At 37.4% G+C, this 57,027-nt stretch carries 70 protein-coding genes and 2 other annotated features (1 of these 72 only partly in view); of the genes, 2 read left to right on the top strand and 68 right to left on the bottom strand.

From position 1 onward, the window contains the following. Positions 1-390 carry the 3' portion of a spore germination lipoprotein GerD gene (gene gerD / locus ACTYBU_RS21520; RefSeq protein WP_445492970.1) on the top strand. 186 nt of this gene lie to the left of the window's left edge, so only the last 390 of its 576 coding nucleotides appear in the window; its start codon lies off the left edge, out of view; the stop codon is at positions 388-390. A 36-nt stretch (positions 391-426) separates the two neighbouring features. Here gerD and ACTYBU_RS21515 read toward each other — a convergent pair whose 3' ends face one another. The 68 genes from ACTYBU_RS21515 to ACTYBU_RS21180 all read right to left on the bottom strand — a co-directional run bounded on the left by ACTYBU_RS21515 (position 427) and on the right by ACTYBU_RS21180 (position 55,908). Beyond that, on the bottom strand, positions 427-1,476 hold the full coding sequence (locus ACTYBU_RS21515; protein WP_445492968.1) for an Mrp/NBP35 family ATP-binding protein: 1,050 nt from the start codon (positions 1,474-1,476) through the stop codon (positions 427-429). A 244-nt stretch (positions 1,477-1,720) separates the two neighbouring features. After that, positions 1,721-2,440 carry an N-acetylmuramoyl-L-alanine amidase CwlD gene (gene cwlD, locus ACTYBU_RS21510; RefSeq protein WP_445492966.1) on the bottom strand — a complete coding sequence of 240 codons (720 nt, stop codon included), beginning with the start codon at positions 2,438-2,440 and terminating at the stop codon, positions 1,721-1,723. Between the two features lie 146 nt (positions 2,441-2,586). Next, a complete protein-coding gene (locus ACTYBU_RS21505; RefSeq protein ID WP_445492965.1) occupies positions 2,587-3,027 on the bottom strand; it encodes a DUF2521 family protein in 441 nt (146 codons plus the stop codon). A 317-nt stretch (positions 3,028-3,344) separates the two neighbouring features. Then, positions 3,345-3,737: a 30S ribosomal protein S9 gene (rpsI, locus tag ACTYBU_RS21500; protein WP_445492963.1), complete on the bottom strand. Its 393-nt coding sequence runs from the start codon at positions 3,735-3,737 to the stop codon at positions 3,345-3,347. Between the two features lie 22 nt (positions 3,738-3,759). Next, positions 3,760-4,197, bottom strand: coding sequence for a 50S ribosomal protein L13 (gene rplM, locus ACTYBU_RS21495; RefSeq protein ID WP_445492961.1), 438 nt, complete (start codon positions 4,195-4,197; stop codon positions 3,760-3,762). Positions 4,198-4,413: 216 nt separating this feature from the next. Further along, positions 4,414-5,151 carry a tRNA pseudouridine(38-40) synthase TruA gene (gene truA, locus ACTYBU_RS21490; RefSeq protein WP_445492959.1) on the bottom strand — a complete coding sequence of 246 codons (738 nt, stop codon included), beginning with the start codon at positions 5,149-5,151 and terminating at the stop codon, positions 4,414-4,416. Between the two features lie 11 nt (positions 5,152-5,162). After that, positions 5,163-5,960 (bottom strand): energy-coupling factor transporter transmembrane component T family protein, encoded by a 798-nt coding sequence (locus ACTYBU_RS21485; RefSeq protein ID WP_445492957.1) that lies wholly within the window; start codon positions 5,958-5,960, stop codon positions 5,163-5,165. Further along, complete coding sequence (locus ACTYBU_RS21480; RefSeq protein WP_445492955.1) at positions 5,957-6,829, bottom strand: energy-coupling factor ABC transporter ATP-binding protein; 873 nt, start codon at positions 6,827-6,829, stop codon at positions 5,957-5,959. The genes ACTYBU_RS21485 and ACTYBU_RS21480 overlap by 4 nt, the downstream gene beginning before the upstream one ends. Then, the gene (locus tag ACTYBU_RS21475; RefSeq protein ID WP_445492953.1) at positions 6,805-7,647 is read right to left on the bottom strand and encodes an energy-coupling factor ABC transporter ATP-binding protein; all 843 of its coding nucleotides are present in this window, start codon (positions 7,645-7,647) and stop codon (positions 6,805-6,807) included. Before ACTYBU_RS21475 ends, ACTYBU_RS21480 begins: the two co-directional genes overlap by 25 nt. Before the next feature lie 467 nt (positions 7,648-8,114). Beyond that, complete coding sequence (rplQ, locus tag ACTYBU_RS21470; RefSeq protein ID WP_443483183.1) at positions 8,115-8,477, bottom strand: 50S ribosomal protein L17; 363 nt, start codon at positions 8,475-8,477, stop codon at positions 8,115-8,117. 56 nt (positions 8,478-8,533) lie between these two features. Beyond that, positions 8,534-9,478, bottom strand: a complete 945-nt coding sequence (locus ACTYBU_RS21465; RefSeq protein WP_445492951.1) for a DNA-directed RNA polymerase subunit alpha — start codon at positions 9,476-9,478, stop codon at positions 8,534-8,536. Between the two features lie 173 nt (positions 9,479-9,651). Next, positions 9,652-10,041, bottom strand: coding sequence for a 30S ribosomal protein S11 (gene rpsK, locus ACTYBU_RS21460; RefSeq protein WP_101176333.1), 390 nt, complete (start codon positions 10,039-10,041; stop codon positions 9,652-9,654). A 21-nt stretch (positions 10,042-10,062) separates the two neighbouring features. Then, positions 10,063-10,428 (bottom strand): 30S ribosomal protein S13, encoded by a 366-nt coding sequence (gene rpsM / locus ACTYBU_RS21455; RefSeq protein ID WP_445492949.1) that lies wholly within the window; start codon positions 10,426-10,428, stop codon positions 10,063-10,065. A 22-nt stretch (positions 10,429-10,450) separates the two neighbouring features. Continuing rightward, on the bottom strand, positions 10,451-10,564 hold the full coding sequence (rpmJ, locus tag ACTYBU_RS21450; RefSeq protein WP_000868344.1) for a 50S ribosomal protein L36: 114 nt from the start codon (positions 10,562-10,564) through the stop codon (positions 10,451-10,453). A gap of 37 nt (positions 10,565-10,601) precedes the next feature. Continuing rightward, positions 10,602-10,820: a translation initiation factor IF-1 gene (gene infA, locus ACTYBU_RS21445; RefSeq protein WP_016204578.1), complete on the bottom strand. Its 219-nt coding sequence runs from the start codon at positions 10,818-10,820 to the stop codon at positions 10,602-10,604. An 857-nt stretch (positions 10,821-11,677) separates the two neighbouring features. After that, a complete protein-coding gene (locus ACTYBU_RS21440; protein WP_445492946.1) occupies positions 11,678-12,328 on the bottom strand; it encodes an adenylate kinase in 651 nt (216 codons plus the stop codon). Between the two features lie 60 nt (positions 12,329-12,388). Continuing rightward, positions 12,389-13,684, bottom strand: coding sequence for a preprotein translocase subunit SecY (secY, locus tag ACTYBU_RS21435; protein ID WP_445492944.1), 1,296 nt, complete (start codon positions 13,682-13,684; stop codon positions 12,389-12,391). After that, complete coding sequence (gene rplO / locus ACTYBU_RS21430) at positions 13,684-14,124, bottom strand: 50S ribosomal protein L15 (RefSeq protein WP_445492942.1); 441 nt, start codon at positions 14,122-14,124, stop codon at positions 13,684-13,686. Before rplO ends, secY begins: the two co-directional genes overlap by 1 nt. A 32-nt stretch (positions 14,125-14,156) precedes the next feature. Then, entirely contained in the window at positions 14,157-14,339 is a 183-nt protein-coding gene (gene rpmD / locus ACTYBU_RS21425; RefSeq protein ID WP_101176328.1) for a 50S ribosomal protein L30, read from the bottom strand. 13 nt (positions 14,340-14,352) lie between these two features. Continuing rightward, the gene (rpsE, locus tag ACTYBU_RS21420) at positions 14,353-14,853 is read right to left on the bottom strand and encodes a 30S ribosomal protein S5 (protein WP_445492940.1); all 501 of its coding nucleotides are present in this window, start codon (positions 14,851-14,853) and stop codon (positions 14,353-14,355) included. 23 nt (positions 14,854-14,876) lie between these two features. Further along, positions 14,877-15,239, bottom strand: a complete 363-nt coding sequence (gene rplR, locus ACTYBU_RS21415; RefSeq protein WP_445492938.1) for a 50S ribosomal protein L18 — start codon at positions 15,237-15,239, stop codon at positions 14,877-14,879. A 32-nt stretch (positions 15,240-15,271) separates the two neighbouring features. Continuing rightward, a complete protein-coding gene (gene rplF, locus ACTYBU_RS21410; protein WP_445492936.1) occupies positions 15,272-15,808 on the bottom strand; it encodes a 50S ribosomal protein L6 in 537 nt (178 codons plus the stop codon). Positions 15,809-15,839: 31 nt separating this feature from the next. Further along, entirely contained in the window at positions 15,840-16,238 is a 399-nt protein-coding gene (gene rpsH, locus ACTYBU_RS21405) for a 30S ribosomal protein S8 (RefSeq protein ID WP_445492934.1), read from the bottom strand. 29 nt (positions 16,239-16,267) lie between these two features. Then, positions 16,268-16,453 (bottom strand): 30S ribosomal protein S14, encoded by a 186-nt coding sequence (gene rpsN / locus ACTYBU_RS21400; protein WP_009499044.1) that lies wholly within the window; start codon positions 16,451-16,453, stop codon positions 16,268-16,270. A gap of 25 nt (positions 16,454-16,478) precedes the next feature. Then, positions 16,479-17,018: a 50S ribosomal protein L5 gene (rplE, locus tag ACTYBU_RS21395; RefSeq protein ID WP_445492931.1), complete on the bottom strand. Its 540-nt coding sequence runs from the start codon at positions 17,016-17,018 to the stop codon at positions 16,479-16,481. A gap of 26 nt (positions 17,019-17,044) precedes the next feature. Further along, on the bottom strand, positions 17,045-17,356 hold the full coding sequence (gene rplX, locus ACTYBU_RS21390; RefSeq protein ID WP_445492929.1) for a 50S ribosomal protein L24: 312 nt from the start codon (positions 17,354-17,356) through the stop codon (positions 17,045-17,047). A gap of 35 nt (positions 17,357-17,391) precedes the next feature. Continuing rightward, on the bottom strand, positions 17,392-17,760 hold the full coding sequence (gene rplN, locus ACTYBU_RS21385; protein WP_445492927.1) for a 50S ribosomal protein L14: 369 nt from the start codon (positions 17,758-17,760) through the stop codon (positions 17,392-17,394). A gap of 41 nt (positions 17,761-17,801) precedes the next feature. Then, complete coding sequence (gene rpsQ, locus ACTYBU_RS21380) at positions 17,802-18,065, bottom strand: 30S ribosomal protein S17 (protein WP_445492925.1); 264 nt, start codon at positions 18,063-18,065, stop codon at positions 17,802-17,804. Between the two features lie 19 nt (positions 18,066-18,084). Next, complete coding sequence (gene rpmC / locus ACTYBU_RS21375) at positions 18,085-18,288, bottom strand: 50S ribosomal protein L29 (protein WP_003351417.1); 204 nt, start codon at positions 18,286-18,288, stop codon at positions 18,085-18,087. Further along, complete coding sequence (gene rplP, locus ACTYBU_RS21370) at positions 18,278-18,712, bottom strand: 50S ribosomal protein L16 (RefSeq protein ID WP_443483172.1); 435 nt, start codon at positions 18,710-18,712, stop codon at positions 18,278-18,280. The genes rpmC and rplP overlap by 11 nt, the downstream gene beginning before the upstream one ends. A gap of 1 nt (position 18,713) precedes the next feature. Beyond that, positions 18,714-19,370: a 30S ribosomal protein S3 gene (rpsC, locus tag ACTYBU_RS21365; protein WP_445492922.1), complete on the bottom strand. Its 657-nt coding sequence runs from the start codon at positions 19,368-19,370 to the stop codon at positions 18,714-18,716. A gap of 3 nt (positions 19,371-19,373) precedes the next feature. Then, positions 19,374-19,715 carry a 50S ribosomal protein L22 gene (gene rplV, locus ACTYBU_RS21360; protein ID WP_101176317.1) on the bottom strand — a complete coding sequence of 114 codons (342 nt, stop codon included), beginning with the start codon at positions 19,713-19,715 and terminating at the stop codon, positions 19,374-19,376. Between the two features lie 18 nt (positions 19,716-19,733). Continuing rightward, the gene (rpsS, locus tag ACTYBU_RS21355; RefSeq protein WP_443483169.1) at positions 19,734-20,012 is read right to left on the bottom strand and encodes a 30S ribosomal protein S19; all 279 of its coding nucleotides are present in this window, start codon (positions 20,010-20,012) and stop codon (positions 19,734-19,736) included. Between the two features lie 60 nt (positions 20,013-20,072). Further along, positions 20,073-20,903, bottom strand: a complete 831-nt coding sequence (gene rplB, locus ACTYBU_RS21350) for a 50S ribosomal protein L2 (RefSeq protein ID WP_445492919.1) — start codon at positions 20,901-20,903, stop codon at positions 20,073-20,075. A 28-nt stretch (positions 20,904-20,931) separates the two neighbouring features. Further along, complete coding sequence (gene rplW, locus ACTYBU_RS21345; RefSeq protein ID WP_445492917.1) at positions 20,932-21,216, bottom strand: 50S ribosomal protein L23; 285 nt, start codon at positions 21,214-21,216, stop codon at positions 20,932-20,934. Further along, complete coding sequence (gene rplD, locus ACTYBU_RS21340; protein WP_445492915.1) at positions 21,216-21,839, bottom strand: 50S ribosomal protein L4; 624 nt, start codon at positions 21,837-21,839, stop codon at positions 21,216-21,218. Before rplD ends, rplW begins: the two co-directional genes overlap by 1 nt. Positions 21,840-21,864: 25 nt before the next feature. Further along, positions 21,865-22,494, bottom strand: a complete 630-nt coding sequence (rplC, locus tag ACTYBU_RS21335) for a 50S ribosomal protein L3 (protein WP_445492913.1) — start codon at positions 22,492-22,494, stop codon at positions 21,865-21,867. A 39-nt stretch (positions 22,495-22,533) separates the two neighbouring features. Next, complete coding sequence (gene rpsJ, locus ACTYBU_RS21330; RefSeq protein ID WP_003354783.1) at positions 22,534-22,842, bottom strand: 30S ribosomal protein S10; 309 nt, start codon at positions 22,840-22,842, stop codon at positions 22,534-22,536. A gap of 414 nt (positions 22,843-23,256) precedes the next feature. Further along, a complete protein-coding gene (gene tuf, locus ACTYBU_RS21325) occupies positions 23,257-24,444 on the bottom strand; it encodes an elongation factor Tu (RefSeq protein ID WP_445492910.1) in 1,188 nt (395 codons plus the stop codon). 113 nt (positions 24,445-24,557) lie between these two features. After that, positions 24,558-26,633 (bottom strand): elongation factor G, encoded by a 2,076-nt coding sequence (fusA, locus tag ACTYBU_RS21320; RefSeq protein ID WP_445492908.1) that lies wholly within the window; start codon positions 26,631-26,633, stop codon positions 24,558-24,560. Positions 26,634-26,682: 49 nt separating this feature from the next. Next, entirely contained in the window at positions 26,683-27,153 is a 471-nt protein-coding gene (gene rpsG / locus ACTYBU_RS21315) for a 30S ribosomal protein S7 (protein ID WP_445492906.1), read from the bottom strand. A gap of 38 nt (positions 27,154-27,191) precedes the next feature. Continuing rightward, positions 27,192-27,614: a 30S ribosomal protein S12 gene (gene rpsL / locus ACTYBU_RS21310; RefSeq protein WP_233318670.1), complete on the bottom strand. Its 423-nt coding sequence runs from the start codon at positions 27,612-27,614 to the stop codon at positions 27,192-27,194. A 99-nt stretch (positions 27,615-27,713) separates the two neighbouring features. Further along, complete coding sequence (locus tag ACTYBU_RS21305) at positions 27,714-27,962, bottom strand: 50S ribosomal protein L7ae-like protein (RefSeq protein ID WP_445492904.1); 249 nt, start codon at positions 27,960-27,962, stop codon at positions 27,714-27,716. A gap of 204 nt (positions 27,963-28,166) precedes the next feature. Continuing rightward, on the bottom strand, positions 28,167-31,766 hold the full coding sequence (gene rpoC / locus ACTYBU_RS21300; protein ID WP_445492902.1) for a DNA-directed RNA polymerase subunit beta': 3,600 nt from the start codon (positions 31,764-31,766) through the stop codon (positions 28,167-28,169). Between the two features lie 120 nt (positions 31,767-31,886). Continuing rightward, a complete protein-coding gene (rpoB, locus tag ACTYBU_RS21295) occupies positions 31,887-35,447 on the bottom strand; it encodes a DNA-directed RNA polymerase subunit beta (protein WP_445492900.1) in 3,561 nt (1,186 codons plus the stop codon). A 246-nt stretch (positions 35,448-35,693) separates the two neighbouring features. Then, positions 35,694-36,299 (bottom strand): class I SAM-dependent methyltransferase, encoded by a 606-nt coding sequence (locus tag ACTYBU_RS21290; protein WP_445492898.1) that lies wholly within the window; start codon positions 36,297-36,299, stop codon positions 35,694-35,696. Positions 36,300-36,422: 123 nt separating this feature from the next. Continuing rightward, positions 36,423-36,785: a 50S ribosomal protein L7/L12 gene (rplL, locus tag ACTYBU_RS21285; protein WP_445492896.1), complete on the bottom strand. Its 363-nt coding sequence runs from the start codon at positions 36,783-36,785 to the stop codon at positions 36,423-36,425. Positions 36,786-36,845: 60 nt separating this feature from the next. Further along, a complete protein-coding gene (gene rplJ, locus ACTYBU_RS21280; RefSeq protein ID WP_445492894.1) occupies positions 36,846-37,346 on the bottom strand; it encodes a 50S ribosomal protein L10 in 501 nt (166 codons plus the stop codon). A 31-nt stretch (positions 37,347-37,377) separates the two neighbouring features. Then, positions 37,378-37,527: a sequence feature (ribosomal protein L10 leader region), on the bottom strand. A 57-nt stretch (positions 37,528-37,584) separates the two neighbouring features. Next, a complete protein-coding gene (gene rplA / locus ACTYBU_RS21275; protein ID WP_445492892.1) occupies positions 37,585-38,274 on the bottom strand; it encodes a 50S ribosomal protein L1 in 690 nt (229 codons plus the stop codon). Positions 38,275-38,389: 115 nt separating this feature from the next. Beyond that, positions 38,390-38,815, bottom strand: a complete 426-nt coding sequence (gene rplK, locus ACTYBU_RS21270; protein WP_141434103.1) for a 50S ribosomal protein L11 — start codon at positions 38,813-38,815, stop codon at positions 38,390-38,392. A 170-nt stretch (positions 38,816-38,985) separates the two neighbouring features. After that, the gene (gene nusG / locus ACTYBU_RS21265) at positions 38,986-39,519 is read right to left on the bottom strand and encodes a transcription termination/antitermination protein NusG (RefSeq protein ID WP_445492889.1); all 534 of its coding nucleotides are present in this window, start codon (positions 39,517-39,519) and stop codon (positions 38,986-38,988) included. A gap of 474 nt (positions 39,520-39,993) precedes the next feature. Beyond that, complete coding sequence (gene secE, locus ACTYBU_RS21260; RefSeq protein ID WP_445492887.1) at positions 39,994-40,176, bottom strand: preprotein translocase subunit SecE; 183 nt, start codon at positions 40,174-40,176, stop codon at positions 39,994-39,996. Positions 40,177-40,230: 54 nt separating this feature from the next. Further along, a complete protein-coding gene (gene rpmG / locus ACTYBU_RS21255; RefSeq protein ID WP_445492885.1) occupies positions 40,231-40,374 on the bottom strand; it encodes a 50S ribosomal protein L33 in 144 nt (47 codons plus the stop codon). A 106-nt stretch (positions 40,375-40,480) separates the two neighbouring features. Beyond that, positions 40,481-41,140 (bottom strand): RNA polymerase sporulation sigma factor SigH, encoded by a 660-nt coding sequence (sigH, locus tag ACTYBU_RS21250; protein ID WP_445492883.1) that lies wholly within the window; start codon positions 41,138-41,140, stop codon positions 40,481-40,483. A gap of 70 nt (positions 41,141-41,210) precedes the next feature. Beyond that, positions 41,211-41,720 (bottom strand): NYN domain-containing protein, encoded by a 510-nt coding sequence (locus ACTYBU_RS21245; RefSeq protein ID WP_445492881.1) that lies wholly within the window; start codon positions 41,718-41,720, stop codon positions 41,211-41,213. Positions 41,721-41,722: 2 nt separating this feature from the next. Next, entirely contained in the window at positions 41,723-42,466 is a 744-nt protein-coding gene (rlmB, locus tag ACTYBU_RS21240) for a 23S rRNA (guanosine(2251)-2'-O)-methyltransferase RlmB (RefSeq protein ID WP_445492879.1), read from the bottom strand. A gap of 2 nt (positions 42,467-42,468) precedes the next feature. Further along, positions 42,469-42,885, bottom strand: coding sequence for a Mini-ribonuclease 3 (locus tag ACTYBU_RS21235; RefSeq protein ID WP_445492877.1), 417 nt, complete (start codon positions 42,883-42,885; stop codon positions 42,469-42,471). A gap of 3 nt (positions 42,886-42,888) precedes the next feature. After that, a complete protein-coding gene (gene cysS, locus ACTYBU_RS21230; protein WP_445492875.1) occupies positions 42,889-44,289 on the bottom strand; it encodes a cysteine--tRNA ligase in 1,401 nt (466 codons plus the stop codon). Beyond that, positions 44,289-44,939 (bottom strand): serine O-acetyltransferase, encoded by a 651-nt coding sequence (gene cysE / locus ACTYBU_RS21225; RefSeq protein ID WP_445492873.1) that lies wholly within the window; start codon positions 44,937-44,939, stop codon positions 44,289-44,291. Before cysE ends, cysS begins: the two co-directional genes overlap by 1 nt. Before the next feature lie 164 nt (positions 44,940-45,103). Beyond that, positions 45,104-45,357 (bottom strand) — a binding site (T-box leader). 44 nt (positions 45,358-45,401) lie between these two features. Further along, a complete protein-coding gene (gene gltX, locus ACTYBU_RS21220; RefSeq protein ID WP_445492871.1) occupies positions 45,402-46,859 on the bottom strand; it encodes a glutamate--tRNA ligase in 1,458 nt (485 codons plus the stop codon). 83 nt (positions 46,860-46,942) lie between these two features. Next, the gene (gene ispF / locus ACTYBU_RS21215) at positions 46,943-47,419 is read right to left on the bottom strand and encodes a 2-C-methyl-D-erythritol 2,4-cyclodiphosphate synthase (protein ID WP_445492869.1); all 477 of its coding nucleotides are present in this window, start codon (positions 47,417-47,419) and stop codon (positions 46,943-46,945) included. Continuing rightward, a complete protein-coding gene (gene ispD, locus ACTYBU_RS21210; protein ID WP_445492867.1) occupies positions 47,407-48,123 on the bottom strand; it encodes a 2-C-methyl-D-erythritol 4-phosphate cytidylyltransferase in 717 nt (238 codons plus the stop codon). The genes ispF and ispD overlap by 13 nt, the downstream gene beginning before the upstream one ends. A 20-nt stretch (positions 48,124-48,143) precedes the next feature. Then, positions 48,144-49,223, bottom strand: coding sequence for a PIN/TRAM domain-containing protein (locus ACTYBU_RS21205; RefSeq protein WP_445492865.1), 1,080 nt, complete (start codon positions 49,221-49,223; stop codon positions 48,144-48,146). 557 nt (positions 49,224-49,780) lie between these two features. Then, entirely contained in the window at positions 49,781-51,157 is a 1,377-nt protein-coding gene (gene radA / locus ACTYBU_RS21200) for a DNA repair protein RadA (protein ID WP_445492863.1), read from the bottom strand. A gap of 173 nt (positions 51,158-51,330) precedes the next feature. Further along, positions 51,331-53,781, bottom strand: coding sequence for an ATP-dependent protease ATP-binding subunit ClpC (clpC, locus tag ACTYBU_RS21195; RefSeq protein WP_445492861.1), 2,451 nt, complete (start codon positions 53,779-53,781; stop codon positions 51,331-51,333). 22 nt (positions 53,782-53,803) lie between these two features. Continuing rightward, positions 53,804-54,871, bottom strand: a complete 1,068-nt coding sequence (locus ACTYBU_RS21190; RefSeq protein ID WP_445492859.1) for a protein arginine kinase — start codon at positions 54,869-54,871, stop codon at positions 53,804-53,806. 2 nt (positions 54,872-54,873) lie between these two features. Next, complete coding sequence (locus ACTYBU_RS21185) at positions 54,874-55,422, bottom strand: UvrB/UvrC motif-containing protein (RefSeq protein ID WP_445492857.1); 549 nt, start codon at positions 55,420-55,422, stop codon at positions 54,874-54,876. Positions 55,423-55,446: 24 nt separating this feature from the next. Beyond that, positions 55,447-55,908, bottom strand: a complete 462-nt coding sequence (locus tag ACTYBU_RS21180; RefSeq protein ID WP_445492855.1) for a CtsR family transcriptional regulator — start codon at positions 55,906-55,908, stop codon at positions 55,447-55,449. Between the two features lie 590 nt (positions 55,909-56,498). Here ACTYBU_RS21180 and ACTYBU_RS21175 point away from each other — a divergent pair. Then, the gene (locus tag ACTYBU_RS21175) at positions 56,499-56,948 is read left to right on the top strand and encodes a hypothetical protein (RefSeq protein ID WP_445492853.1); all 450 of its coding nucleotides are present in this window, start codon (positions 56,499-56,501) and stop codon (positions 56,946-56,948) included. Positions 56,949-57,027: the final 79 nt, after the last annotated feature.

The following is a 57,027-nucleotide window of genomic DNA, read 5'->3' as shown; positions in this document are numbered from 1 at the left end:
AATTTAATTATGAACGAAAAATCCATTAACAATACTATTGAAAAAACGTTAACTTCTGATAAAGCCGCTGAATTTTGGAAAGATAATTTTAAAGACCCTAAATTTGCAGAAGCAATGGCCAAAAGCATGAAAACGGAAAATGAAAAGCTATTGAAGAGTTTAATGAAGGATCCTGAATATAGGAAAATGATGGTGGAGCTCCTGCAAGATCCTGAAATGGAATCAGAAGTAAAAAAAATATTAAAAAGTACGGAGTATAGAGAGCATTTAGAGAGCATTTTAAAAGAAACAATGGATACCCCTTCATTTAAAAATAAATTTAAAGATATATTAGACAAAGCAGCAAAAGAAGCCTCTACTGCACAAAAAACAACCGTAGTTAAATCATGACTGGATATCTAACCAAAAAAGAACTAGCCCTCGTGACTAGTTCTCTTTGCTACTATCTACTGCATCAATTATCTTTCCAGCTAATTCTTTATATTTTAGTCCTAATGGGTGGTTTTCCTGATAAACCGATGGAGCAAAATCAGCCTCGTCCCAATCTGGCTGTGCTAAAGGCAATTGTCCCAACAAAGGGACATTCAAATCTTCAGCTAATTTGCTTCCCCCGCCTTTACCAAAAACGTATTCTTTTTCACCTGTTGCCTTACTCTCAAAATAAGACATATTTTCAATTACTCCTACTATTGAATGCTCTGTTTTTATCGCCATGCTGCCAGCTCTTGCAGCAACAAAAGCTGCTGTTGGATGCGGAGTTGTTACAATGATTTCTTTACTGGTCGGAAGCATAGAATGAACATCTAAAGCAACATCCCCAGTACCAGGCGGCAAGTCAAGAATAAGGTAATCCAACTCCCCCCACTCTACTTCACCAAGAAAATTAGCCAACATTTTGCCAAGCATTGGCCCTCTCCAAATAACAGGAGAGTTATCTTCAACAAAAAATCCCATGGACATTACTTTTACACCAAAACGTTCGACAGGAATAATTTTTTCCTTTTCAACTGCTGGACGTGCTGATATTCCCATCATATCAGGAACACTAAAACCATAAATATCTGCATCCAGTATCCCTACCTTTTTTCCTAATCTCGAAAGAGATACAGCAATATTAACGGAAACAGTAGATTTTCCTACTCCTCCTTTTCCACTAGCAATCGCAATATATATAGGAGCTTGCACGGTATCCTTTTTTTGTTCTTCGAGGATCTCTTTAACCAAACTGTCGGAAAGTTCTGTAAATCTAAGTCCTATAGATTCTATTCCTTTTTCTTTTAGTTTAGAAACGATATTTTCCTGCAGCTCCAACTGAGTAGCTGAACCTAATTTAGCAACAGCTACTTTTATACTAATATGGTTTTTCTCTTTATTCCATTTTATGTCTTTAATTGAATTTAATTCTAATAGTGTTTTATGTAGAAGAGGATCTTTTATTCCCTCTAACAGATTTTCTATTTCGTCTATCGTTATCATACAATCCCCCCGATTTACTTATGTTACTGATAAAATTAGTATAACATAATGATTAGAGAGATTATATTACTTTGCCATCGCTATCAGAGAGTACAGTAAGTAATTATTTCCCGGGAATATTCTCCTCTTATTGACCTATAAATGGATGGCAGTTATTAACGAATTACAGTATATAGAACAACCAAGATAAACATTTTTATTCATTTATAGTATATACAAAAAAAGAGAGTGTTGCTCCCTCTTTTCATTCTTTATCTTCTATAGGATCTTCATCGGAAAAATAACGATTAATGCCTTTATATACGGATGCAGCTATTTTAGTTTGATATTTATCTTTCATTAGGTTTGCTTTTTCTGTAGCGTTTGATAAGAAACCAATTTCTACTAAAGCACCAGGCTTTTTAGCATACTTTAATATATACACACTGCCAAGTGGTTTTGCTTTCCTTGTCGTATTTTCTAAGTTTTCAATTAGTTCATCTTGTATAAATTCAGCTGCTACTTCGTTATCCTTTAATTGAGGAGCATAAAATGTTTGTGCACCGCTCCACTTTGAAGAAGGGATTGCATTTAAATGAACACTTAAAAAGAAATCTGCATCAGAGTCATTGATTATATTTAATCTTTCTTTTAAATCCTCGATCTTTCGATTGCGATAACTCTTTGTATTTTCGTCAGCCAGATCTTTATCTTCTTCTCTTGTCATAATGACCAACGCGCCTTGTTCTTGTAAATAGTCGCGAATTTTTAGTGATACTTTTAATGCTATATCTTTTTCTAGTGCACTTGAATCTCCTGCTCCGCCATCTGGACCGCCATGGCCGGGATCAATAACAATAATCTTCCCGGTTAACGGAAGGTTCCACGCATCCCATGAGTCATCATTTGAGAAATCGTACTGTAAAATAAAAAACAGGAGTATCAATCCTATTGTAAATATGCTTATTATTAATTTATTATTCACTGTTCTAGTCAATCCCCCCTGCCCGTCCTTACCATAACTATATGGGACAAGGGGATTTTTTAGAACCACAAGATCTAAAACAGAAATTCTTTTAGCATAAAATCAAGATAGATCTAATCATTGTTGAAGGCCACAACAAATATTAATTAATGCAGCCTTAATTTTCTTCGTTTATTGGCTTTGACAAAGCCTTCTTTCCACCAATCATCTACAAATTGTTCACATAAGTAGAGCAGGGATTCATTTTTGCTGCTTTCTTCACTTCCCCAATAAAGAAGGAAATGAAACAGCGTATCTTTTAAATGCTTATCTTCCTCATAACATCTATTTTTAATCGATTCTTTGCTTTCTCCATAATCGCTGAATTTACTGAAGTTTGCACCAAGCAAAAATGCCTCAATGGCAACATCATAACAAGCCTCTTCTATTCCTTTCGTCATCATCATGCTTGAAGTTAAATGAGAGGAGCCAAAATAGCGCGCAACCTTCTCTTTTAGATCTTTTATGTTAATTTCTCTTAATACAGATCTTTCGTATTTTATTTGTTTTTCTCTTTTTTTCTCATCAAAGGTTGTTATAACGGTCACTTTATTTCTCACCCCTTAAAATTAGTTTATAACGAATTAAAAAGAGTAATACAAGCAGTTTGTTACTTTCGATAACCAATAAATAAGAAAGTTTCTAATTGTGGAAAATTTATGAAAGAAAAAGCTCACCATAAAGTTAAAGGAATGAAATGAAGGTATACGCATAAGCTAATCAAAACTGACATTTAGAGGCTTGGGCTTGAAGAAAAGTGGAGAATAAATAATTCCAAAGACGTGTTCATTTTGTTTTAGGAAATTGTCCAACAACGAAAAAGACCCCCAAACCAAAAGGTTCGAGAGCCTTGAAACGTTGATAATTAACGTTTTGAGAACTGAGGTGCACGACGAGCGCCTTTAAGACCGTATTTTTTACGTTCTTTCATACGAGCGTCACGAGTTAATAATCCAGCGCGTTTTAATGTTGGACGGTATTCAGGATCTGCTTGAAGTAAAGCACGAGCGATACCATGACGGATAGCTCCAGCTTGACCAGTATATCCTCCACCGTTAACATTTACAAGAATATTGTAACTTCCAGTTGTTTCAGTAGCTACTAAAGGTTGTTTTACAACTTCACGTAAAGCTGCAAACGGAATATAAGTTTCGATTTCACGACCATTGATGATGATTTGACCGTCGCCTGGAACTAAACGTACACGTGCAACGGAACTTTTACGACGACCAGTACCGATATATTGAACTTGTGCCATTTCTTTTACCTCCCTTTATTAATTATCCGCGAAGTTCGTAAACTTCTGGTTGTTGTGCTTGGTGCGGATGCTCGCTACCAGCATATACATGTAATTTTTTAAACATTTGACGACCAAGAGAATTTTTTGGAAGCATGCCTTTGATAGCAAGCTCTAACATTTTTTCAGCGTAGTTTGTACGCATTTCTAATGCTGTTCTTGATTTTAATCCACCTGGATGCATTGTATGACGGTAGTAAATTTTGTCTGTTAATTTTTTACCAGTCAATTCGATTTTTGAAGCATTTAAAATAATAACATTATCACCAGTGTCCACATGTGGTGTGAAAGTTGGTTTATGTTTACCACGTAGTATTGATGCTACTTCACTAGAAAGACGACCTAAAGTTTTGCCTTCAGCATCAATAACGTACCATTTACGATCAACAGTGTTTGAATTAGCCATAAACGTTGTACGCATGAGTTTCCCTCCTGAATTTGAAATGATTTCATTATTTTTTGTAAGTGCTGTTACGTCTATATGTTCACACAATTAAGTTCCGGGGCTTAATGTGGGATTAAAATACATACCATATTATGATATATCCTAGAATTGTATATGTCAAGAGAATGTTACACCAGGTTTAGTTGTTATGAAATTTTTCTTTCGACAAAACAAAAGGCGCAAGCTCCTAGTCTAATAAAACACTCTCCATAAATATAATCCATTAGCAGATGCCGTTTTTCCTGCTGCTTTTCTGTCCTTTTTTTTAATAATAGCAGGGATTGATTGTGGATCTTTTTTTCCTCTTCCTACGTCCAGCAATGTACCGATCATAATTCGGACCATATTATATAAAAATCCATTTCCTTCAAAGCTGAAAATTAGCATTTCCTCTTCCTGTGTTAATTTCATACCTGTTATTTCCCTTACTTTGTCTTCTTTATCTGTTTTAGCTGAACAAAAGCTAGTAAAATCATATTCGCCAATAAAATGCTCCATCGCTTCTTGTATAGCGTCTATATTTAAGGAATATGGATAATAATACGCATAATTTCTTTTAAAAGGATCCCGATGTTCTGCCAAGTGGATAAAATAACGATATTCTTTCCCAGTGACATTGTATCTTGCATGAAAATCATTACTAACCGTTTCTACAGCGGTAACCACTATATCATGCGGCAGCAGCGTATTGAGCGCCAGCTCCCATTTTCCTAATGGAATATCTAATACAGAATCAAAATGAATTACTTGCCCTTTTGCATGAACCCCAGCATCCGTTCGCCCAGAAGCTTGTATTTTCACTTCGATTCCTTTATGAAGTTTTTTTAATGCTCGTTCGATCTCCCCTTGAACTGTTCGATCTTTTGGCTGAATTTGAAAGCCGCAGTAGGCAGACCCATCATAACTTATTGTACATTTATATCGTTGCATGTTTTTCTCCATTATGACCTTAGTAATAAAAGCAGGCATATTAATAATAATAATAGGATTATCATAATTGTATCCATCGGTTTCCAGATTAATTGACGGTATTTTGTTCTGCCTTCTCCGCCTTGGTACCCTCTTGCTTCCATTGCGATTGCCAGCTCTTCAGCCCTTTTGAAGGCATTAACGAATAAGGGAATTAACAACGGCACAATTGCTTTAACACGATTTTTTATGGAGCCACTCGAGAATTCTACTCCTCTTGCAATTTGAGCTTTCATAATCTTTTCTGTTTCGTCCATTAAAGTCGGAATAAAACGCAAGGAAATAGACATCATAAGTGCAAGTTCATGAACAGGAAATTTTATTCTTTTTAAAGGTTCAAGCAAAGCTTCAATAGCATCTGTAAGTTCTATAGGCGTTGTAGTTAAGGTAAGAAGAGAGGTCATAATAATGAGTAAAAAGAATCGAATTGAAATAAGAATCCCCATTCTAATTCCTTCTTCATATATCTTAACCCAACCATAATGGAATACTAAATCCCCTTCTCTAGTAAAAAAAAGATGAATCACAAGAGTAAAAAGAATAAGCCATATAACAGGTTTTAACCCATTATAAATATAGTTCACTGGTACTTTTGATAAAAGAACCATTATACATACATAAGCAGTTAACAGGAGGTACGTCCCAAAATTATTGGCTAAAAAGACAATACAAATAAAGAAGAAAATTAATAGTAGCTTGGAACGGGGATCCATTCGATGTAAAGTGGAGTCCATTGGAACAAAACGGCCAATTAACATTTTTCCCATCATAATCCATCTTCTCCCTTATTTAGGTAAGTAGCTAATTCTGAGATAAAGCTATCCATATGCAAATGAACTTTACTCATCTTTATCCCAAACTTATTTTCTATTTTCCTTTGAAACCTTACTATTTCCGGAACATCTAAACCTATTTCCAATAAGTCATCTGCAAAAGAATATATTTCTTCTGGTGTACCGTCGCGGTATACTTTTCCTTTATTCATAATAACTATTTTATCCGCATACAAAGAAGCATCTTCCATGCTGTGCGTTACTAATATGGTAGTTAAATTCCGTTTTTGATGAAGGCTATAGAACATCTCCATGATCTCTTTTCGTCCTCTTGGGTCCAACCCGGCAGTTGGTTCATCTAATACAAGAACATCAGGCTCCATTGCTAATACACCAGCAATCGCTACTCTTCTCATTTGGCCTCCTGATAAATCAAAAGGTGATTTTTGCAAAATATCTTCGGAGAGTCCTACCTCTGCTAAAGCCATTCTTGCTCTTACCTTGGCTTCCTCTTCCTTAACACCAAAATTCATTGGTCCAAAACATATATCCTTTTCTACCGTTTCCTCAAAAAGCTGCTGCTCTGGAAACTGAAAAACAATCCCTACTTTTTGGCGAATACTTCGTAATTGTTTATGCTTCTTTCCTGCTTCCAACACCCTATCTCCAATTATCACTTTCCCTTTAGATGGGTTTAATAAGGCATTTAAATGCTGAAGCACAGTAGATTTACCAGAACCAGTATGGCCAATAATAGCCATATAAACACCATTTGGTATATTAATATTTACATCTTGAATCGCCAATCTTTCAAATGGTGTATTCTCTTGATAGCAATAATCTACTTTTTGAAGTGAGATGTCCATAATTCTGTCACCAACTCTTCTTCTGTCAAAAATATTTTTTCAAGCAATATCCCTTTTTCATAAAGCTCACTTCTTAATTTAACGGAAAAGGGAATATCCAAACCAATTGTAATCAGTTCTTTGTCTAATTGAAAAATTTCTTCAGGTGTTCCTTCACGATGAACTTTTCCTTTATTCATAATTATTATTCTATCTGCCTTTGCTGCTTCCTCTAAATCATGCGTAATGGAGATGATCGTCATCTTTTTTTGTTCACGCATTTCTTTAATAAGCTGTAATACTTCTTCCCTGCCTTGAGGATCAAGCATAGAGGTTGCCTCATCTAAAACTATAACAGCCGGCTGCAATGCCATGACTCCTGCAATGGCCACCCTTTGCTTCTGGCCTCCAGATAGATGGTGCGGCTCTTGATCAAGAAAAGATAACATCTTCACTTTTTCTAAAGAACTTTCTACTCTTTTGACCATTTCTTCTCTCGGAACGGCATTATTTTCTAAACCAAAAGCCACATCATCCTTTACTGTCGTTCCAACAAACTGATTATCTGGATTTTGAAACACCATCCCTATGTTTTTCCTTGCTTCCCAAATTGTTTCTTCTGATAGCATAATGTCTTTAATCCGAATAGATCCCTTATGAGGAAAATACAAACCATTCAATAATTTTGCCAAAGTAGACTTCCCAGAGCCATTATGACCAACAACAGCTACCCATTCCCCTTCTTTTACTTGAAAAGAGACATTATCCAGCGCCTGATCCAACTGGTCTTCATAACGGAAAGATATGTTATCAACCGTTATCAATACTTCTTGGTTCATATATTCCCTCCGGTTTAGTGTGTTATTAAGTAAAGCTCATGCGTTTAGATTTTCTCCGTTTGCAAACGGATCTTTCTTATGATAAAAAAAGAAACTCGCCAATTGGGCGAGCTTTGAATTGGTTTAACATAAGATTATCTTGTTATAATCTCCCTTTTTCAGCAACAAACTTCTCATTATGCATTTCGAAATATATCTCATGATATTCCATTTCTTAGCACCCATTACCTGTTTTACGTTTTACACGAAAAAAGCCCGCACCTCGGTTTATTTTATGATTAATAAACGAGGTGCATGAGCTAGACGAGTCATTAATAGATTATTATTTAATTGCTTAACGCTCATCGTAACACTCTTATAGTGGCTTGTTAGTTTGTGCTAATAAACAATGTAAGAAAAAGGGTACTTGAACAAGTTTCATATCAATATAAACTGTCCCGCACCCTTGTTGTCTTGTAAATGGTCTATTAAACTAACTCGATAATTACCATTGGTGCACCGTCTCCACGACGAGGTCCCATTTTCATGATACGAGTGTATCCGCCTTGACGTTCGCTATAACGAGCAGCAACATCACTGAATAGTTTTTGTACTGCATCTTGGTTCGTTTCAGCGTTAGCAACTTCATGACGTACATAAGCAGCAGCTTGACGGCGTGCATGAAGATCTCCACGTTTACCAAGTGTAATCATTTTTTCCACAACAGAACGAAGTTCCTTTGCACGAGCTTCAGTTGTTTCAATTCGCTCATTGATGATTAAGTCTGTTGTTAAGTCACGTAACATAGCTTTACGCTGCGCGCTAGTGCGTCCTAACTTTCTGTAACCCATGTGAGATTCCCTCCTTTTGTTGAAATTCCCGCTTAGCCTTATGAGAAAAAACTAACTCAGTCGTCTTTTCTTAAACCTAAGCCAAGTTCTTCTAATTTATGCTTAACTTCTTCAAGAGATTTTCTACCTAGATTTCGAACTTTCATCATATCTTCTTCCGTCTTATTAGCAAGTTCTTGTACTGTATTGATTCCAGCACGTTTTAAACAGTTATAAGAACGAACAGATAGATCCAATTCTTCTATCGTCATCTCTAGAACTTTTTCTTTTTGATCTTCTTCTTTTTCTACCATAATCTCAGCATTTTGCGCTTCATCAGTTAAACCAACAAAGATATTTAAATGCTCCGTTAAAATCTTTGCACCAAGTGCAATAGCATCTTGAGGACCTGTACTACCGTCAGTCCATACGTCAAAAGTTAATTTATCATAATTAGTCAATTGACCAACACGAGTATTCTCAACTTGATAAGAAACTCTAGATACAGGTGTATAGATAGAGTCAATAGGAATTACACCAATAGGTTGATCTTCCCGCTTATTTTCCTCTGCAGGTGTATATCCACGTCCACGTTTAGCAGTTAAACGCATGCGAAGATTTCCATTCGAGCCTAATGTTGCGATATGAAGATCGGGATTTAAAATCTCAACATCACTATCGTGTGTAATATCTGCTGCTGTAACGACACCTTCACCTTGAATATCAATCTCTAATGTTTTTTCATCATCAGAATAGATTTTCAGTGCTAGTTTTTTGATATTTAATATGATAGATGTTACATCTTCTACGACGCCTTCAATTGTTGAGAACTCATGAAGTACCCCATCAATTTGAATGGATGTGATAGCTGCACCAGGGAGTGAGGATAATAGAATACGACGTAAGGAGTTACCCAAAGTAGTACCATATCCACGCTCAAGTGGCTCTACGACGAATTTTCCGTATTTGGCTTCATCGTTGATCTCAACCGTTTCGATTTTTGGTTTTTCTATTTCGATCATCAAAATATACCCTCCTTCAAAACGTCGAAACCCCGGCTATGTTCTTAACCGAAATTCCCCATGTTTACGTTCCCGTTTTGTGCACAACAACTGGAATAAATTTTCTGTACTGGCTTTAAAAAGTTTTAATCATATCCCATTATAGACAAGGATACAAAATTTATACAGAAAAATTAAACTCGGCGACGTTTAGGTGGTCGGCAACCATTATGAGGAACAGGAGTTACGTCTCTGATTGCAGTAACTTCTAAACCTGCAGCTTGAAGTGCACGGATTGCAGCTTCACGGCCGGCACCAGGTCCTTTTACTGTTACTTCAAGAGTTTTCATGCCATGCTCCATAGAAGTTTTTGCAGCAGTTTCTGCAGCCATTTGAGCAGCGAATGGAGTAGATTTACGAGAACCTCTAAATCCAAGAGCTCCTGCACTTGACCAAGAAAGCGCATTTCCATGAACGTCAGTAATTGTAACAATTGTATTATTGAATGTTGAACGAATGTGAGCAATACCTGCTTCTATATTCTTTTTAACACGACGTTTACGTGTATTAGTTTTACGTGCCATTTATAGTACCTCCTTTACTGATTATTTTTTCTTGTTAGCTACAGTCTTACGAGGACCTTTGCGTGTACGAGCGTTGTTTTTCGTATTTTGTCCACGAACCGGTAAACCACGGCGGTGACGAAGACCACGATAACATCCAATCTCCATTAAACGTTTGATGTTAAGAGAGATTTCACGACGAAGGTCACCTTCAACTTTTAATTTATCAATAACATCACGGATTTTGTTCAACTCATCTTCCGTTAAATCACGAACACGAGTATTTTCAGAAACACCTGCTTCTTCTAATACTTTTTGTGCAGTATTTTTTCCAATACCATAAATATATGTTAATGATATTACTACACGCTTTTCACGTGGAATATCCACACCAGCAATACGTGCCATCTATATGCGCACCTCCTTGTTATTAACCTTGTTTTTGTTTATGTTTAGGGTTTTCACAGATAACCATAACTTTCCCACGTCTGCGGATAACCTTACATTTTTCGCAGATTGGTTTTACTGATGGTCTAACTTTCATTATCCTAACCTCCTTGATAGTACGGAGTGCAATCAGATTATTTAAAGCGGTAAGTAATTCTTCCGCGAGTTAAGTCATATGGAGATAACTCAACCGTTACTTTATCACCAGGTAAAATGCGGATAAAATGCATACGAATTTTACCAGAAACGTGAGCCAATACAGTATGACCATTTTCTAATTCTACTTTAAACATGGCGTTCGGCAAAGTTTCAGTTATTGTGCCTTCAATTTCGATTACATCGTCTTTAGCCATCGAATTTGTCTCCCTTCATTTTAAAATACGAAACCATCTTTTACTTGCTATAGTAAAGTGCAACTTTTCGCTTATAACACGATCGGTGTACATCAAACTAGTCTGAACTGTTCATATAATATACTAAATTATCAGTTGACTGCAACCAAATAATTATAACACACAATGAACTATCCCGTCCGCAATATTTACAATAAATTTATAGAAGACTACGAACTTTAAACTAGAAAGAAATAATGCAACAACCAAACCACTGGCTTTTGTTAGATCCTTCATTCTCAGAGAAAGCCAAAAGCATTTCCTTCAAATAAAGTTCTATCATCAGCTAATGTATTATCGCATTGAATTTTTTATAATAATTCAAACGATATGATGTGTAGATAGAAATGAATGAATCAAGAAGAATGTTTCTTCTAGAGTCTATCCCTATTTTTGTAAACACATACTCTCATACACTCGAAAAGCTACTTAGATTCCGTCTCTAACTGAAAAGGAGTTTTCGATAACGCACACCTGGTACAACACCTTATGTCCATAATAGAAAGAATAATAGTTACCTTCTTCACTACTAGATAAAAAAGCAAATCAAGCGGAGTTACCATGAAATCCAAAATACTCTGCACCAATTATCTAAATTGATTAATCTTTTAACGAAGATAAACATGTCTAGAAACATGAATATACTTTTTTTGTTACAGATATAACCATAAAAATTATTATACCTTTTGAAAAAAGGAAATGCATCATGTTTAGGAATAAACTCCTTAGCCATTTCATCCCAATTCTTCTATTCGTTACCTCTGATTTAAGTCCATGCTAGATTCAGATTAGTCTAAGCAAAAGTATGGAAAAAGTGTTTACTTTAAATTACTTAGTAGTTCATCAAGATCTAAGAATACTTTTTGTATATCTTGCTGACCATCTATATTGCGTAGATAGCCTTTTGATTCATAAAAATCAAGTAAAGGTTGAGATTGTTTAATATTAACTTCTAATCGATTTTTAACAGTTGCTTCATTATCATCAGCACGTTGATACAATTCGCCTCCACAGCGATCGCAAACATCTGGATTTGCCGGAGGATTAAATACTAAATGATATGTCGCGCCACAGTTTTTACAAATGCGGCGTCCTGTTAATCGTTCCATTAATATTTCTTGATCAACTTGAACATTTATAACATAGTCAAGCTTTTTTCCTAAATCAAACAAAATACCTTCTAAAGCATCTGCTTGGGGAACAGTACGTGGAAAACCGTCAAGAAGAAATCCCTTCTTGCAATCATCCTTACTAAGTCTTTCACGAACAATGCCGATTGTAACTTCGTCCGGAACTAACTCACCTTTATCCATAAATGACTTTGCTTTTAATCCAAGTTCTGTTTCATCTTTCATTGCAGCACGAAACATATCACCAGTTGAGATATGAGGGATGTCATACTTTTCCACAATCTTCTCAGCTTGTGTACCTTTACCAGCGCCAGGGAGTCCCATTAAGACTAAATTCATGCGTATTCCCCCTAAAGTCTTTAACATATAATTCAAGGGACAAACGTCCCCTAAATTATGCTATTTAATAAACCCTTTATAGTGACGTTTAACAAGTTGAGATTCTAATTGCTTCATTGTTTCTAAAGCAACCCCAACTACGATTAAAATACTTGTTCCACCAATTTGAGCCGATTGTGGCAAATGAGCAATTTTGATGAAAACTACAGGAAGAATCGCAATCGCAGCTAGAAATATCGCACCAACTAATGTTAAACGGTATAGAACACGAGTTAAGTATTCTTGCGTGTTTTTACCTGGTCTAATACCTGGAATATATCCACCTTGCTTTTTCAAGTTTTCAGCCAGCTGTTCTGGATTGACTTGAATAAATGCATAGAAGTACGTAAACGCAAAAATTAAAATTGTATACAATATCATTCCAATTGGATGAGTATAATCAAATATCTTGATAATCCAATTCGTAACATCATTTTGACCGAAGAATCCGGCAACTGTTCTTGGCGTTACCAAAAATGACACGGCAAAAATAACAGGAATAACACCAGCAGAGTTCACTTTCAACGGCAAATGCGTCGATTGTCCGCCGCTCATATTACTTCCATTAACCATTCTTTTTGCATACTGAATAGGTATTTTTCTTAAAGCCTGTTGTATGAAAATAACTCCAACAACAATTGCAACAATTGCAACTAAAATTAATAGCATTGTTGCGATGTTCATGAAAAGTTGATCTCCTGTGTTATCAAACTTCTGCGCGTATATCTGGTTGGCAATCGATGGGATCCCTGCTGCAATACCAGCAAAGATAATGATCGATATTCCATTTCCTACACCTTTTGATGTAATCAGTTCACCCAACCACATTAAAAATGCAGTACCACCTGTTAATACAACAGCAATTATAAAGTAAGAACCAATACCAGGATTAGTAATTAAAGAACCACCTGCAAGGTTATTAAAACCATAAGACATTCCAAAAGCTTGAATGAAACCTAAGACTATTGTGAAGTAACGGGTAAATTGGGTTAATTTACGACGCCCTACTTCACCTTGCTTAGACCATTCTGTAAACTTTGGAACAACATCCATTTGTAATAAACTCACAATGATAGATGCGGTAATATACGGCATTATACCCATTGCCAAGATAGAAAAGTTCTTTAATGCTCCCCCACCAAAGGTATTTAGAATACCAAAGGCGCTAAAGGTATCTTGCGCTTGTAAAAAATCTGCATTTACGTATGGTACCGGTATAAATGTACCAATACGAAATATAATCAACATTAATAGGGTGAATATGATTTTACGTCTTATTTCACCCACGCGCATAAAATTGGAGATTGTCTGAAACATTAAATCACCTCAGTTTGACCGCCGGCAGCTTCAATAGCTTCCTTTGCAGCAGAGGAGAATTTATGTGCTTTTACTGTAAGCTTTTTCTCAACTTTGCCTTTAGCAAGAATTTTGATTCCTGCTTTTTCACTACTTACAACACCTGTTTCGATTAGAAGTTCTGGAGTTACTTCTGTTCCATCTTCAAAACGATTTAGTGCATCAAGGTTTACAATTGCAAATTCTTTGCGGTTGATATTTGTAAAACCACGTTTAGGTAAACGACGGAATAAAGGAGTTTGACCACCTTCGAATCCAGGTCTAACACCGCCACCTGAACGTGCGTTTTGACCTTTATGACCTTTACCAGCAGTTTTACCGTTACCTGAACCGATACCGCGTCCTTTGCGTTTGCGTTCTTGTCTTGCACCTTCTGCAGGTTTTAATTCATGAAGTTTCATTTTGGCACCTCCTTATTGAAGAAGAATGTATTTTAGTTTTCTTTAACAGAAACAAGATGAGATACTTTATTAATCATACCGCGAATTGCAGCATTATCTTGTTGTTCAACTGTTTGATTTACTTTACGTAATCCTAATGCTTTAACTGTTTCGCGTTGGTCTTGCGGACGACCAATTACGCTTTTAGTGAGGGTAATTTCCAGTTTGTTTGCCATCTAATTTCCCTCCTTATCCTAACAGTTCTTCTACTGATTTACCACGTAACTTCGCTACGTCTTCAGCACGTTTTAATTGTTTTAAACCGTCTAAAGTTGCACGCACCATGTTAATTGGTGTATTAGTACCTAAAGATTTAGATAGAATATCAGCTACACCAGCTAACTCAAGTACCGCACGCACTGGTCCACCAGCGATAACTCCAGTACCTTCAGAAGCAGGTTTTAGTAAAATTTCACCAGCACCAAAGTGTCCGATTACTTGGTGTGGAATTGTAGAGCCAACCATTGGCACTTCAATTAGATTTTTCTTAGCGTCTTCTACCGCTTTGCGAATTGCATCAGGTACCTCTTGAGCTTTACCAGTACCAAAACCAACGTTACCATTTTTGTCCCCAACTACTACTAGAGCAGAGAAACGAAAACGACGTCCACCTTTAACAACTTTCGCTACACGGTTAATAGTAACTACGCGTTCTTCAAGTTCAAGTTTGTTTGGATCAATATGACGCATCTTTGTATGTCCCTCCTTTTCTATTAAAATTCTAGGCCGTTCTCACGAGCAGCATCAGCTAAAGCTTTTACGCGACCATGGTATAAATATCCTCCGCGATCGAACACGATTGCTTTAATACCTTTTTCCACTGCGCGTTTAGCTACTAATTCACCGATCTTAACAGCAGCATCTACATTGCTAGAAGAATCTAGGTTTAGTTCTTTATCTAACGTTGAAGCGTTAACGATCGTAACGCCATTTACATCATCAATAAGCTGAGCGTAAATGTGTTTGTTTGAACGGAACACATTTAAACGAGGACGAGCTTCAGTTCCGCTAAGTTTAGAACGCACACGTGCGTGTCTTTTCTTACGAACTTGATTTTTATCAGCCTTCGTAATCATTTAGGTCACTCCTTTCGTTTACCTATGCGGCATTACTTACCTGTTTTACCTTCTTTTCTACGTACAAATTCGCCTTCATAACGAATACCTTTACCTTTATAAGGCTCTGGTGGACGAACGTCACGAATGTTAGCAGCAAGAGCTCCAACACGTTCTTTATTTGTACCTTTAACAACTACTTTAGTTGCAGATGGTACTTCAATTTCAAGACCTGCTTCTGGTTCGATTTCAACTGGGTGAGAGTAACCTACGTTCAACACAAGTTTAGTTCCTTGTTTTTGAGCACGATAACCAACCCCGATTAATTCAAGACCTCTTTCGAAACCTTTAGAAACTCCTTCAACCATGTTAGCTAATAAAGCACGTGTCGTACCGTGTAATGCACGGTGCTCTTTAGATTCAGATGGACGAGTTATGTTAATTACGTTCTCTTCTAATTTGATAGCAATATCAGAATTAAAAGTACGAGTTAATTCACCTTTAGGACCTTTAACCGTTACAGCACTTTTTTCAATAGTAACTGTAACGCCTGCTGGTACTTCAATTGGTTTTTTACCTACGCGAGACATTTAGTTGCACCTCCATTCAATTAAAACTATATTACCAAACGTATGCTAAAACTTCTCCGCCAACTTGTTTAGCGCGAGCTTCTTTATCAGTAATTACTCCTTGAGAAGTAGAAACTAGTGCGATTCCAAGACCGTTTAATACACGAGGTACATCTGTAGCTTTTGCATAAACACGAAGACCAGGTTTACTAATACGTTTAAGTCCAGTAATTACACGCTCGTTGCTAGAACCGTATTTTAGGAAAATGCGGATAATTCCTTGTTTGTTATCTTCAATAAATTCTACATCACGTACGAAACCTTCACGCTTTAAAATTTCAGCGATTTCTTTTTTCATGTTAGAAGCAGGTACTTCTAATTTTTCGTGACGAACCATATTCGCATTACGGATTCTTGTAAGCAAATCTGCAATTGGATCTGTCATAACCATTGTTTTAACCTCCTTCCCAAAATGGGGTTTTACCAGCTAGCTTTTTTCACACCAGGAATTTGTCCCTTATATGCTAATTCACGGAAACAAATACGGCAAAGCTTAAATTTACGGTACACAGAATGTGGACGTCCACAACGTTCGCAACGTGTATATTCTTGTACTTTATATTTAGGCGTGCGTTTTTGTTTCGCAATCATTGACTTCTTAGCCACGTTTTCGCCTCCCTCTAATTAGAGATTACTTTTGGAACGGCATTCCAAATTGAGTTAACAGTTCACGAGCTTCTTCATCTGTGTTAGCAGTTGTAACGATAACAATATCCATTCCTCTTACTTTGTTCACTTTATCGTAATCAATTTCAGGGAATATTAATTGTTCTTTTACACCTAAAGTATAGTTACCACGACCGTCAAATGATTTTTTAGAGATACCACGGAAGTCACGTACACGTGGAAGAGATACAGATACTAATTTATCAAAAAATTCATACATGCGTTCTCCACGAAGAGTAACTTTTGCTCCGATTGGCATTCCTTCACGAAGACGGAAACCTGCAATAGATTTTTTCGCACGAGTAATTACTGGTTTTTGACCAGTGATTAACGTTAATTCTTCAACAGCTACGTCTAATGCTTTCGCATTTGCAACTGCATCACCAACACCCATGTTGATAACGATTTTTTCAAGTTTTGGAACTTGCATTACAGATTTATAATTAAACTTGCTCATTAGAGCTGGAGTAGTTTCTTTAACAAATTTTTCTTTTAGGCGGTTCATCCATTGTACCTCCCTTCTTCTTTGAACTATTTATCTAGAATTTCACCGGATTTTTTCGCTACGCGTACTTTTTTACCATCAACCGTTTTTGAACCTACACGTGTAGGAACACCAGTTTTAGGGTCGATAGGCATAACGTTGGATACATGAATAGCAGCTTCCTGGTCATTGATTCCACCTTGTGGATTCAACTGGGATGGCTTAGAGTGTTTCTTTACAATGTTAATTCCTTCTACAACCACACGGTTTTTCTTCGGGAATGCTGCAAGAACAACACCTGTTTTGCCTTTATCCTTACCAGAGATGACCATTACTTTGTCACCTTTTTTTACATGCATCTTTTCGCACCTCCTTAAAGGCAATTAAATTTATATTATAGTACTTCTGGAGCTAATGATACAATTTTCATAAAGTTGTTGTCGCGAAGTTCACGAGCAACTGGTCCAAAGATACGTGTTCCACGTGGACTCTTATCATCGCGGATAATTACACATGCGTTTTCATCGAAACGAATGTAAGTACCGTCTGCACGACGAACACCACTTTTTGTTCTTACAACAACTGCTTTTACTACGTCACCTTTTTTAACAACGCCACCTGGTGTTGCTTGTTTCACAGTAACAACGATAACATCACCGATGTTTGCAGTCTTACGTCCTGAACCACCAAGAACTTTAATAGTTAGTACTTCACGAGCACCAGAGTTGTCAGCAACTTTCAAACGTGATTCTTGTTGAATCATGTGTGTAACCTCCCTTCGGGATGAAGCTTAATTCCGAACAATTAGATAATAACTGCTTTTTCTACTACTTCTACAAGACGGAAACGTTTTGTAGCTGATAACGGACGAGTTTCCATAATACGGACGATATCGCCAGTTTTTGCTGTATTTTGCTCATCGTGAGCTTTATACTTTTTAGAGTATTTCACGCGTTTGCCATATAATGGATGTTTCTTGTGTGTTTCAACAACAACAGTAATCGTCTTATCCATTTTGTCTGAAACAACACGTCCAGTATAGACTTTGCGTTGATTGCGTTCGCTCATTTTACGAACCTCCTCTCACTTATCGATTATTGACGCCGATTTCTCTTTCACGAATGACAGTTTTCATGCGAGCAATCGCTTTGCGTACTTCACGAATGCGAGCTGTATTTTCAAGTTGTCCAGTCGCTAATTGAAAGCGAAGGTTGAATAGCTCTTCTTTTAAAGATTTAACTTTTTGTTCAATTTCTGCAGTGGTAAGGTCACGAATTTCATTAGCTTTCATTAGTTTCACCACCAATTTCTTCACGTTTTACAAACTTACATTTAACTGGAAGTTTGTGCGCTGCAAGACGAAGTGCTTCGCGTGCAATCTCTTCTGATACACCAGCAACTTCGAACATTACTTTACCAGGTTTAACAACTGCTACCCAACCTTCTGGAGCACCCTTACCGGAACCCATGCGGACTTCTAGAGGCTTTGCAGTGTATGGCTTATGTGGGAATATTTTAATCCAAACTTTACCGCCACGTTTCATATAACGAGTCATCGCAATACGAGCGGATTCGATTTGGCGGTTTGTAATCCAAGAAGCTTCTGTAGATTGTAAACCGTATTCACCGAAAGTTACTTCTGTTCCGCCTTTTGCTTGACCGCGCATTTTTCCACGGTGTACACGACGGTATTTCACACGTTTAGGTAGTAACATTTTATTTGCCTCCTTCCTCAGTTTTCTTCTTCGTTGGAAGGATCTCTCCACGATAGATCCAAACTTTTACACCTAATTTACCATAAGTAGTATCTGCTTCAGCAGTAGCATAGTCAATATCAGCACGTAAAGTGTGTAGAGGTACAGTGCCTTCACTGTAAGACTCAGCACGAGCGATATCTGCTCCGCCTAGACGGCCTGATACCATTGTTTTAATACCTTTAGCTCCAGAACGCATTGAACGTTGGATTGCCTGCTTTTGAGCACGACGGAAAGATACACGGTTTTCTAATTGACGAGCAATGTTCTCAGCAACTAGTTTTGCATCCATGTCTGCTTTTTTAATTTCAAGAATATTGATGTGTACACGTTTACCAGTAAGTGAGTTTAAAGCTTTTCGTAAAGCTTCCACTTCTGTACCACCTTTACCAATTACCATTCCTGGCTTAGCAGTGTGGATAGTTACGTTCAAACGATTTGCTGCACGTTCGATTTCTACTTTAGAAACAGATGCATCGTTTAAGCGTTTAGTGATATACTCACGTACTTTAAGGTCTTCGTGTAAAAGTTCAGCATAGTCTTTGCCTGCGAACCATTTTGATTCCCAATCACGAATAATTCCGACACGCAAACCGACTGGATTTACTTTTTGACCCACTGATTACCCCTCCTTCTTTTCTGATACAACGATAGTGATATGGCTAGTACGTTTGTTGATTTGGCTTGCACGGCCCATCGCACGAGGACGGAAACGTTTAAGTGTTGGTCCTTCATTCACATACGCTTGCTCAACCACTAAATTATTGATATCCATTTCGTAATTATGCTCTGCGTTAGCGATAGCAGATTTTAATACTTTTTCTATGATTGGAGAAGCAGCTTTTGGAGTTAACTTCAAAATTGATACTGCTTCACCTACTTGCTTACCTCGAATTAAATCTACGACTAAACGAGCTTTACGAGGAGCAATACGAACTGTATTAGCAACAGCTTTTGCTTGCATTAGAATGCCCTCCTCTCATTAACGTCTTGTTTTCTTATCGTCACTTGCATGACCTTTATAAGTACGGCTTGGTGCGAATTCTCCAAGTTTATGACCTACCATGTCTTCAGTAACATAAACTGGTACATGTTTACGACCATCATAAACAGCGATAGTTTGACCGATGAATTGTGGGAAGATCGTAGAACGACGAGACCAAGTTTTAATAACTTGTTTCTTTTCACTTTCGTTTAACTTTTCGATCTTTGTTAGTAAATGATCATCAACAAAAGGTCCTTTTTTTAAGCTGCGACCCATAATTGAACCTCCCTTCGTGATTGCTCTACGGTTCTATCAGTGAACCGTAGTTCAATCCCGTTATTTTTTACGGCTACGTACGATAAATTTATCTGATTTGTTTTTCTTCTTACGAGTTTTGAATCCAAGAGTTGGTTTACCCCATGGAGACATTGGTGATTTACGTCCGATTGGAGCGCGACCTTCACCACCACCGTGTGGATGGTCATTAGGGTTCATTACTGATCCACGTACAGTTGGGCGTTTGCCTAACCAACGAGAACGACCAGCTTTACCAATGTTGATTAGTTCATGCTGCTCATTACCAACTTGACCGATTGATGCACGACAAGTTGCAAGAATTAAACGAACTTCACCAGAGTTTAAGCGAACTAGTACGTATTTACCTTCTTTACCAAGAACTTGTGCAGATGTACCTGCTGAACGAACCAATTGTCCGCCTTTTCCTGGTTTTAATTCGATGTTGTGGATAACTGTACCCACTGGAATGTTAGCTAATGGTAATGCATTACCTGGTTTGATATCTGCTTCAGGTCCAGACATTACTTCTAAGCCAACTTCTAAATTTTTTGGTGCAAGAATGTAGCGTTTTTCACCATCTACATAATTGATTAACGCGATGTTTGCTGATCTGTTTGGATCATATTCAATTGTAGCAACGCGTCCTGGAATGCCATCTTTGTCGCGTTTAAAATCGATGATACGATATTGACGCTTATGACCTCCACCTTGATGACGAACTGTTAACTTACCTTGGTTGTTACGGCCGCCTTTTCTTGTTAAAGGAGCAAGCAATGATTTTTCTGGAGTACTTGTAGTGATTTCACTAAAGTCAGAGCTAGTCATACCGCGACGACCATTAGAGGTAGGTTTGTACTTTTTAATCGCCATTTCTATTCCCTCCTTTTCTTAATAGTTTTTATGCTTCAAAGAATTCGATTTCTTTGCTGTCTGCAGTTAATTTAACAATTGCTTTGCGACGTTTGTTTGTGTATCCTCCGAAACGTCCCATACGCTTGAACTTACCTTTGTAGTTCATGATGTTTACTTTTTCAACTTTCACGCCAAAGATTTCTTCTACAGCATCTTTAACTTGTGTTTTATTAGCTCTCACATCAACTTCAAACGTATATTTCTTTTCAGTCATTAAGTCAGTAGAACGTTCAGTGATAACGGGGCGCTTAATCGTTTCGCGTGCATCCATTATGCAAGCACCTCCTCTACTTTTTCAACTGCTGCTTTCGTCATGATAAGTTTATCATGATTTAAAACATCTAATACTGTAATGCCATCAGCAGTAACAACTGTTACGCCTGGGATGTTACGAGCAGATAATGCTACGTTTTCATCTAAGTCAGCAGTTACGATTAGTGCTTTTTTCTCAACAGAAAGATTACTAAGTAAGCCTTTGAAATCTTTTGTTTTTGGAGCTTCGAAAGCAAGACCTTGCAACACTAAAATATTCTCTTCTAATACTTTAGTTGATAATGCAGATTTAATAGCTAATCTACGAACTTTTTTAGGAAGTTTGTAGCTATAGCTGCGGGGAACTGGTCCGAAAACTGTTCCACCTCCACGCCATTGTGGTGATCTGATTGATCCTTGACGTGCACGTCCTGTACCTTTTTGGCGCCATGGTTTACGTCCACCACCAGCAACCTCAGAACGAATTTTAGTTTTATGAGTTCCTTGACGTAAAGAAGCTCTTTGCATAACAACTGCTTCAAATAAAACATGGTTGTTAGGCTCGATACCGAATACTGTATCTTTTAATTCGATATCTCCAGCTTGAGTACCGTCTTGGTTGAATAATGCAACTTTAGGCATTCTTATTTCCTCCTTTCCAGTTTAATTACTTCGCTTTTACCGCTGTTTTAATTTTTAATAAAGCTTTTTTAGATCCTGGAACATTTCCTTTAATTAATAAAAGATTGCGTTCTGCATCTACTTTAACGATTTCTAAGTTTTGTACTGTTACTTGTTCTCCACCCATACGTCCTGGCAATGCTTTACCTTTAAATACACGGTTTGGAGCAACAGGTCCCATTGAACCTGGGCGACGATGATAACGAGAACCGTGAGCCATTGGGCCGCGAGATTGTCCATGGCGTTTGATTGAGCCTTGGAAACCTTTCCCTTTAGAGATTCCTGTTACATCTACAATATCGCCTTCAGCGAATACATCTACTTTGACTTCTTGACCAACTTCATACTCATCTAAGTTTACTTCTCTCAATTCACGAACGAAGCGCTTAGGAGCAGTGTTTGCTTTTGCTACATGACCCTTTTCAGGTTTGTTAGCTAGCTTTTCGCGTTTGTCTTCAAAACCGATTTGAACAGATTCGTAACCGTCTGTTTCTACAGTTTTCTTTTGAAGCACTACGTTTTGAGCAGCTTCCACCACTGTTACAGGGATAAGATTGCCGTTCTCAGCAAATACTTGAGTCATACCAATTTTTCTTCCTAAGATTCCTTTGGTCATTTCAGTCACACCTCCTGATATTCATAATATTTATTGTTATTATAATTTAATTTCAATATCTACACCTGACGGTAAGTCTAAACGCATTAATGAATCAACTGTTTGTGGAGTTGGATTAACGATGTCAATTAGACGTTTATGCGTACGCATTTCAAATTGTTCACGAGAATCTTTATATTTATGAACCGCACGTAAGATCGTGTATACAGACTTTTCTGTCGGTAATGGTATCGGACCAGAAACAGCTGCACCTGAACGTTTTGCAGTTTCAACAATTTTCTCAGCAGATTGATCTAAAATTCTATGATCATACGCTTTTAAACGGATACGAATTTTTTGTTTTGCCATTATTTTCCCTCCTTTTCGCCTATTTTAGAATAGACATTCTCCGCAGAAATTTCCCACACACTCGCCATGGCAAAGCGGCCGGGTGTGTCAGCAACCTTCCACATCATCGCAGTCAAAGACCAACATTGTCTATTATACAGAAACCATATAAGAAAAGCAATAGTTTATATTTTTTTTCTTTTGTTTTTGTACACTCAGACTATTATACATAGATAAGCAGATTATTTCAAGGGATTCTTCAATTGTCGAAAAATTAGATCAGATTAACTTCACTTCTTAATTATAAGATTGCTACTCTTTAAATTTCTTTTAATCAGATTGCCTTCAGGCTGCTGTTGGTTTTATATATCCATTACTGGAGTTTACGGCATAAAAAAACAAGCCGGTTGAACCGGCTTGTTTTGCAAGTATTAATTACTCAACGATTGTAGCAACTACGCCAGCACCTACGGTACGTCCACCCTCACGGATAGAGAATTTAGTACCTTCTTCGATAGCGATAGAAGAAATTAGTTCAACATCCATTTCGATGTTGTCACCAGGCATAACCATTTCTACGCCTTCTGGTAAGTTACAAATACCAGTTACATCAGTTGTACGGAAGTAGAACTGAGGACGGTAGTTTGTGAAGAATGGAGTATGACGTCCACCTTCTTCTTTTGATAAAACGTAAACTTCAGCTTTGAATTTTACGTGTGGAGTGATAGTACCTGGTTTTGCTAATACTTGACCACGTTGGATATCTTCACGTGCAACACCACGAAGAAGTGCACCAATGTTATCTCCAGCTTCAGCATAATCAAGTAATTTACGGAACATTTCAACACCAGTTACTGTTGTTGATTTTTTCTCTTCAGCTAAACCGATGATGTCTACAACGTCACCAACTTTAACTTGTCCACGCTCAACGCGTCCAGTAGCAACTGTTCCACGTCCTGTGATTGAGAAAACATCCTCAACAGGCATCATGAATGGTTTTTCAGTATCACGAGCTGGAGTTGGGATGTACTCATCTACTGCAGCCATAAGTTCATTGATTTTTTCTTCCCATTCCGCTTCACCTTCAAGTGCTTTAAGAGCAGAACCTTTGATTACTGGAATATCGTCACCAGGGAATTCATATTCAGAAAGAAGGTCACGAACTTCCATTTCTACTAATTCTAATAACTCTTCGTCATCAACCATATCACATTTGTTTAAGAATACAACTAAGTGAGGTACACCAACCTGACGAGATAATAGGATGTGCTCACGAGTTTGTGGCATTGGACCATCAGTTGCAGATACAACTAGGATTCCGCCGTCCATTTGTGCAGCACCAGTGATCATATTTTTAACATAGTCAGCATGTCCTGGGCAGTCAACGTGTGCATAGTGACGAGTAGCTGTTTCATACTCAACGTGTGCAGTAGAAATTGTGATACCGCGTTCGCGCTCTTCTGGAGCAGCATCGATTTGATCATAACCGCGTGCTTCTCCTCCACCTACTTTTGAAAGTACTGTTGTAATAGCAGCTGTTAAAGTTGTTTTACCATGGTCAACGTGACCAATTGTTCCAATATTTACGTGTGGCTTTGAACGATCGTATTTAGCTTTTGCCATTAGGAAAATCCTCCTTTTAATTGTGAAAATTAAGTATTGGGAGCTGTGAATTTTCATCACAGCTTTATTGCTTACATAGTAGTTATACTTGATTAAAAAGGTAAAATCAACAATTACCCTTTATTTTTTTTGATGATCTCTTCCGAGATTGATTTTGGCACTTCTTCATAGTGGTCAAAAGTCATAGAGAATACTCCGCGACCTTGAGTGCTTGAACGTAAGTTTGTAGCATAACCAAACATTTCTGAAAGTGGAACCATAGCACGAACAACTTGAGCGTTACCGCGAGCTTCCATTCCTTCAACACGTCCACGACGAGAAGTAATATTACCCATAATATCACCCATGTACTCTTCTGGGATGATTACTTCAACCTTCATTACAGGCTCAAGAATTACAGGGCTACATTTTGAAGCAGCATTTTTAAGTGCCATGGAAGCGGCAATTTTAAACGCCATTTCAGAGGAGTCAACATCATGGTATGATCCATCAAATAGTTTTGCTTTGATGTCTACCAATGGATATCCTGCAAGTACGCCTCTATCTAAAGCATCTTCTAGTCCTGCTTGTACAGGAGCGATATATTCACGAGGAACTACCCCACCGACAATTGCATTTTCGAACTCGAAGCCTTTACCTTCATCATTTGGTGCAAACTCGATCCAAACGTGACCGTATTGACCGCGTCCACCAGACTGACGTGAGAATTTACCTTCTACCGCAGCTGAACTACGGAAAGTTTCACGATAAGCAACCTGAGGAGCACCAACGTTAGCTTCAACCTTGAATTCACGACGCATACGATCTACTAGAATATCCAAGTGAAGCTCACCCATACCAGCAATGATTACTTGACCAGTTTCTTGGTTAGTATGTGCACGGAATGTTGGATCTTCTTCTTGTAATTTTTGTAGAGCTGTAGTCATTTTATCTTGGTCTGCTTTTGATTTAGGCTCGATAGATAATTCAATAACTGGTTCTGGGAATTCCATTGATTCTAAGATTACTAAGTTCTTGTCATCACATAGAGTATCTCCAGTTGTAGTATCTTTAAGTCCAACCGCTGCTGCAATATCTCCAGCATGCACTTCTGAAATCTCTTGACGGCTGTTCGCGTGCATTTGTAGAATACGACCTACGCGCTCACGTTTCCCTTTAGTAGAGTTTTGTACATAAGAACCAGAGCTCAAAGTACCAGAATATACACGGAAGAATGTTAATTTACCTACGAATGGGTCTGTCATAACCTTAAACGCAAGTGCTGCAAATGGCTCTTCATCACTTGAATGTTTTTCTACTACTTCCTCTGTTTCAGGAACAGTACCTTTAATTGATGGTACATCTAATGGAGATGGCAAGTAGTCGATGACTGCATCAAGCATTTTTTGAACACCTTTGTTTTTGAAAGCAGATCCACAGATAACTGGATAGAATTCAACATTTACTGTTCCTTTACGGATAGCAGCTTTTAATTCATCAGTAGTAATTTCTTCCCCACCAAGATATTTCTCCATTAACTCTTCATCAAGCTCAGCTACAGCTTCTAGAAGTTTTTCACGGTATTCTTCAGCAAGGTCTTTATACTCTTCAGGAATTTCACGATCCTCAATATCTGTTCCTAAGTCATTACCGTAGAAAGTAGCTTTCATTTCCACTAAATCAATAATGCCTTCGAATTGATCTTCCGCACCGATTGGCAATTGGATAGCATGTGCATTTGCTTGTAAGCGTTCATGTAATGTTTTTAATGAATATAGGAAGTCAGCTCCTATTTTATCCATTTTGTTAACAAATACTACACGAGGAACACCATAAGTAGTTGCCTGACGCCAAACTGTTTCTGTTTGTGGTTCAACACCAGATTGAGCATCAAGAACTGCCACCGCACCGTCAAGTACGCGAAGAGAACGTTCAACTTCAACTGTGAAGTCTACGTGTCCTGGTGTATCAATGATATTTACGCGATTGCCTTTCCATTGCGCAGTTGTTGCAGCAGATGTAATCGTAATACCACGTTCTTGTTCTTGCTCCATCCAGTCCATTTGAGATGCACCTTCATGAGTTTCACCAATTTTATGGATACGACCAGTGTAATAAAGTACACGCTCAGTTGTCGTCGTTTTACCGGCATCAATATGGGCCATGATTCCGATATTACGAGTGTTTTCCAAGGAGAACTCTCTAGCCATTTGGTTTTTCTCCTTCCATTAAGAAAGTATTTTAGTTAAATTATTTATCTTACCAACGGTAGTGAGCAAACGCTTTGTTCGCTTCTGCCATTTTATGTGTATCTTCACGCTTTTTAACTGATGCACCAGTGTTGTTTGCTGCATCTAGGATTTCGTTAGCTAATCTCTCTTCCATTGTTTTTTCTCCACGAAGACGAGAATAGTTAACTAACCAACGCAAACCAAGTGTAGTACGTCTATCTGGACGAACCTCCACTGGAACTTGATAGTTAGAACCACCAACACGGCGTGCTTTAACTTCAAGTACTGGCATAATATTCTTTAAAGCTTGATCAAATACTTCGATCGCTTCTTTCCCAGTACGTTCTGCAACGATTTCAAAAGCTGAATATAGGATAGCTTGAGATTTACCTCTCTTACCATCTATCATCATTTTATTAATCAAACGAGATACAAGTTTAGAATTGTATATTGGATCTGGTAATACGTCTCTTTTTGCTACAGGACCTTTACGTGGCATTTGATTTCCTCCTTTCAATCATTCTATTTAAGTTTAATTTATTTTTTTGCTGCTTTTGGTTTTTTAGTTCCATATTTAGAACGACCTTGCATACGGTTGTTAACACCAGCTGTATCAAGTGCTCCACGAACGATGTGGTAACGTACCCCCGGTAAGTCTTTTACACGTCCTCCACGGATTAGTACAACACTGTGTTCTTGCAGATTGTGACCAATACCAGGAATGTATGCAGTTACCTCGATACCGTTAGTCAAACGTACACGAGCATATTTACGCAACGCTGAGTTCGGTTTTTTCGGTGTCATTGTACCAACACGAGTACATACACCACGTTTTTGAGGTGAAGATACGTCTGTTTGTGTTTTCTTGAAACTGTTGTAACCTTTGTTTAACGCAGGTGACTTCGACTTCTCTTGTGCAGATTGACGAGGTTTGCGCACTAATTGGTTAATAGTTGGCATTTCTTTTTCCTCCCTTCTTTTATGTTTAAAGCCCACACATCCAGGTGGTTCATATTAGGGCAAAAACAAAGTTTTCATGGTTAGTTCCATAAAAACAGTTTAATTAATTATGGCAACAGCTGCTGCGCCTACTTCTATACCACATGATTTGCCTAGCTTCATCATGGAATCAACAAGTATAATAGGTACATTAACTTGTTTAGCTGCTTCTGTTACTTTTCCAATATGAAATGGATCTGCATCCTTAGCAACTAATATCTCCGTTATGTTACCTTTTTTTAACGCTTTGACTGTTTGCTTTGTTCCTACTACATATTTATTTGCCTGCAATACTTTATCATAAGACATATTATATCCTCCAAAGCAACAGGTGAATAGGAGCACCTTTGATATAGTAACATCTAGAAAACTTAATGTCAATCATTTCACCTAAAAAAATAAGATGGTTTTCATAAACTGTTAACACGGGTCTAAAACCCACCATTCAAACATTGTAGATTGGCAGTTTTTAGACCCAAAGTGTTTATACAGTTTCTTCTATTGTCAAACTAATTAATCAACTGTTACCGTTTCTTCAGTCGATTCTTCTGCTGTAATAGGTTCTGCATGTCGATATCTCGGCATACCAGTTCCTGCTGGCACTAGTTTACCAATAATTACATTTTCTTTTAATCCTAATAATTCATCACGTTTTCCTTTAATTGCTGCATCAGTAAGAACTCTTGTTGTTTCTTGGAAAGATGCCGCAGATAAGAATGAATCTGTTTCAAGTGAAGCTTTTGTAATACCAAGCAATACAGGTCTTCCTGTTGCTGGTAATTTACCTGCTCGTAACGCTTTAGAGTTTGCATCAGTAAATTGGTGAATATCAAGTAGCGTACCAGGCAGTACATCCGTTTCCCCAGCATCAACCACACGTATTTTACGAAGCATTTGACGAACCATTACTTCAACGTGTTTATCCCCAATTTCAACCCCTTGCATACGATATACTTTTTGCACTTCACGCAATAAGTACTCTTGAACAGCAGTCACATTTTTCACTTTAATCAATTCTTTCGGGTCAATAGAACCTTCAGTCAATTCTTGACCTTGTTCAACTACGTCGTCCACTTTAACTTTTAATCTTCCTGTATATGGCGCAGTATATGTTTTTGTTTCCAGTTCACCTTGAATCGTAATTTCATGCTGACGGTCTCTTCCTTCATTGATTCCGACCACCACACCAGCAATTTCTGAAATAACAGCCTGCCCTTTCGGATTACGAGCTTCGAATATTTCTTGGATACGAGGTAAACCTTGTGTAATATCATCTCCAGCAACTCCACCTGTATGGAAAGTACGCATTGTTAACTGTGTACCTGGTTCTCCAATAGATTGTGCTGCAATAATACCTACAGCTTCGCCAACTTCTACCTCTTGGCCAGTTGCTAGATTTCTGCCATAACATTTTTTACATACACCGTGGCGAGTATTACATGTAAAGGCAGAACGAATCCATACTTCTTCAATATTAGCCTCTACCACTTCTACAGCAAGATCTTCAGTAATTAACCCATTTTCTGGAACCATTACTTCCTGAGTTTCTGGATGCTTAATGGCTCTTCTTGCATAACGACCAATTAAACGCTCTTCTAAAGGTTCAATTATTTCTGTTCCTTCTTTAAGAGCAGCCACTAATAAGCCTCTATCTGTTCCACAATCATCCTCGCGAACAATAACATCTTGAGCAACATCAACAAGTCGACGAGTCAGATAACCTGAATCGGCTGTTTTAAGTGCTGTATCAGCAAGACCTTTACGTGCTCCGTGTGTCGAAATAAAGTACTCTAATACAGTTAATCCTTCACGGAAACTAGAGATGATTGGCAACTCAATAATTCTACCAGCCGGGTTTGCCATTAATCCGCGCATACCAGCAAGCTGTGTAAAGTTAGATGCGTTACCACGGGCACCAGAGTCACTCATCATAAAGATTGGATTTCGTTTATCAAGTGATTTCATCAGTTTAGCCTGAATTACATCTTTAGCAGAACTCCAAATCGAGATAACTCGATCATAACGTTCTTCTTCTGTAATTAATCCACGTCTAAATTGTTTTAATACGTTATCAACTTTCCCTTGAGCTTCGTCGATAATTTCTTGTTTTTCACCTAAAACAACGATATCCGCAACCCCTACAGTGATACCTGCTTTTGTTGAATGTCTAAATCCTAGATCTTTCATTCTATCAAGCATTTTAGATGTTTCGGTAATTTTAAATCGTTTAAAGACTTCCGCAATTATATTCCCAAGGATTTTCTTTTTAAATGGTTCTATAATAGACATTTCTCTTATTGCTGCAGGTATATCCGTTCCTTTTTTAACAAAGAATCTTTCTGGCGTTTTCTCTTCAAGATTCGCCTTAGTTGGTTCGTTGATATAAGGGAAGGATTTAGGCAAGATTTCGTTAAAAATCAGCTTTCCTACCGTTGTAATCAGCAGTTGTTTATTTTGTTCTTCCGTAAATGTTTCGTTATTTAAAGAGTTTGCACGAACAGCAACACGAGTGTGTAAATGAACATAGCCATTTTGGTATGCCAACACTGCCTCACTTGTATCGTTGAAGATCATGCCTTCTCCTACAGCACCATCTCGTTCTAAAGTTAGGTAATAGTTACCTAGAACCATATCCTGTGAAGGAGTAACAACTGGTTTTCCATCTTTAGGGTTCAAGATGTTTTGGGCAGCAAGCATTAGCAGCCTTGCTTCTGCTTGCGCTTCAGAAGATAACGGAACGTGAACTGCCATTTGGTCACCATCAAAGTCAGCGTTGTACGCCGTACATACTAATGGGTGAAGGCGAATTGCACGCCCTTCAACTAATGTTGGTTCAAACGCTTGGATTCCTAATCTGTGAAGCGTCGGTGCACGGTTAAGCAATACTGGATGCTCTCTAATTACCTCTTCTAAAACATCCCAAACTTCAGGTTGAACTCTCTCAATTTTACGTTTAGCAGATTTAATATTATGCGCTAAACCTTTTTCCACTAATTCTTTCATAACGAAAGGTTTGAAAAGCTCTAACGCCATTTCTCTTGGTAAACCACATTGGTACATCTTTAAGTTTGGTCCAACAACGATAACCGATCGACCAGAATAGTCAACACGTTTACCGAGCAAGTTTTGACGGAAACGACCTTGTTTTCCTTTTAGCATATGAGAAAGAGATTTTAACGGTCTATTTCCTGGTCCTGTTACTGGACGGCCGCGGCGGCCATTATCGATTAACGCATCTACTGCTTCTTGAAGCATGCGTTTTTCGTTTTGGACAATGATGCTTGGAGCTCCTAAATCCAACAATCTTTTTAAACGATTGTTACGGTTAATCACTCGGCGATATAGATCATTTAAATCAGATGTAGCAAAACGACCGCCATCTAATTGAACCATCGGACGAAGTTCTGGTGGAATAACAGGGAGTACATCTAAAATCATCCATGAAGGCTCATTACCAGAACCACGGAACGCTTCCAATACTTCCAGTCGTTTAATAGCACGAGTACGACGTTGTCCTTGTGCTGTTTTTAGTTCTTCTTTTAATGCATCTACGTCTTTATTTAAATCAATGTCAGAAAGAAGCTTCTTAATTGATTCTGCTCCCATAGAAGCTTGGAATTTAGAACCATATTTATCGCGATATGCTCTATATTCTTTTTCAGATAGAAGCTGTTTTTTTTCTAGCGCTGTGTCACCAGGATCCGTTACTACATAAGAAGCAAAATAAATTACTTCCTCTAACGCACGCGGAGACATATCCAGAACAAGACCCATACGGCTAGGAATCCCTTTAAAGTACCATATATGTGATACAGGTGCTGCTAGTTCGATGTGCCCCATGCGTTCACGACGTACTTTTGCACGAGTTACTTCCACGCCGCATCTGTCACATACTACACCTTTATATCTTACACGTTTATATTTTCCACAATGACATTCCCAGTCTTTTGTAGGGCCGAAAATACGCTCGCAAAATAAACCGTCTTTTTCCGGTTTTAATGTTCGATAGTTAATTGTTTCTGGTTTTTTCACTTCACCAAATGACCATGAGCGAATCTTGTCTGGTGAAGCAAGGCCTATTTTCATAAATTCAAAATTGTTTACATCCAACAAGGGTCCTACCTCCCTTTTGATCTTCGGGCTAATCCTTCACTGCCACTTAAAAATAAGTACTTATATCTTATGAAGGCTGACCCTTTTCATTAGTGTCAGCCTTCATCCAGTTACTTCAAATTACTCTTGTATGCCTACTTTTTCTGACTCAGGCTCTTGTGTATCAGGTGCTATTGTAAGAGATTCAGCTTGTTGAATATCATCATCATCGTCTGTATCTCGCATTTCAATTTCTTCTTCAGTGCTTGATAGAATTTTTACATCCAATCCTAAACTTTGAAGTTCTTTCATTAATACGCGGAATGATTCCGGTACACCCGGCTCTGGAACATTTTCGCCTTTTACAATTGCTTCATACGTTTTCACACGACCAACAACGTCATCTGATTTAACCGTAAGAATTTCTTGTAAAGTATAGGCAGCTCCATATGCTTCAAGAGCCCATACTTCCATCTCTCCAAAGCGCTGTCCTCCAAACTGTGCTTTTCCGCCCAGTGGCTGCTGTGTCACTAGAGAGTATGGTCCAGTTGAACGAGCATGAAGTTTATCATCAACCATGTGTGCCAGTTTGATCATATACATGACACCAACAGATACACGGTTGTCAAATGGCTCTCCTGTACGTCCATCATAAAGAACTGTTTTAGCATCTTGTGCCATGCCAGCTTCTCTAATTGTTTCCCAAACATCTTCTTCCCTAGCACCATCAAATACCGGTGATGCAACGTGGATATTTAAGCTTCTTGCAGCCATTCCTAGATGCAGCTCCAGCACCTGTCCGATGTTCATACGAGATGGCACACCTAATGGGTTTAACATGATATCTACAGGTGTTCCATCTGGAAGATATGGCATATCCTCTTCTGGTAATATACGAGAAATTACCCCTTTATTACCATGTCGTCCTGCCATTTTATCGCCTTCGTGAATTTTACGTTTTTGAACAATATATACACGTACAAGCTGATTTACACCTGGAGGCAGTTCATCTCCATCTTCACGATTAAATACTTTTACATCATGAACAATTCCGCCGCCGCCATGTGGAACTCGTAAGCTTGTATCACGAACTTCACGTGCTTTTTCACCGAAGATAGCATGTAATAAGCGTTCTTCTGCAGTTAATTCTGTCACACCTTTTGGCGTTACTTTTCCTACAAGAAGATCTCCGTCTTTTACTTCTGCTCCAATGCGAATAATCCCACGATCATCCAGGTTGCGTAATGCATCTTCCCCGACATTCGGAATATCACGAGTGATTTCTTCCGGTCCAAGCTTTGTATCACGTGATTCTGATTCGTATTCCTCAATATGAATGGATGTGTAAACATCATCTTTCACCAAACGCTCACTCATAATGATGGCATCTTCATAGTTATAACCATCCCATGTCATAAAGGCTACTAATACGTTTCTTCCTAACGCAAGTTCTCCTAATTCCATAGATGGACCGTCAGCAAGGATTTCTCCTTTTGTCACTCTGTTTCCAACAGCAACAATAGGACGTTGGTTATAGCACGTACCCTGGTTTGAACGGATAAATTTCAGCATTCTATATTTATCTAGGTCACCTTTAACCTCTTGACCATCAATTACTTTAATTCTTCTAACCCAAACTTCACGAGCTTCTACATGCTCAACAATACCTTCGTGCTTACAAATAACAGCGGCACCAGAGTCTTTACCAGAAACATATTCCATTCCTGTTCCTACTCTTGGAGCTTCCGGCTGCATTAACGGCACTGCTTGACGTTGCATGTTCGCACCCATAAGCGCACGGTTCGAGTCATCGTTTTCTAAGAATGGAATACACGCTGTTGCAGCAGATACTACCTGCTTCGGCGAAACATCCATATAGTCTACTCTGTCACGGCGGACAACTGTGTTTTCCCCTCTAAAACGGGCAACTACTTCCTCATCCAAGAAAGAACCATCGTCGCCAAGGCGAACGTTAGCTTGTGCTACTACATAGTTATCTTCTTCATCGGCTGTTAAATAGTCAATTCGGCTTGAAACCAACCCTGTTTCCGGATCTACTCGGCGGTAAGGTGTTTCAATAAAACCAAAACGATTTACTTTTGCAAAAGATGATAAAGAGTTAATAAGACCAATGTTTGGTCCCTCTGGAGTTTCAATCGGACACATACGACCATAATGGGAATAGTGAACATCACGAACTTCCATCCCTGCACGTTCCCTTGTTAAACCACCAGGTCCTAATGCAGATAAACGACGCTTATGCGTTAACTCCGCAAGCGGATTTGTCTGATCCATAAATTGGGACAACTGAGAGCTACCAAAGAACTCTTTAATTGATGCAATAACCGGTCTAATGTTAATTAACTGCTGTGGAGTGATCGTATTTGTATCTTGAATAGACATTCTTTCACGAACAACACGCTCCATTCTGGATAAACCAATACGGAATTGGTTTTGCAGCAATTCACCTACAGAACGCAGACGTCTGTTTCCTAAATGGTCGATATCATCTGTTAAACCTACACCATGTAACAAGTCAAAGAAATAACTAATAGAGGCAATAATATCTGCTGGAGAAATGTTTTTCACTGCTTCTTCTACATATGCATTGCTTATTACGTTAATCTCTTTTTCTCCTTCGTCGTTAGGGGAATAGATTTTAACAGATTGCACAATAACTTCATCTTCCAATACACCGCCATATGGGCTTAATGTTTTAAATCCGATGTTATTTTCTAAGTTTGGTATAATGCGGTCCAATGCACGACGATCTAAAAGCGTTCCTTTTTCAGCTATTATTTCGCCGGTTTCCGGATCTACTAGCGTTTCTGCTAAACGCTGGCCAAACAATCTATTTTTTATATGAAGTTTTTTATTAATTTTATAACGTCCTACATTTGCAAGATCATATCTTTTAGGATCAAAAAACCTTGAAACTAATAGACTTTTTGCATTTTCAACTGTAGGAGGCTCACCAGGACGCAAACGCTCGTATATTTCTAATAGAGCTTTCTCTGTTCCTTCTGTGTTGTCTTTTTCTAAAGTATTGCGTAAATATTCATTGTCCCCGATCAAATCAAGGATTTCTTGATCAGATCCAAATCCTAAAGCACGCAAAAGTACTGTAACTGGCAGTTTACGAGTACGGTCAATACGTACGTAAACAACATCCTTTGCATCAGTTTCATATTCTAACCATGCACCACGGTTCGGAATAACAGTCGCAGTAAAGCCTTTTTTTCCGTTTTTATCTAATTTCCCATTGTAATAAACACTTGGAGAACGAACTAACTGAGAAACGATAACACGTTCTGCTCCGTTAATAACGAATGTCCCAGTTTCAGTCATAAGCGGGAAATCACCCATGAATACATCTTGGTCCTTTACTTCTCCTGTTTCCTTGTTAACAAGACGAACCTTCACCCGCAAAGGTGCAGAGTATGTAACATCTCGTTCTTTTGATTCTTCTACTGAATATTTTGGATCCCCTAAGCTGTAATCGATAAATTCAAGCGATAAGTTGCCAGTAAAGTCTTCAATCGGTGAAATATCCTGAAACATTTCACGTAATCCCTCATCTAGAAACCATTGATAGGAAGAGGTTTGGATTTCTATTAGATTTGGTAATTCTAAAACTTCACTAATTCGTGCATAGCTTCTTCGCTGGCGGTGTCGTCCATACTGAACAAGTTGACCTGTCAACTGATTCACCCCTCAAATCAAACGTTATAGTACATCTATTAACATCTTATAAAAATAGGTGATCACCTATTTTTATAAGACAAAAAGAAAAAGGGTTTTCCAATCCAAAAACCACATTTTCATATTTCAAGTATTATTTTGTTAGTTTTTCCGAAATAATCCAATTCTATACTCTTATTGCATAAAATTATACCTATCAGAAAAATAATATATTGGCATTATACAATGCTATCACAACGATTCGGACTAGTCAATCTTTTTTGCTCTTATAATAAAATAACCTTTTTTCTTTTCCATTACTTCCACTTCGTTAAATAATTGTTCCAATTTGGCTATTGCAGAAGGGGCTCCTTGTTTCTTCTGAATGACTACCCAAAGATCTCCACCATCCAACAAATGTTCATAACTTTGTTCCAAAATATCATGTACCACTTTTTTCCCTGCGCGAATTGGCGGGTTTGTTAAAATGGATGCAAACTTTACTTCCCCTACTTGCAGAAGCCTGTCGCTCTCATAAATTTTAACATTATTTATATGGTTAACAGACGCGTTTTCCTTTGCAAGCTGTATTGCTCTTAAATTAACATCTACCATATGAACCATTTTATTTTCTTCATTTTTAGCAATAGAAAGCCCTATCGGTCCATAACCGCAGCCAACATCCAGTATATCTCCATCAACAGCTGAATATGCATATGTCTCAATTAATAATTTCGAGCCATAATCAACTTCTTTCTTTGAAAAAACACCATTATCTGTTTTAAAGCGGAAGTTATTGCCTTTCAGCTCGTAATTCCAGTAATTCGGATCACTTTCTACATTTTGGGTACGGGAATAATAATGTTCTGTCACAACTGACCACCTCCATCGGAGCATAATATCGGAAGAACCACACTGAGGATTTTTTACGTTTTGAAGTTATTCTTTTTAAGGGAAAAAAAGCCCGCTTAGATAGCGAGCTTTTTTAAACTAACATTACTTAACTTCAACGTTAGCTCCAACTTCTTCAAGTTTAGCTTTAATTTCTTCAGCTTCTTCTTTAGAAGCTCCTTCTTTAACAGCTTTTGGAGTGTTGTCAACAAGTTCTTTTGCTTCTTTAAGTCCAAGACCTGTGATTTCACGTACAGCTTTGATAACTTTGATTTTTTGATCTCCAGGAGATGCAAGAACTACGTCAAACTCAGTTTTTTCAGCTGCAGCTTCTCCACCAACAGCACCAGCAACAGCTACAGGAGCTGCAGCAGTTACACCAAATTCTTCTTCAATAGCTTTTACTAGGTCGTTTAATTCTAAAACAGTCATTGCTTTAACTGCTTCTAAGATTTGTTCTTTAGACATTATATTGTTCCTCCTTGTTTTTTATCCATTTATTATATTGCTTGAAAGTAACGTAAATTCTTACGCTCCTTGTTCTTCTTTTTGTTCTGCAACTGCTTTTGTAGCAAGAGCAAAGTTGCGGATTGGTGCTTGAAGCACGCTGAGTAACATAGAAAGCAATCCTTCGCGAGATGGTAGCTCAGCAAGAGCTTTAACATCTTCAACAGAAGCGATATTTCCTTCAATAACACCCGCTTTAATTTCAAGCGCTTCATTCTTTTTAGCAAAGTCGTTAAGGATTTTAGCTGGCGCTACAACATCTTCATTACTGAATGCAATTGCATTAGGACCAGTTAGCGCATCGTTAAGACCTGCTAAATCTGCAGCTTCAGCAGCACGGCGAGTTAATGTGTTTTTGAAAACCTTGAACTCAACACCAGCTTCACGAAGCTGTTTACGAAGTTCAGTTACTTCAGAAACAGTTAGACCGCGGTAATCAACAACAATTGTTGATTTACTTGCTTTGAATTTTTCAGCAATAACTTCTACTATTTGTTTCTTTTGTTCAATTACGCTGCTCATCTTTACACCTCCTGTAGAATCTACATTTATACCGGAAAGTAAAAAACCTCCATATCAATATAGACATGGAGGAGTATACAATAGTCGTTTACACAACTGATGAAAATCTATCGTATTACCTCGGCAGGAAATTAAGCTTTTTTCAAGCACCTACTGTCTACGGTACAAATGTTATTTAATTTTTAACAACAAGATGTATTGTATGTCATTAATCTTGTTTTGTCAACTTTATTTTATATTAAACTGCAGAAGGATCTACCTTAACTCCAGGACCCATTGTTGAAGTAACAGAAACGTTCTTCATGTAAGTTCCTTTTGCTGCTGCTGGTTTAACTTTTAACATTGTATCAAAAATAGTTTGGAAGTTTTCAACAAGTTTTGTTTCTTCGAAAGAAACTTTACCGATTGGAACATGAATGTTTCCAGCTTTATCAACACGGTATTCTACTTTACCTGCTTTAATTTCGTTTACTGCTTTTGTTACATCAAAAGTTACTGTACCAGTTTTAGGGTTTGGCATTAAACCTTTAGGTCCTAATACACGTCCAAGTTTACCAACTTCACCCATCATGTCTGGAGTTGCAACGATTACGTCAAAATCAAACCAACCTTGTTGGATTTTGTTGATGAATTCAGCATCTCCAACATAGTCTGCACCTGCAGCTTCTGCTTCTTTAATTTTTTCGCCTTTAGCGAATACTAATACACGTTGAGTTTTACCAGTTCCATGAGGAAGAACAACTGCTCCACGGATTTGTTGGTCTGCTTTCTTAGGATCAACGCCTAGACGGAAAGCAACCTCAACAGATGCATCAAATTTTGTAGTACTTGTTTTTTTAACAAGTTCAACTGCTTCTTGAATTGGGTAAGCTTTAGTACGATCAACAAGTTTGATAGCTTCTAAATACTTCTTACCTTTTTTAGCCATAATAATATTTCCTCCTTGAATTGTGGTTTTAGCGGAATTACCTCCCACGAATAAAGGTTGCGACTTAAGAATTACCAGTGTCGCAACCTTAATCAACAGAACCATCTAATATGGTTTAGTCTTCAATAACAATACCCATGCTGCGGGCAGTACCTTCAACCATGCGCATAGCTGCTTCAACGCTAGCTGCATTTAAATCAGGCATTTTCGTTTCAGCAATCTCGCGTACTTTATCACGCTTAACAGTTGCCACTTTATTACGGTTAGGTTCACCAGAACCTGACTCAATCCCAGCCGCTTTTTTAAGTAAAACAGCAGCAGGTGGAGTTTTTGTAATAAATGTAAATGAACGGTCTTCAAATACCGTAATTTCAACAGGAATAATTAAACCAGCTTGTTCAGCTGTACGAGCATTAAACTCTTTACAGAATCCCATGATATTAACACCCGCTTGACCCAATGCAGGACCAACTGGTGGTGCCGGATTTGCTTTAGCTGCTGGAATTTGCAATTTAACAACCTTAATTACTTTTTTAGCCACGAGACACACCTCCTTAAAGTCCGTGATGTGGTAATAGGGTATACCCCTCCCACTCATCTGATCTATCTTTATATGATAAAGAAATTTGACAATATCTTATCTCTTTTTATGAGACATACTGACCTTTGAAATATTACCACTTTTTCAAAGTCATTTCAAGTTATTTCAGATTAAAATTTTTCAATTTGTGTAAAATCTAGTTCTACCGGGGTATCTCGGCCGAACATATTAACTAATACTTTTACCTTGGCCTTATCTTTGTCGATTTCCTCCACAGTGCCTGTGAAGTTAGCAAATGGCCCTTCGTTCACTTTCACTGTTTCACCCAGCTCGAATTCAATTTCAATGCGTTGTTCATCAACGCCCATTCTTTTTAGAATAACTTGCACTTCATCTGGAAGCAGAGGAGTTGGTTTCGAACCGGAACCAGCAGAACCAACAAACCCAGTTACTCCTGGTGTATTGCGGACAACATACCAAGAATCATCCGTCATAACAATTTCAACTAAGACATAACCAGGAAAAACCTTCCTTTTTACCACTTTTTTCTTGCCGTTTCTAATATCTGTTTCTTCTTCTTCTGGTACTACAACGCGAAATATTTTATCTTGCATCGCCATTGTTTCTACCCGTTTTTCCAGGTTTGCTTTTACTTTATTTTCATACCCAGAGTACGTATGCACTACATACCAATTTTTTTCCATAGTAGAGGACTATTTCGTCCTTCCCTCCCCGCACTTTTAATTTGCAGCTTTCTTTATTGTCAAACTCTTAGTCTTTAGGAGCAGTCTGCCAACCTAAGAGTTTTGGCCTTTTATAAACACAATACTTTGGTTCAATCGGACCTTTTTTAAAGATAAAGATACGAAAGCATAGCTTTTTTGAACCCAGATCACTGTCTAGCTTCGATCGATGGGGTGAACATTTCATTGGCCAGTGTTTCCAGATGAAAGAAAAATACGGGACAATCAACGATTTCACAGGGATGTGGAATTCGTTTGATTTTCCTTTACTGCACATTCAGCCGGCCAGTCCTATCGATTTCAAAAAACCTTTACTTCTGCTTCGATAAGCAAAGGTGCTTCCATTTTCCTTATTTTAAAGCAATGAAAAAACCCGTTACCGGGCTTTGTGAATGTTTCTTATTGTTTTACCATTATACCATGAGTTGACAACTGTTATTCAAGTATTAAACGAATTAGTTTAGAAATTCCCATATCAACAAGTGCGAAAAAAACAGCAAAGAACGTTACTGTAGCAATAACAGTAATGGTATAGGTAGTTAGTTCCTTCTTATTAGGCCAACTTACCTTTCTTAACTCTCTGCCTACTTCACGAAAAAAGTTAACAGTGCGTTGCATTTCGTTACCTCCATATTTAAAGCGGGTAGCTTATCTTAAAGCGATGAAAAACAATTATTTTGTTTCTTTATGAATTGTATGGGCATTGCACTTTTGGCAGAATTTCTTTATCTCCAGTCGTTCTGTCCCTTTGTTGCCCACTGTAGAATAATTTCTGGAACCACAATTCCCACATGCTAAAACAAGCTTCTTCTTCATTTTTGACACCTACTACGTCCTTTATATCTTACCAAACTGTACCATGGACATATATCTATGTCAACATCAGTCAAATAGGACAAGTTTTTCTACAATAATAAATTATTTAGTGAGAAAACTCTCTAATCTCTAAATATCTTTCTAATTTTCTTTTTACTCTTTGAAGCGCATTATCAATTGATTTCACATGTCTGTTAAGCTCTTCTGATATTTCTTGATAAGATTGTCCATCTAAATACAAGGCCAAAACTTTACGTTCTAAATCACTTAACAACTCTGACATCTTTATTTCAATATGATCAAACTCTTCTTGATTGATAATCAACTCTTCCGGATCTAATACTTTCGCACCCGAAATAATATCCATTAAGGTTCGATCTGATTCTTCATCATAAATGGGTTTATCGAGAGAGACATATGAATTTAAAGGAATATGCTTTTGTCTAGTTGCTGTTTTTATTGCTGTAATAATTTGTCTAGTAATACAAAGTTCAGCAAAGGCTTTAAATGATGACAGTTTGTCCTCTTTAAAATCACGGATCGCCTTATACAGCCCAATCATGCCCTCTTGTACAATATCTTCTTTATCTGCACCAATTAGGAAATAGGATCTGGCTTTGGCACGCACAAAGTTTCGATATTTTTGAATAAGATAATCTAATGCATCACTTTCACCTTGATGCACTAGTTCCACTATTACTTCATCTTCAAGATCAACATATTTCTCAACACTTTCGTTACTTTTAGTCCCGTTGTCAACACTCATTCAGATCCCCCCGACCGTGCAATCATGGATAAAACCATTATACAGTAGCGTAATTTTTAGCGTCAACTGCTCATTTTTCTCCACGGCGCCATTTTTCGAATATTTCCTCCATTTCTTTTGTTAGAGGAATTTTGGCAACGGGTTTCTTTTCTTTTATTTTTTTTACTTTTTTTCCAATATTCCGCTCAATGCCATCCATTTCAATAAACAACTCTCGGGCCGATTTCCTTAAGGCTCCTTGTCCAAATATAGCCCACTGTTCAGTAAAATCAGATGTTGCTACATGAATTTGTGTTTTTCTGTTGCTTAATTCTTTTGCCAGCTTTTCTATTCTTTCATCTGCTGTTTCGTTTTCTCTTGTAAAAATTACTTCCACTTTATAATTATTGTATTTTTTTTCAGTCCCTCTTACATAATAAGCATCAAAAACAATTAGAACTCGGTAGCCTGAATAGGCTTGATATTCTGCCATTTTTTCAACTAGCAAGTCTCTTGCAGCAGATAAATCAGTTATTTTCAATTTATTCAAATTAGGCCAAGCGCCGATAATGTTATAGCCGTCGACAATTAGTATATCCATTATTATCCCTCAATTGGATAGCGTTTACGATATACCTCATACATTAAAAGTGCAGCTGCTACAGAAGCATTTAAAGATGTGACAGAGCCAGCCATCGGCAAATGGATAAGAAAATCACATTTTTCCCGAATCAATCTCCCCATTCCTTTTCCTTCGCTCCCAATTACTAGGCCTAATGGCATCGTACCATCAAAGCTCCGATAATCCTCACTTCCTTTTGCATCTGTTCCTGCAATCCAAATTCCTCTCTCTTTTAATTCCTCTATTGTTCTTGCCATATTTGTTACTCTTACAACCGGTATATGTTCAATAGCACCTGTAGACGCTTTTGCAACTGTTGCAGTTAAACCAACAGCTCTTCTGCGGGGGATAATGATGCCGTGTGCTCCAACAGCATCTGCTGTTCGCATTATCGATCCTAAATTATGGGGATCCTCTATTTCATCCAACAATAAAAAAAACGGGACTTGATTCTTTTTTTCTGCCAATGCAAACAAATCATCAATTTCACTGTATTGATACGCAGCTACTTGCGCAACTACCCCTTGATGATTGGCATCTATTAGACTATCCAATTTTTTCTTTGGAACAAACTGTACAAGTACATTTGTTTTTTTTGCTAAAGCAATAACCGTCTGCATCTGCCCTTTTTGTGATCCTTCTGCAATAAGAATCTTATTTACATCCCTTTCTGCCTTTAATGCCTCTATAACCGCATTCTTGCCTACAATATAATCGCTGTTCACTTTTATTTCCTCCAAATATTTTCAATGATCAAAAAAGCAGCTTTAATAATTTCTTCTAGACGTTCTTCTCTGTCCGATAAATATAAATAGCCTAAAACAGCTTCAAAACCTGTACTATATCGGTATGTCTGCACATCTGTATTTTTCGGAATTGTTCCTGATTTAGCATTTCTTCCTCTCTTCAATACAGCGAGTTCCTCTTCTGTAAAAAAAGTTTCCTCCAACAATTGATACACTACTTTTGCTTGTCCTTTTGCAGAAACATACTTTGTAGCCTCTCTGTGAAGATGGTTTGGCCTTACTTTCCCGCTATACAGCAAGTGTCTTCGGACATATATTTCGAGAACAGCATCGCCCATATAAGCAAGGGCTAAGCTGTTCAATTGTTTTTCATCAATATTTTTATCATAGAGAAGCATGGTTTATCCTCTCTTCCATCGAATACCTTGTGCCGTATCTTCTAAAATGATGTTCATCGCTTTGAGCTGATCTCTAATTTCATCGGCTAATGGAAAATTTCTTGCTTTGCGTGCTTGGTTTCTTTTCTCAATTAATGCTTCAATTTGTTCATCCAAAAGTTCCTGTTTAGTAGATAAAGATAGTCCAAGTACTCCAAACAGCTCTTCAAACTCTTTAATAAACGCATCGATAACCACTGTAGAAGTTGTTTTTTCTAATAAATAACAGTTTGCTTGCTTTGATAACTCAAACAAGACAGAAATTCCGTTTGCTGTATTAAAATCATCATTCATATCTAGAATAAACCGAGCATGCAATTGACTGATTTTATCCAACCATTCCTTATTCTCATCTGTTAAATCTGTGCTTGCCGCTTTGCGGTGCTGTAAATTTTCATAAGATGTTCTTATTCTCTCTAATCCAGCACGAGTATTTTCCAGTACTTCTTCACTATAATTAATCGGATTGCGGTAATGAACAGATAACATAAAGAACCTTAATGTTTGGGGATCATGCACTTTAATAATATCATTCACCGTAACAAAATTCCCAAGCGATTTAGACATCTTTTCATTGTCAATATTAATATATCCGTTATGCATCCAATACCGTGCAAACGTCTCTCCTGTTAACGCTTCTGATTGAGCAATTTCATTTTCATGATGCGGAAAAGTTAAATCCTGCCCCCCTGCATGTATATCAATTGTATTGCCTAAATACTTTTTCGCCATAGCTGAGCATTCGATATGCCACCCAGGTCGGCCTTGCCCCCAAGGACTGCTCCATGCTATCTCACCGTCCTTTGCTTTTTTCCATAAAGCAAAGTCTAATGAGTCTTGCTTTTTCTCTCCTACTGCTATTCTTGCACCTGAGCGCAGCTCATCAATGGATTGATGGGAAAGTTTCCCGTATGTTTCAAAGCTTCTTGTACGATAATACACATCCCCATCTGATTCATAAGCAAAACCTTTTTCCACGAGTGCTGCAATAAAGTCTATTATAATATCCATGTTTTCTGTTACTCGCGGATGGTTATCTGCCTTTTTGCATCCAAGGGCAGTAACATCCTCAAAATAAGCCTGGATAAAGCGATCTGCAATCGTCGGGACATCCTCCCCCAGTTCATTTGCCGCTTTGATTAATTTGTCATCAACATCAGTAAAGTTAGAAACATATTGCATTTCATATCCACGATACTCCAAATATCGTCTAACTGTATCAAATACAATTGCAGGTCTTGCATTTCCTATATGAATGTAATTGTATACGGTAGGACCGCATACGTACATTTTTACCTTTCCTTCTTCTAAAGGAACAAACTCTTCCTTCAATCTAGTTAATGTATTATAAATTTTAATGGACATTATTTATAACTCCTTTCTTCCTGCATCTCCTGTAATTGTTGTTTTAATTGTAAAATCTCTGTTTCCATTTCTTTTAATCGCTCTGCAACCGGATCTGGCAGATCAGAGTGATTTAAATCTTTGTTTATTTTTCTTCCGTCTTGCACTTTCACTTTTCCGGGAATTCCTACAACAGTAGAATTGGAAGGTACGTCTCTCAGTACAACAGAGCCTGCACCTATTTTAGCATTTTCACCAATTATAATAGATCCTAGTACTTTAGCACCTGTTGCGATTAACACATTATCTTTTACCGTCGGATGTCGTTTTCCTTTTTCCTTCCCTGTACCACCAAGTGTTACACCTTGGTATATCGTTACATTATCACCTATTTCACATGTTTCCCCTATTACTACTCCCATACCATGATCAATAAATAATCGATTCCCAATCGTTGCTCCAGGGTGAATCTCAATACCTGTCATAAACCGGCTGAATTGCGAAATAACTCTTGCTAGAAAAAAATAATTGTGTTTATAAAAACAGTGTGCAATCCGGTGAAACCAAATAGCATGCAAACCAGAATATGTTAAAATAATTTCCAAAAAACTTCTTGCTGCTGGGTCTTGTTCAAACACAACAGATATATCCTCTTTTATACGACGAAACATTATACCCCTCCCAACAAACCAAACTTTCACTTTTCACAATCAGCTTCATTTACTACTATTGGTATTTTATTTATAGATAAAAATAAAAACATAATCTGGCTAACATTTTTCAGCAGTCCAGAAATGAATCGCTGATTATATACAAAAAGCGTCTCTGTCTAAAAGACAGAGACGCTTTTATAGCGCGGTTCCACTCTGTTTAGATTATTGTCCTGCAATAATCTCCACTCCTCCTTGGTAACGGACAGGCTCCGCCTCTATCTACTTAAAATAACGATAAATATATCGTTAAAAGAATGTTGTTCGATATAGGACTCTGAGGTGCACTTCAAAAAAGGATGGCATAAATCACTTTCAGCCTATGATGATTCTCTCTAAAAAGCTTCCTTTTTTTACTTTTCCTCATCTACGTTTTCATTCATTCTATTCTTTCTTTTACTATATTACATTTTGCATAATATGTTAACTATTTAATGACAATAATCGTTGTTCAATTTTTGCTTTTCCTAATAATGCAATTGCTTTTGGCAGATCTGGCCCATGTGTTTGCCCTGTTGCTGCGACACGTATCGGCATAAATAAGTTCTTTCCTTTTTGGCCTGTGGATTTTTGAACTCTTTTGATTGCTGACTTAATATTTTCAGGACTCCATTCAGCCATATCGTTCAATTCCTCTCTAAAGGAGTTTAAAACAATCGGCACTTGTTCGCCTGCTAAAACTTCCTTCGCTTCCTCATCATAAGTCATTTCATCGCTGAAAAATAAAGAAGATAATGGGACAATTTCAGCTCCATAGCTCATTTGCTCCTGATACAAATTAACTAAGCTTTGTACCCAAGCTTCTTCCTCTGCTGAACGGTTTTCATCTATTAAGCCAGCTTTAATCAAATGGGGAATAGCTAAATCTGCCACTATATTTAATTCTGCCTTTTTAATATATTGGTTATTCATCCAAGCCAGTTTTTGTTGATCAAATAAGGCTGGAGATTTTGAAAGGCGAGTAGCGTCAAAAATTCGAATAAACTCTTCTTTTGTAAAAAGCTCTTCTTCTCCCTCTGGAGACCAACCTAACAGAGTAATGAAGTTAAATAAAGCAGTTGGCAAATAGCCTAATTCTTCATATTGCTCAATAAACTGTATGATAGACTCGTCCCTTTTACTTAATTTTTTTCTGCTTTCATTCACAATTAATGTCATATGGCCAAAAATCGGTCTATCCCACCCTAATGCATCGTACACCATTAATTGTTTTGGTGTATTGGTAATATGGTCGTCCCCGCGTAATACATGAGAGATTTTCATTAAATGATCATCGATTGCTACTGCGAAATTGTAAGTTGGAGTTCCATCTTTTTTAACAATAACATAGTCGCCAATTGTCTCCGATTCAAAAGCAACATGTCCTTTTACCATATCTTCGAATTCATATACAACATTTTCCGGAACACGAATTCGAATACTCGGCTGTCTTCCTTCTGCTTCCAGCTTTGCTTGCTCTTCCAGTGTTAAATGGCGGCATTTACCTGAGTATTTTGGTGTTTCATTGTTTTTCAATTGTTCTTCACGTTCAGCTTCTATCTCTTCTTCCGAACAATAACATTTATAAGCAAATCCTTTTTCTAACAGATCCGTATAATATTTTTCGTAAATATCGTTTCTTTCCGATTGACGGTATGGTCCAAATTCCCCACCGACATCAATACTTTCATCCCAATCGATCCCAAGCCATTTTAAATACTTTAATTGGCTTTGCTCTCCGCCTTCAATATTTCTTTTTTTATCAGTATCCTCAATTCGTATAATAAATTTACCGCCTGTATTTCTTGCAAATAAATAATTAAATAATGCAGTACGTGCATTCCCTATATGCAAATGTCCCGTTGGACTTGGGGCATAACGAACACGAATTTCGCTAGTCATACTTTTGCCTCCCTGATTGTAATTTATAGAATTTTTTCTTGTTTTATTCTATCACTTCATTTTTTTCTTTAAAAGAGTGATCATTACTTTCTTTGTAGGAGAACTGCTACTTGAGAAGCAATTCCTTCTCCTCTTCCTGTAAAACCAAGTTTTTCTGTTGTTGTTGCTTTTACATTTATGTTGCTAATATCTGTTTCTAATAATTCCGCTATTCTTCCCTGCATTGCAGGAATATACGATGCCATTTTGGGCTTTTGTGCAATAATCGTACAATCAGCATTTACCAATTTATATCCTTTTGACTTTACTATGCTCCAAACATGCTGAAGCAGCTTCGCAGAATCGGCGTCTTTAAAAGCTTCATCTGTGTCTGGAAAATGTTTGCCGATATCCCCTTCTCCAACCGCACCAAGGCAGGCGTCTGCAATTGTATGTAAAAGTACATCTGCATCGGAGTGGCCTAACAACCCTTTTTCATAAGGTATTTCAATCCCTCCAATGATAAGCTGCCTTCCCTCTACAAGCTGATGTACATCAAATCCTTGTCCTATTCGAAACATTTTTTTTGCTCCTTTTCCCCATGTGATTTCCATTTTTTCATGATCGCTTCTGCAAAATATAAATCTTCCGGCGTTGTCAATTTTATATTGTCATAATTGCCAGATACGATTTTTACTTTTTTCCCCAAACGTTCCACTAAGCTGGCATCGTCTGTACCTAAAAAGCCATCTTGTTGTGCTTTTTCATATGCTTCCTTTAGTAAAGAAATGCGAAAAGCTTGTGGGGTTTGGATAGCCCACAAGCTAGAACGCTCAACTGTTTCTGTCACTAAATTTCCATCCACTTTTTTTATGGTGTCTTTAATAGGGACCGCTAATACAGCTGCACCGTTTTCTGTTGCAACTTCTGTTAATTCTTTTATTTGATTGGTATTTATAAAAGGTCTGGCAGCATCATGAACAAGTATAACGCTGTCATTTTCCAGCATTTTTACTGCATTATGAATGCTGTACTGCCTTTCTTCCCCTCCGTCAATTAAAGCAGAAATTTTTTTTATGTTATTTTTTTTTATTAATTCCATCATTTCTAGTTTATCTTGAGGGTTTATAACTAACCATATTCCTTGGCAGTCGGCATCCTCTTCAAAAATAGTTAATGTATGGATAAAAATAGGTATACCATTTAGTGTCAGAAACAGTTTATTTTTCCCTGCTCCCATTCTTTTCCCCTGGCCAGCTGCCGGTATAATGACTTCATAAGCCATACAAACAAACCCCTATTCTTTTACAATGCTTTTTCTAATAATTTAGGTTTGGCAAATATCATTCTGCCTGCAGACGTTTGCAATACACTTGTCACTAAAACATCAATATGTTTCCCAATGTAATTACGTCCCTCTTCTACTACGATCATCGTTCCGTCATCTAAATAGGCAATACCCTGATTATGTTCTTTTCCATCTTTAATGATTTGTATCTTCATTTCTTCCCCGGGAAGAACAACAGGCTTAACCGCGTTTGCTAAATCATTAATATTTAATACTGAAACTTTTTGCAATTCACAAACCTTATTTAAATTAAAATCATTTGTCACTACCACACCGTTTGTTAACTTAGCCAGCTTAACGAGCTTGCTGTCTACTTCCAAGATCTCTTCAAAATCGCCTTCATAAATTTCTACTTTAATGGCCAGCTCTTTTTGAATCCTATTCAGAATATCGAGGCCTCTTCTTCCTCTATTGCGTTTTAACGCATCCGAAGAATCAGCAATATGCTGTAATTCACCTAATACAAATTGAGGTATTACAATAGTGCCTTCTAAAAACCCAGTTTGGCATATATCAGCTATTCTTCCATCAATAATAACACTTGTATCAAGTATTTTCAGATTGTTTTTTTCTGGTTTAACTATTTCCTCTTCATTTGCCCTTTTCCTTTTAGCCGTAAATAGAGTCAATAATTCATCTCTCTTTTTAAAGCCGACCTGGAATCCCAGATATCCAAAGAGTAGGGTTAAGAGAATTGGCGCTATTGTATTTATAACTGGTACTTTTATAGCCGTCAATGCATAGCCTATTAAAAAAGCTAATATTAAACCAAAGGCTAACCCCACACTACCAAAAATTATATCAGTAATCGGAGCCTTAACTAGAGATTCTTCCATTAACTTTACAAAATCAACTACATAATCAACTACCCAAAAAGTAATAAAATAAAAAATAATGGCACCAAGTATTGCAGAAACATAAGGATTATTTATTAAATGAGAATCAATAGTCATGACACTTAATAAATCTGGAATAAATATGATTCCAAGAGTCCCTCCAATAATGATAAAACAAGCTTGTATAATACGTTTTAACAATACTTTCACCTCCTCCTCCACATTATAAACAAATTCTCAGATTTGAAACCTAGTATTACTGAGAATTATTTTAATTGTAATGAAAAAGTTATATTCAGATACCTATAATATATCCATTAGAGAATGGATCCGCATAAAGTGAACCTTTCCATCAATGGGGGTTTTCTTCTTCCCCCACTGATGATTAGTTGCGTTCCACAGGAAGTGGCGACTTTCGTTTGTGTACCTCTATCGGACCTTTACGGACAGTTATCCCGCACCTAGCTTCCTCGATTTCTCAGCATCTTGAGGCGGGGTCTTACTGCCCGTTAAGAGTGGAATAAAAATATACAAGCTATTTTTGCCTACATTATGACATATCCTTCTTTAAGAATAAGTTTAGAGTAGCACTAATAGTAATAAAATGTCAAATAATTAAACAATACATTTTATCATACTGTTTGCCGAACATCAATTGATTTTTTTACTTCAACTAATTCCCCACTCGTTTCCTTAGCATAAATATAATATTTTCCTAAAAGATCTCTATCTTGGTTATAGCATCCAAACTACTATCCTTATTCTAATACTGCTTTTAATGCTTCACTAACTGAATTTACTCCAATCAATTTTACTCCCTGAGGAGCGTTTAGACCATTTAAATTATTGGCAGGCAGAATCACTCGTTCAAAACCTAACTTTGCTGCTTCTTGGACCCTCTGTTCAATTCGGGATACTCTCCGCACTTCCCCAGTTAAGCCAACTTCCCCAATGATACAATCTGTTGCTTTTGTAGGTTTATCACTAAAGCTGGATGCAATGCTCACTGCAATAGCCAAATCAATTGCCGGTTCATCCAATTTAACTCCACCAGCTACTTTTAAGTAAGCATCTTGATTCTGTAATAACATGCCGACTCTCTTTTCTAAAACAGCCATTAACAGCGGCACCCGGTTATGATCAATCCCAGTAGCCATCCTGCGAGGATTTCCGAAGCTTGTAGGAGAAATAAGGGCTTGTATTTCCACTAAAACAGGGCGTGTCCCTTCCATTGATGCAACAACAGTCGACCCGGCAGCACCTTGTGAACGCTCTTCCAAAAATATTTCAGAAGGGTTTTCAACTTCTTCCAATCCAAACTCCTTCATTTCAAATATTCCCATTTCATTCGTAGAACCAAAACGGTTTTTTACTGCTCGAAGTATACGGTATGTATGATGTCTTTCCCCTTCAAAATATAAGACTGTATCCACCATATGTTCTAATAGTCTCGGACCTGCAATCGAACCTTCTTTTGTAACATGCCCAACGATAAATATGGCAATTCCTTTTGTTTTTCCAATTCGCATTAATTCTGCTGTACATTCCCTTACTTGCGATACACTGCCAGGGGCTGACGTTACTTCTGGATGAAAGATAGTTTGAATGGAGTCAATAACGACAAATTCCACATTGGAATTTTCTATCGTTCTGCTTATTTCCTCCAGATTTGTCTCCGAATATACTAATAGATGCTCAGTTGTTACACCTAGCCTATCTGCCCTTAATTTTGTCTGTTTTTGAGATTCCTCTCCTGAAACGTATAAAACATTATGTTTATTTTTTGCTAGTTGAGATGACACTTGTAGAAGAAGCGTGGATTTTCCTATTCCAGGATCACCGCCAATCAGTACAAGAGAACCCTGTACTACACCTCCGCCTAATACACGGTTGAGTTCTGCCAAATCAGTTAAAGTTCTTGGTTCATTAACTGTTTCAATCTTTGTAATCGGAATAGGCTTTGCCGCTAGCGTGCTTCCTTGTGAATGAGCAAAAGCTCCTTTTCTTTGCGGTGTACTTTTTTCTACTTCTTCCACCATCGTATTCCAATTTCCACAGCCTGGACATCTTCCCATCCATTTTGCAGATTCATATCCACATTCTTGGCAAAGAAATTTTGTTTTGCGTTTTGCCATTCTCCTTTTCCTCCTAACATATCCACTTACACTAATTACCATTAAACCCTAAACGTCATAGCATTAATCTTATCATGTTCTATCTATTAAAAAGATTTTTCTATTAACTATCTTCAATCAAAATAAAATAGCACACGCATAAAAAATCTATACGTGTGCTGCTTGAACTACAGCTATTTTTGTAAATTAGGCGTCTGATTTGTCTCTTTCACTCTTACGGTAAATTCACCACTTTGCACATCCAAATCAATATATTGACCAGTTAATACTGTTCCTTTTAACAGCTCTTCTGATAAGCGGTCTTCAATATGTTTTTGGATTGCGCGACGCAGTGGTCTAGCGCCGTACTCAGGATCATAGCCTTCATCCGCAATTTTTTCTTTCGCTGCATCTGTTATGGTTAAATAAATTTCTTGTTCTTTTAATCTTTTTACTAATTGTTCTGCCATTAAAGATACGATTTCTTGTAAATGCTTTTTCTCTAGTGAATGGAATACAATAATTTCATCAATACGGTTTAAAAACTCTGGACGAAATGCTCTTTTCAGCTCTTCCATTACTTTTCCTTTCATATCTTTATAATCTTGATCGCCATCTTGAATATTAAATCCAACATATTTATTTCGTTTTAGTGCAGATGCCCCAACATTGGATGTCATAATCAAAACAGTATTGCGGAAGTCAACCGTTCTTCCTTTTGAATCTGTTAAACGACCATCTTCCAAAACTTGCAATAGAATATTAAAAACATCAGGATGCGCTTTTTCAATTTCATCTAATAATACCACGGAATACGGTTTTCTTCTTACCTTCTCCGTAAGTTGGCCGCCTTCTTCGTAGCCAACATACCCTGGAGGGGAGCCAACAAGTCGGGAAGTAGAATGCTTCTCCATATACTCGGACATGTCAATACGGATCATTGCATCTTCATCTCCAAACATCGACTCAGCAAGGGCACGAGCAAGTTCTGTTTTACCTACACCAGTAGGACCAAGGAAAATAAAGGAACCAATTGGTCGTTTTGGATCTTTTAGTCCCGCTCTTGCACGTCTAACTGCTTTGGAGATAGCTTTAACTGCTTCCTCCTGACCAATTACACGGTTATGAAGAATCCCTTCCATATTAAGCAATTTCGCTGTTTCCGTTTGTGCTAATTTAGAAACAGGAATACCAGTCCAACTGGATACCACACTCGCAATATCTTCAACCGTTACTTCTGTATTTTCTTGTCCTTGTTTTTCTTTCCAATTCTTTTTCGTTTCTTCTAACTGTTCTCGTAATCTTTGTTCTGTATCACGTAACGATGCTGCTTTTTCAAATTCTTGACTTTGCACAGAAGCATCCTTTTCTTTACGGACTTCTTCCAACTTAACTTCTAACTCTTTTAAATTTGGCGGAGTAGTATAGGATCTTAACCGTACTTTTGAACCTGCTTCATCAATTAAATCAATTGCTTTATCTGGCAAGAAGCGGTCCGATATATATCGATCAGATAATTTTACAGCTGCATCAATTGCTTCATCAGTAATGGATACACGATGGTGCGCTTCATATCGATCCCGTAATCCTTTTAAGATTTGCACCGATTCATCTGCAGTTGGTTCATCTACAGTGATTGGCTGAAATCGTCTTTCCAATGCTGCATCTTTTTCAATATATTTACGATACTCATCTAATGTTGTCGCTCCAATACATTGAAGTTCTCCTCTTGCTAAAGATGGTTTTAAAATATTGGAAGCATCAATTGCTCCTTCTGCGCCACCTGCACCAATTAATGTATGCAGTTCATCAATAAATAAGATAATGTTTCCGGCCTGACGAATTTCATCCATCACTTTCTTTAGACGATCTTCAAATTCACCCCGATATTTTGTGCCGGCAACTACCGTTCCCATATCAAGGGTCATTACTCTTTTATCCCGTAAAATCTCAGGCACTTCATTTTGAACAATTTGTTGTGCCAACCCTTCTGCAATAGCCGTTTTACCAACACCAGGCTCCCCAATAAGAACCGGATTGTTTTTAGTTCTTCTGCTTAATACCTCAATAACACGCTGGATTTCTTTGCTTCTGCCGATTACTGGATCAAGGCTTCCCTCTCTAGCTATCGCAGTTAAATCTCTTGCTAAACTATCTAAAGTCGGCGTATTGGCGCTTGCTGCAGAACCTCCTTGATGGTTGCTCGATTCATTGCTTCCTAAAAGCTGTAATACTTGTTGACGAGCTTTATTAAGACTAACACCAAGATTGTTCAACACTCTAGCTGCTACACCTTCTCCTTCACGGATAAGACCTAATAAAATATGCTCTGTTCCTACGTAGGAATGACCTAATTTTCTTGCTTCATCCATGGATAGTTCAATTACTTTTTTTGCTCGTGGTGTATAGTGAATAGTTTGAGAAGCATCCTGTCCGCGGCCTATGAGATTTTCTACTTCTTCCTGAATTTTTTCAGGCCCTAACCCTAAAGCTTGCAAGGCTTTTGCCGCTATTCCTTCTCCTTCACGAACTAAACCAAGCAATATATGCTCTGTTCCAATATTATTATGTCCTAAGCGAATTGCCTCTTCTTGTGAAAGTGCTAAAACCTTTTGGGCTCTTTCCGTAAAACGTCCAAACATCATGCTTTCATCCTCCCTATACTCATTATTTAGATTCTAACTTCAATCTTTCCCTTATTAAAGATGCGCGACGAATGTCCCGATCATTAGGATTCATTTGACCACCAGCGTACAATTGAAGAAAACCAGGCTGCGTTAAGATTAAAAGCTCATTTAAAATACTTTTTGAAATGTTTTTTATATAGCCCATATCAATTCCTAAACGAACATCGGAAAGACACTTGGCAGCTTCTTTGGTTTCAATAATGCGACTATGACAAAGCGTGCCATATGATCGATATACTCTGTCTTCTAATTGTATGTTGGATGTTTCTACTAATGCCTCCCTTGCTTGCTTTTCCTGTTCAATCAGCTGATTCACAACACTTTTTAATTCTTCTACAATATCTTTTTCGGATTTCCCCAATGTTATTTGGTTTGAAATTTGAAAGATATTCCCTTGAGCTTCACTGCCTTCTCCATATAATCCTCTTACAACCAAACCTAAATGATTAATTGCTGGGATAATGCGTTTCATTTGCTGGGTTAATGCCATCCCTGGTAGATGCAGCATAACAGAAGCTCTTAACCCTGTTCCTATATTGGTAGGACAACTTGTTAAATAACCCATTTCAAGATGATAGGCATAATCAATTTGTTTCTCAAGCCAATTATCAATCTTATCTGCCATATCTAACGCTTCAAACAACTGCAACCCTGGCTTAATACACTGAATGCGAATATGGTCCTCTTCATTTAACATAATACTAATTTCTTCATTTTCCGAAAGTACACATGCACCATATGCTGCTTCTTCCGCAAGCTGAGGACTTATTAGATGCTTTTCCACTAAAACCCGTTTTTCCAAAGGTTGAAGATTATCCATATTAAGTAATTCTAAAGCACCAATACCTAAAGATTCCTGCTCATCTAATTGCGCCTTTACTGTTTGAATTACTTCAGCAGCTTCCTCATTGGAAAACAAAATTGGAAATTTTATTTTTTTTATATTTCTAGCCAATCTTATTCGAGAGGATAATACAATGTCAGAATCAGGACCTTCTGAACACATCCAGGATGTTCTTGCCTTCTTAATAAACTTCTCCAAAGACATCCCTATTCTCCTCCTTGGCTAAGTGTAGATAATTGCTTTTCTTTATGCCTAATTTGATCACGAATTTCTGCTGCCTTTTCAAACTCTTCCTGATTAATCAAATCTTTAAGCTCTTCTTTTAATTTTTCAATATCTTTTTTTATTAAAATATGCCCGCCTATTCTTTCAGGAACTTTTCCCTTATGTTCCATATTTCCCCCATGCAATCTTTTTAGTACAGGCCGCAGCTGTTCTTTAAATATTTCGTAGCAGTTTGGACAGCCAAATCTCCCTATTTTTATAAATTGAGGAAATGTCATAGAACATTCTGAACATTGTAGTACCTCTTCTTTTTTATATGGGTTTTGTTTAATTTGCTGGAAGCTGGGCTCTATATTTAATAAATTAGCTAATAAGCTATTAATCGATAAACCTGATGAACCATTAATCATAAATAATTCACCATTTTCTGCAGCACACTGTTCACATAGATGAAATTCAGTTTTTGTTCCATTAATGCTTTTAGAAAAATGAAGTGTTGCAGGTCTTTGATTACACTCTGAACAAATCATATTTTCACCTCACACTACTGAGTTTTATTTATATTTTAATGTAGTTAACATTGCTTTTAATATCCTTGCACGTAATTCATCTCGATATGGCAGTTCAAGATATAAAACAGATCGGTCAATGACACTGAGCATAATTTTCGCCTCTCGATTGTTTATAACTTCTTCCTCCACCAGACGATAAATAACATCCTCTGCACTGCTTTGAGGTATACGACTTTGTATAAGGGATAGTAATTGGTCAATTAAATGAGCGTAGTCATGAGATTCAACTTTCATTATACGAATAAAACCGCCGCCGCCTCGTTTGCTTTCTACAATATAACCTTTTTCCATTGTAAATCGTGTATTTATAACATAATTTATTTGTGAGGGAACACATTCAAACTTGTCAGCGACTTCACTTCGTTTTATTTCTACTAATGATTTTTCGCTCATTTCTAATACTTCTTTTAAGTAGCTTTCAATTATATCCGAAATATTTCTCACCAAGCCTCCCCCTTCTGACTTTGACTATATTTGACTATAATTATACATGAAACTACTTATTAATCGCAACTTTTGACGTTCTACTAATTTTCCCAATTTGAGGTATTTCCAAACCTTTATCCAGCTTATCTTTAAACCTTAGGGGGAATTTTTAAAGATAAAGTTATCTATAATATAGTCTGATTTTTCAATATTTTCAAGTAAGACGAATAGTATTTTCTGTATTTCTTTCTTTTTGTTTATAAGAAAAAGAAAGAGTTAAACGCTGTATTCTGATTAATATACATTATTTAAGAATATAAAGTGTTAATTACACCAACTTAAGGAAATAAAAAATGATTGTATTTTGAGCCATGAAGCCTTGGAATGAGCAAAGTTACCATGGTGGGATAAGGAGCTTCTTAGTAAAGTGAGCTACTAGGAAATCGAGCGTTTGTCGATAGCCTGGGTACAATGCATTTATTCAAATAAATTGTTTGCGGTTCTAAAGTTTTTTTGTATATTGAACTTTTTGTGACAAAGGAGGTTTTTTACTAGAGGTCTCTCGAATTTAAATTTAATCTAAGAAAAGTAAAAGGAGGCACACCATAATGCTCTGCAAACTGCTTGAGTTACTTCATCTCATTTTAGGGATTGGCGGCATATACGGGGGAATATCATTAATTATTAAGCCAAATGGCGATTTATTGCATCTTCCATTATCTTTATTGTCTCAATCGCCTTTTTCTAATTTTATTATTCCAGGCATTATTTTACTGACTTTGTTTGGCATTAGTCCTATTATTATTTCATGTGCACTATTCTTTAAATGGAATGGGACCAGTATTTCCATTTTATCTATTTTTTCAGATAAACATTGGTCTTGGAATTTTTCTTTATATATTGGGTTTGCACTAATTATATGGATTAATATCCAAGTATATCTAATGAAGAGTTTCTCTAATATACAGCTTATTTATTTTTTCCTAGGTATTGTTATTCTCCTCATTACCTTATTGCCATCAGTTCAGACAAATTATAAACGAACAAAACCTGTATAGAGATCAGTTAGCATTTATTTTATATTTTATTTTTAGGCAATAAAAAAGCATCTAATTAACATTAGATGCTTTTTCTTGT

The organism is Niallia sp. 03133 (assembly GCF_052663225.1).
This window is presented reverse-complemented; position numbering and strand designations above follow the sequence as displayed.

Bases quoted from the DNA above. Each gene is read 5' to 3' on its own strand.
- rpmJ (WP_000868344.1), bottom strand. From the start codon at position 10,564: ATGAAAGTTAGACCATCAGTAAAACCAATCTGCGAAAAATGTAAGGTT.
- fusA (WP_445492908.1), bottom strand. From the start codon at position 26,633: ATGGCTAGAGAGTTCTCCTTGGAAAACACTCGTAATATCGGAATCATG.
- rplV (WP_101176317.1), bottom strand. From the start codon at position 19,715: ATGCAAGCAAAAGCTGTTGCTAATACAGTTCGTATTGCTCCTCGTAAA.
- rpsG (WP_445492906.1), bottom strand. From the start codon at position 27,153: ATGCCACGTAAAGGTCCTGTAGCAAAAAGAGACGTATTACCAGATCCA.
- ACTYBU_RS21515 (WP_445492968.1), bottom strand. From the start codon at position 1,476: ATGATAACGATAGACGAAATAGAAAATCTGTTAGAGGGAATAAAAGAT.
- rplW (WP_445492917.1), bottom strand. From the start codon at position 21,216: ATGGATGCACGCGAAACGATTAAGCGCCCCGTTATCACTGAACGTTCT.
- rplA (WP_445492892.1), bottom strand. From the start codon at position 38,274: ATGGCTAAAAAAGGTAAGAAGTATTTAGAAGCTATCAAACTTGTTGAT.
- rplL (WP_445492896.1), bottom strand. From the start codon at position 36,785: ATGTCTAAAGAACAAATCTTAGAAGCAGTTAAAGCAATGACTGTTTTA.
- rplM (WP_445492961.1), bottom strand. From the start codon at position 4,197: ATGCGTACAACGTTTATGGCTAATTCAAACACTGTTGATCGTAAATGG.
- ACTYBU_RS21190 (WP_445492859.1), bottom strand. From the start codon at position 54,871: ATGTCTTTGGAGAAGTTTATTAAGAAGGCAAGAACATCCTGGATGTGT.
- rpsE (WP_445492940.1), bottom strand. From the start codon at position 14,853: ATGCGTCATATTGATCCAAACAAACTTGAACTTGAAGAACGCGTAGTT.
- rplF (WP_445492936.1), bottom strand. From the start codon at position 15,808: ATGTCTCGCGTAGGTAAAAAACCAATTGAAGTACCAGCAGGCGTTACA.
- clpC (WP_445492861.1), bottom strand. From the start codon at position 53,781: ATGATGTTTGGACGTTTTACGGAAAGAGCCCAAAAGGTTTTAGCACTT.
- sigH (WP_445492883.1), bottom strand. From the start codon at position 41,140: ATGAGTGTTGACAACGGGACTAAAAGTAACGAAAGTGTTGAGAAATAT.
- ACTYBU_RS21245 (WP_445492881.1), bottom strand. From the start codon at position 41,720: ATGGATATACTAATTGTCGACGGCTATAACATTATCGGCGCTTGGCCT.
- rplN (WP_445492927.1), bottom strand. From the start codon at position 17,760: ATGATTCAACAAGAATCACGTTTGAAAGTTGCTGACAACTCTGGTGCT.
- ACTYBU_RS21175 (WP_445492853.1), top strand. From the start codon at position 56,499: ATGCTCTGCAAACTGCTTGAGTTACTTCATCTCATTTTAGGGATTGGC.
- rplR (WP_445492938.1), bottom strand. From the start codon at position 15,239: ATGATTACGAAGGCTGATAAAAATCAAGTTCGTAAGAAAAGACACGCA.
- rpsL (WP_233318670.1), bottom strand. From the start codon at position 27,614: ATGCCAACTATTAACCAATTAGTGCGCAAACCTCGTCAATCTGCACAA.
- ACTYBU_RS21235 (WP_445492877.1), bottom strand. From the start codon at position 42,885: ATGCTTCTCTATGATAAAAATATTGATGAAAAACAATTGAACAGCTTA.
- rpsH (WP_445492934.1), bottom strand. From the start codon at position 16,238: ATGGTTATGACAGATCCAATTGCAGATTTGCTTACAAGAATCCGTAAT.
- secY (WP_445492944.1), bottom strand. From the start codon at position 13,684: ATGTTTCAGACAATCTCCAATTTTATGCGCGTGGGTGAAATAAGACGT.
- rplB (WP_445492919.1), bottom strand. From the start codon at position 20,903: ATGGCGATTAAAAAGTACAAACCTACCTCTAATGGTCGTCGCGGTATG.
- truA (WP_445492959.1), bottom strand. From the start codon at position 5,151: ATGCAACGATATAAATGTACAATAAGTTATGATGGGTCTGCCTACTGC.
- ACTYBU_RS21480 (WP_445492955.1), bottom strand. From the start codon at position 6,829: ATGGACATCTCACTTCAAAAAGTAGATTATTGCTATCAAGAGAATACA.
- rpmD (WP_101176328.1), bottom strand. From the start codon at position 14,339: ATGGCAAACAAACTGGAAATTACCCTCACTAAAAGCGTAATTGGTCGT.
- rpsJ (WP_003354783.1), bottom strand. From the start codon at position 22,842: ATGGCAAAACAAAAAATTCGTATCCGTTTAAAAGCGTATGATCATAGA.
- tuf (WP_445492910.1), bottom strand. From the start codon at position 24,444: ATGGCAAAAGCTAAATACGATCGTTCAAAGCCACACGTAAATATTGGA.
- cysS (WP_445492875.1), bottom strand. From the start codon at position 44,289: ATGTCCATTAAAATTTATAATACATTAACTAGATTGAAGGAAGAGTTT.
- rplQ (WP_443483183.1), bottom strand. From the start codon at position 8,477: ATGGGTTACAGAAAGTTAGGACGCACTAGCGCGCAGCGTAAAGCTATG.
- rplX (WP_445492929.1), bottom strand. From the start codon at position 17,356: ATGCATGTAAAAAAAGGTGACAAAGTAATGGTCATCTCTGGTAAGGAT.
- ACTYBU_RS21475 (WP_445492953.1), bottom strand. From the start codon at position 7,647: ATGAACCAAGAAGTATTGATAACGGTTGATAACATATCTTTCCGTTAT.
- rplP (WP_443483172.1), bottom strand. From the start codon at position 18,712: ATGTTACTACCTAAACGTGTGAAATACCGTCGTGTACACCGTGGAAAA.
- ACTYBU_RS21185 (WP_445492857.1), bottom strand. From the start codon at position 55,422: ATGATTTGTTCAGAGTGTAATCAAAGACCTGCAACACTTCATTTTTCT.
- rplJ (WP_445492894.1), bottom strand. From the start codon at position 37,346: ATGAGCAGCGTAATTGAACAAAAGAAACAAATAGTAGAAGTTATTGCT.
- rplD (WP_445492915.1), bottom strand. From the start codon at position 21,839: ATGCCTAAAGTTGCATTATTCAACCAAGACGGTACTCAAGCTGGAGAT.
- ispF (WP_445492869.1), bottom strand. From the start codon at position 47,419: ATGTTTCGAATAGGACAAGGATTTGATGTACATCAGCTTGTAGAGGGA.
- ispD (WP_445492867.1), bottom strand. From the start codon at position 48,123: ATGGCTTATGAAGTCATTATACCGGCAGCTGGCCAGGGGAAAAGAATG.
- rpsQ (WP_445492925.1), bottom strand. From the start codon at position 18,065: ATGAGCGAACGCAATCAACGCAAAGTCTATACTGGACGTGTTGTTTCA.
- rpsK (WP_101176333.1), bottom strand. From the start codon at position 10,041: ATGGCACGTAAAACTAATACACGTAAACGTCGTGTTAAAAAGAATATA.
- gltX (WP_445492871.1), bottom strand. From the start codon at position 46,859: ATGACTAGCGAAATTCGTGTTCGTTATGCCCCAAGTCCAACGGGACAT.
- rplC (WP_445492913.1), bottom strand. From the start codon at position 22,494: ATGACCAAAGGAATCTTAGGAAGAAAAATTGGTATGACTCAAGTATTT.
- ACTYBU_RS21485 (WP_445492957.1), bottom strand. From the start codon at position 5,960: ATGATGGGAAAAATGTTAATTGGCCGTTTTGTTCCAATGGACTCCACT.
- rpsM (WP_445492949.1), bottom strand. From the start codon at position 10,428: ATGGCACGTATTGCTGGTGTGGATATTCCACGTGAAAAGCGTGTAGTA.
- rplE (WP_445492931.1), bottom strand. From the start codon at position 17,018: ATGAACCGCCTAAAAGAAAAATTTGTTAAAGAAACTACTCCAGCTCTA.
- radA (WP_445492863.1), bottom strand. From the start codon at position 51,157: ATGGCAAAACGCAAAACAAAATTTCTTTGCCAAGAATGTGGATATGAA.
- rplO (WP_445492942.1), bottom strand. From the start codon at position 14,124: ATGAAACTTCATGAATTAAAACCTGCAGAAGGTGCAAGACAAGAACGC.
- rpmG (WP_445492885.1), bottom strand. From the start codon at position 40,374: ATGAAGAAGAAGCTTGTTTTAGCATGTGGGAATTGTGGTTCCAGAAAT.
- cysE (WP_445492873.1), bottom strand. From the start codon at position 44,939: ATGTTTCGTCGTATAAAAGAGGATATATCTGTTGTGTTTGAACAAGAC.
- ACTYBU_RS21305 (WP_445492904.1), bottom strand. From the start codon at position 27,962: ATGTCTTATGATAAAGTATTGCAGGCAAATAAATATGTAGTAGGAACA.
- rpsS (WP_443483169.1), bottom strand. From the start codon at position 20,012: ATGGGTCGCAGCTTAAAAAAAGGACCTTTTGTTGATGATCATTTACTA.
- rpsI (WP_445492963.1), bottom strand. From the start codon at position 3,737: ATGGCACAAGTTCAATATATCGGTACTGGTCGTCGTAAAAGTTCCGTT.
- rpmC (WP_003351417.1), bottom strand. From the start codon at position 18,288: ATGAAAGCTAATGAAATTCGTGACCTTACCACTGCAGAAATTGAACAA.
- ACTYBU_RS21440 (WP_445492946.1), bottom strand. From the start codon at position 12,328: ATGAATTTAGTCTTAATGGGACTCCCTGGCGCTGGTAAAGGTACACAA.
- infA (WP_016204578.1), bottom strand. From the start codon at position 10,820: ATGGCTAAAGACGATGTAATCGAAATTGAAGGCACAATAACTGAAACT.
- ACTYBU_RS21465 (WP_445492951.1), bottom strand. From the start codon at position 9,478: ATGATCGAAATAGAAAAACCAAAAATCGAAACGGTTGAGATCAACGAT.
- nusG (WP_445492889.1), bottom strand. From the start codon at position 39,519: ATGGAAAAAAATTGGTATGTAGTGCATACGTACTCTGGGTATGAAAAT.
- secE (WP_445492887.1), bottom strand. From the start codon at position 40,176: ATGCAACGCACTGTTAACTTTTTTCGTGAAGTAGGCAGAGAGTTAAGA.